The 57671-nt window shown below is 65.6% G+C and carries 41 protein-coding genes and 1 pseudogene (1 of these 42 running past the window's edge); 28 read left to right on the top strand and 14 right to left on the bottom strand.

Going from position 1 to position 57671, the window contains the following annotated elements:
* The 6 genes from D5301_RS04045 to recJ all read left to right on the top strand — a co-directional run.
* A protein-coding gene (locus D5301_RS04045; protein ID WP_240792142.1) for a dihydrodipicolinate reductase C-terminal domain-containing protein crosses the window boundary here: on the top strand, positions 1-202 show its 3' portion. The gene continues 470 nt to the left of window position 1, outside the view; only the last 202 of its 672 coding nucleotides appear in the window; the start codon falls outside the window, past its left edge; its stop codon occupies positions 200-202.
* A 335-nt stretch (positions 203-537) separates the two neighbouring features.
* Positions 538-1665, top strand: coding sequence for a glutamine-hydrolyzing carbamoyl-phosphate synthase small subunit (gene carA / locus D5301_RS04040; RefSeq protein ID WP_032128798.1), 1128 nt, complete (start codon positions 538-540; stop codon positions 1663-1665).
* A 147-nt stretch (positions 1666-1812) separates the two neighbouring features.
* A complete protein-coding gene (carB, locus tag D5301_RS04035) occupies positions 1813-5055 on the top strand; it encodes a carbamoyl-phosphate synthase large subunit (RefSeq protein ID WP_032128799.1) in 3243 nt (1080 codons plus the stop codon).
* Between the two features lie 8 nt (positions 5056-5063).
* Positions 5064-5528, top strand: a complete 465-nt coding sequence (gene greA / locus D5301_RS04030; protein ID WP_026347191.1) for a transcription elongation factor GreA — start codon at positions 5064-5066, stop codon at positions 5526-5528.
* 4 nt (positions 5529-5532) lie between these two features.
* The gene (locus D5301_RS04025; protein WP_324187258.1) at positions 5533-6450 is read left to right on the top strand and encodes a phosphoglycerate mutase; all 918 of its coding nucleotides are present in this window, start codon (positions 5533-5535) and stop codon (positions 6448-6450) included.
* Positions 6451-6610: 160 nt separating this feature from the next.
* Positions 6611-8368, top strand: a complete 1758-nt coding sequence (gene recJ / locus D5301_RS04020) for a single-stranded-DNA-specific exonuclease RecJ (RefSeq protein ID WP_153854895.1) — start codon at positions 6611-6613, stop codon at positions 8366-8368.
* An 84-nt stretch (positions 8369-8452) separates the two neighbouring features.
* On the opposite strand, the gene D5301_RS04015 is transcribed toward recJ, so the two are convergent.
* A complete protein-coding gene (locus D5301_RS04015; RefSeq protein WP_153854894.1) occupies positions 8453-9502 on the bottom strand; it encodes a DUF1176 domain-containing protein in 1050 nt (349 codons plus the stop codon).
* A gap of 228 nt (positions 9503-9730) precedes the next feature.
* Here D5301_RS04015 and tssI point away from each other — a divergent pair, with 228 nt between their 5' ends.
* The 9 genes from tssI (at position 9731) to D5301_RS03975 (ending at position 23856) form a co-directional block, all read left to right on the top strand.
* Positions 9731-11974, top strand: coding sequence for a type VI secretion system tip protein TssI/VgrG (tssI, locus tag D5301_RS04010; RefSeq protein ID WP_153854893.1), 2244 nt, complete (start codon positions 9731-9733; stop codon positions 11972-11974).
* Between the two features lie 19 nt (positions 11975-11993).
* Positions 11994-13604 carry a hypothetical protein gene (locus D5301_RS04005; RefSeq protein ID WP_153854892.1) on the top strand — a complete coding sequence of 537 codons (1611 nt, stop codon included), beginning with the start codon at positions 11994-11996 and terminating at the stop codon, positions 13602-13604.
* The gene (locus D5301_RS24345; RefSeq protein WP_006441023.1) at positions 13601-13729 is read left to right on the top strand and encodes a hypothetical protein; all 129 of its coding nucleotides are present in this window, start codon (positions 13601-13603) and stop codon (positions 13727-13729) included. The genes D5301_RS04005 and D5301_RS24345 overlap by 4 nt, the downstream gene beginning before the upstream one ends.
* Positions 13730-13748: 19 nt before the next feature.
* Positions 13749-18335 (top strand): RHS repeat-associated core domain-containing protein, encoded by a 4587-nt coding sequence (locus D5301_RS04000; RefSeq protein WP_324187257.1) that lies wholly within the window; start codon positions 13749-13751, stop codon positions 18333-18335.
* Complete coding sequence (locus D5301_RS03995) at positions 18323-18946, top strand: hypothetical protein (protein ID WP_153854891.1); 624 nt, start codon at positions 18323-18325, stop codon at positions 18944-18946. Before D5301_RS04000 ends, D5301_RS03995 begins: the two co-directional genes overlap by 13 nt.
* A 53-nt stretch (positions 18947-18999) precedes the next feature.
* Positions 19000-19398, top strand: a complete 399-nt coding sequence (locus D5301_RS03990) for an Imm12 family immunity protein (protein ID WP_153854890.1) — start codon at positions 19000-19002, stop codon at positions 19396-19398.
* A 59-nt stretch (positions 19399-19457) separates the two neighbouring features.
* Entirely contained in the window at positions 19458-19886 is a 429-nt protein-coding gene (locus D5301_RS03985; protein WP_153854889.1) for an SMI1/KNR4 family protein, read from the top strand.
* Positions 19887-20031: 145 nt separating this feature from the next.
* Positions 20032-20793 carry a hypothetical protein gene (locus tag D5301_RS03980; protein ID WP_204303189.1) on the top strand — a complete coding sequence of 254 codons (762 nt, stop codon included), beginning with the start codon at positions 20032-20034 and terminating at the stop codon, positions 20791-20793.
* 144 nt (positions 20794-20937) lie between these two features.
* A complete protein-coding gene (locus D5301_RS03975) occupies positions 20938-23856 on the top strand; it encodes a VIT domain-containing protein (protein ID WP_153854888.1) in 2919 nt (972 codons plus the stop codon).
* Positions 23857-23918: 62 nt separating this feature from the next.
* On the opposite strand, the gene D5301_RS03970 is transcribed toward D5301_RS03975, so the two are convergent.
* Both D5301_RS03970 and D5301_RS03965 read right to left on the bottom strand, forming a co-directional pair.
* Positions 23919-24905, bottom strand: a complete 987-nt coding sequence (locus D5301_RS03970; protein WP_153854887.1) for a phosphatase PAP2 family protein — start codon at positions 24903-24905, stop codon at positions 23919-23921.
* Between the two features lie 78 nt (positions 24906-24983).
* Positions 24984-26189 carry an acyltransferase family protein gene (locus D5301_RS03965; RefSeq protein WP_153854886.1) on the bottom strand — a complete coding sequence of 402 codons (1206 nt, stop codon included), beginning with the start codon at positions 26187-26189 and terminating at the stop codon, positions 24984-24986.
* Positions 26190-26343: 154 nt separating this feature from the next.
* On the opposite strand from D5301_RS03965, the gene D5301_RS03960 reads away from it, so the two are divergent.
* Entirely contained in the window at positions 26344-27228 is an 885-nt protein-coding gene (locus tag D5301_RS03960; RefSeq protein ID WP_153854885.1) for a LytTR family DNA-binding domain-containing protein, read from the top strand.
* A gap of 33 nt (positions 27229-27261) precedes the next feature.
* Here the strand turns inward: D5301_RS03960 and D5301_RS03955 are convergent, their stop codons facing one another.
* Positions 27262-28002, bottom strand: a complete 741-nt coding sequence (locus tag D5301_RS03955) for a M48 family metallopeptidase (RefSeq protein ID WP_110712181.1) — start codon at positions 28000-28002, stop codon at positions 27262-27264.
* A gap of 179 nt (positions 28003-28181) precedes the next feature.
* On the opposite strand from D5301_RS03955, the gene prfB reads away from it, so the two are divergent.
* From prfB to D5301_RS03920, 7 genes are all read left to right on the top strand, one after another.
* A protein-coding gene (prfB, locus tag D5301_RS03950) for a peptide chain release factor 2 (protein WP_097048047.1) occupies positions 28182-29307 on the top strand; the annotation gives its coding sequence in 2 pieces (ribosomal slippage) (positions 28182-28256 and positions 28258-29307; 1125 coding nt in all).
* 45 nt (positions 29308-29352) lie between these two features.
* Positions 29353-30135 (top strand): helix-turn-helix transcriptional regulator, encoded by a 783-nt coding sequence (locus tag D5301_RS03945; protein ID WP_153854884.1) that lies wholly within the window; start codon positions 29353-29355, stop codon positions 30133-30135.
* Positions 30136-30697: 562 nt separating this feature from the next.
* Positions 30698-32083, top strand: a complete 1386-nt coding sequence (locus tag D5301_RS03940; RefSeq protein ID WP_153854883.1) for an NAD-dependent succinate-semialdehyde dehydrogenase — start codon at positions 30698-30700, stop codon at positions 32081-32083.
* 63 nt (positions 32084-32146) lie between these two features.
* Positions 32147-33787: an acetolactate synthase large subunit gene (locus D5301_RS03935; protein ID WP_153854882.1), complete on the top strand. Its 1641-nt coding sequence runs from the start codon at positions 32147-32149 to the stop codon at positions 33785-33787.
* Between the two features lie 186 nt (positions 33788-33973).
* Positions 33974-35485 (top strand): lysine--tRNA ligase, encoded by a 1512-nt coding sequence (gene lysS, locus D5301_RS03930; protein ID WP_110712185.1) that lies wholly within the window; start codon positions 33974-33976, stop codon positions 35483-35485.
* A gap of 205 nt (positions 35486-35690) precedes the next feature.
* A complete protein-coding gene (locus D5301_RS03925) occupies positions 35691-36836 on the top strand; it encodes a two-component system response regulator (protein WP_110712186.1) in 1146 nt (381 codons plus the stop codon).
* The gene (locus tag D5301_RS03920; RefSeq protein ID WP_324187256.1) at positions 36833-39010 is read left to right on the top strand and encodes a response regulator; all 2178 of its coding nucleotides are present in this window, start codon (positions 36833-36835) and stop codon (positions 39008-39010) included. The genes D5301_RS03925 and D5301_RS03920 overlap by 4 nt, the downstream gene beginning before the upstream one ends.
* Positions 39011-39083: 73 nt before the next feature.
* On the opposite strand, the gene D5301_RS03915 is transcribed toward D5301_RS03920, so the two are convergent.
* The 5 genes from D5301_RS03915 to betI all read right to left on the bottom strand — a co-directional run bounded on the left by D5301_RS03915 (position 39084) and on the right by betI (position 45902).
* Positions 39084-39956 (bottom strand): crotonase/enoyl-CoA hydratase family protein, encoded by an 873-nt coding sequence (locus tag D5301_RS03915; protein WP_110712188.1) that lies wholly within the window; start codon positions 39954-39956, stop codon positions 39084-39086.
* 161 nt (positions 39957-40117) lie between these two features.
* On the bottom strand, positions 40118-41794 hold the full coding sequence (locus D5301_RS03910; RefSeq protein WP_153854881.1) for a long-chain fatty acid--CoA ligase: 1677 nt from the start codon (positions 41792-41794) through the stop codon (positions 40118-40120).
* Between the two features lie 222 nt (positions 41795-42016).
* Positions 42017-43699: a choline dehydrogenase gene (gene betA, locus D5301_RS03905; RefSeq protein ID WP_049429885.1), complete on the bottom strand. Its 1683-nt coding sequence runs from the start codon at positions 43697-43699 to the stop codon at positions 42017-42019.
* A gap of 101 nt (positions 43700-43800) precedes the next feature.
* Entirely contained in the window at positions 43801-45273 is a 1473-nt protein-coding gene (gene betB, locus D5301_RS03900) for a betaine-aldehyde dehydrogenase (RefSeq protein WP_110712190.1), read from the bottom strand.
* 38 nt (positions 45274-45311) lie between these two features.
* Entirely contained in the window at positions 45312-45902 is a 591-nt protein-coding gene (gene betI / locus D5301_RS03895) for a transcriptional regulator BetI (RefSeq protein ID WP_110712191.1), read from the bottom strand.
* Between the two features lie 170 nt (positions 45903-46072).
* Here betI and D5301_RS03890 point away from each other — a divergent pair, with 170 nt between their 5' ends.
* Complete coding sequence (locus tag D5301_RS03890; protein WP_032129837.1) at positions 46073-47623, top strand: BCCT family transporter; 1551 nt, start codon at positions 46073-46075, stop codon at positions 47621-47623.
* 151 nt (positions 47624-47774) lie between these two features.
* On the opposite strand, the gene acnA is transcribed toward D5301_RS03890, so the two are convergent.
* Entirely contained in the window at positions 47775-50528 is a 2754-nt protein-coding gene (gene acnA / locus D5301_RS03885; protein ID WP_153854880.1) for an aconitate hydratase AcnA, read from the bottom strand.
* A 302-nt stretch (positions 50529-50830) separates the two neighbouring features.
* On the opposite strand from acnA, the gene D5301_RS03880 reads away from it, so the two are divergent.
* The 4 genes from D5301_RS03880 to D5301_RS03865 all read left to right on the top strand — a co-directional run bounded on the left by D5301_RS03880 (position 50831) and on the right by D5301_RS03865 (position 54811).
* Entirely contained in the window at positions 50831-51055 is a 225-nt protein-coding gene (locus tag D5301_RS03880) for an AbrB/MazE/SpoVT family DNA-binding domain-containing protein (protein WP_005409505.1), read from the top strand.
* A gap of 6 nt (positions 51056-51061) precedes the next feature.
* Complete coding sequence (locus tag D5301_RS03875; RefSeq protein WP_008267153.1) at positions 51062-51460, top strand: type II toxin-antitoxin system VapC family toxin; 399 nt, start codon at positions 51062-51064, stop codon at positions 51458-51460.
* Positions 51461-51503: 43 nt separating this feature from the next.
* The gene (gene acnB, locus D5301_RS03870; RefSeq protein WP_153854879.1) at positions 51504-54095 is read left to right on the top strand and encodes a bifunctional aconitate hydratase 2/2-methylisocitrate dehydratase; all 2592 of its coding nucleotides are present in this window, start codon (positions 51504-51506) and stop codon (positions 54093-54095) included.
* Between the two features lie 191 nt (positions 54096-54286).
* Positions 54287-54811: a hypothetical protein gene (locus tag D5301_RS03865; protein ID WP_153854878.1), complete on the top strand. Its 525-nt coding sequence runs from the start codon at positions 54287-54289 to the stop codon at positions 54809-54811.
* Positions 54812-54850: 39 nt separating this feature from the next.
* Here D5301_RS03865 and D5301_RS03860 read toward each other — a convergent pair whose 3' ends face one another.
* The 4 genes and pseudogenes from D5301_RS03860 to D5301_RS03845 form a co-directional block, all read right to left on the bottom strand.
* Positions 54851-55924, bottom strand: a complete 1074-nt coding sequence (locus tag D5301_RS03860; RefSeq protein WP_153854877.1) for a chemotaxis response regulator protein-glutamate methylesterase — start codon at positions 55922-55924, stop codon at positions 54851-54853.
* Complete coding sequence (gene cheD / locus D5301_RS03855) at positions 55921-56517, bottom strand: chemoreceptor glutamine deamidase CheD (RefSeq protein ID WP_008264676.1); 597 nt, start codon at positions 56515-56517, stop codon at positions 55921-55923. Before cheD ends, D5301_RS03860 begins: the two co-directional genes overlap by 4 nt.
* Positions 56514-57383 carry a CheR family methyltransferase gene (locus tag D5301_RS03850; RefSeq protein WP_153854876.1) on the bottom strand — a complete coding sequence of 290 codons (870 nt, stop codon included), beginning with the start codon at positions 57381-57383 and terminating at the stop codon, positions 56514-56516. The genes cheD and D5301_RS03850 overlap by 4 nt, the downstream gene beginning before the upstream one ends.
* A 37-nt stretch (positions 57384-57420) precedes the next feature.
* A pseudogene (locus tag D5301_RS03845) lies at positions 57421-57671 on the bottom strand (chemotaxis protein); the annotation flags it as partial.

The raw sequence follows: 57671 nt of genomic DNA, 5'->3' as shown, positions 1-57671 counted from the left end.
GGCGGAGCCGCATTACGCCAGCCTGCGTGCCGGTGACATCGTCGGCGAGCATCTGGTGCAGTTCACCGGCCTGGGTGAGCGCATCGAGCTGGTGCACCGGGCCACCAACCGCGACATCTTCGCCCGCGGCGCCCTGTTTGCCGCCCGCCAGCTGCAGGGCCGGGCCCCCGGCAGCTACCGGGTGCGGGACCTGCTGCAGTAGGGCAGGCTGATTCCTGGGGTCGGATCCCTTTCCAGCGGAAAGGGCTCTGACCCCATCCGAGGGCGCCTGGGGTCAGAGCCTTTCCCATCCGGGCAAGGATCCGACCCCGCCTCCGGCCCGCATACGCCGCCGGATTGAAATGAATGCGCAATCGCCTGTTCATGAAGTGCGATAACCGCTGGCGCGAGCGCCCCGGCAGCGCTACAATTCGCACTCGCCGAATCACGAAAGCCGGACCGGTCCCAGACCGCACGTCCGCGCTTTTTTGCAACCGGATTTCCGTGAAGCGCAGGCGTGACTTCGGCAGCCCCCTCGGTAGCCAAAGTGAGATTCCCGTGACCCAAGCCGCAATCCTCGTCCTCGAAGACGGCACCGTATTCGAGGGCGAATCCGTAGGCGCGCCCGGCCTGTCCGTCGGTGAGGTGGTGTTCAACACCGCCATGACCGGCTACCAGGAAGTGCTGACCGACCCGTCCTACGCCCGGCAGATGGTCACGCTGACCTATCCGCATATCGGTAACACCGGCATGACCGACCAGGACAATGAAGCGTCCAAGGTGTGGTCGGCCGGCCTGATCGTGCGCGATGTTCCCCGCCGTCCCAGCAACTGGCGCAGCCAGGTGTCGCTGCAGGACTGGCTGATCCAGCGTGGCGTGGTCGCCATCGCCGGCATCGACACCCGCAAGCTGACCCGCATCCTGCGCGAGAAGGGCGCGCAGAATGGTGCGTTGATGGCCGGTGACATCGACGTGGAAAAGGCACTGGAAGCTGCCCGCAAGTTCCCGGGGCTGAAGGGCATGGATCTGGCCAAGGTCGTCACTACCGAGAAGACCTACACCTGGACCGAGGGCCAGCTGGACCTGGACGCCAACGCCTTCGTCAGCGTGCCGGCCAAGTACAAGGTCGTGGCCTACGATTTCGGCGTGAAGACCAACATCCTGCGCATGCTGGCCGAGCGTGGCTGCGAAGTGACCGTGGTGCCGGCGCAGACCCCGGCCGCCGAAGTGCTGGCACTGAAGCCGGACGGCGTGTTCCTGTCCAATGGCCCGGGTGACCCGGAACCGTGCGACTACGCCATCGAAGCGATCAAGACCTTCATCGACGTGAAGATCCCGACCTTCGGCATCTGCCTGGGCCACCAGCTGCTGGGCCTGGCCTCGGGCGCGCAGACCATGAAGATGGGCCACGGCCACCACGGTGCCAACCACCCGGTGCAGGACCTGGACAGCGGCCGGGTGATGATCACCTCGCAGAACCACGGCTTCGCGATCGATGAAGCGACCCTGCCGGCGACCCTGCGCGTGACCCACCGCTCGCTGTTCGATGGCACCAACCAGGGTGTCGCCCGCACCGACGTGCCGGCGTTCTCGTTCCAGGGCCACCCGGAAGCGTCGCCGGGCCCGACCGATGTCGGTCCGCTGTTCGACCGCTTCGTGGTGCTGATGGAGCAGGCCAAGGCGTGATCAGTACGCCGCCGGCCCCCGGTGGCGTCGCGATGGACCGTAAACCCCGCAACGCTGCTGCCGCTGGCGCGGCGCTGCGGATCAAGATTCCTGATCGACAGCGTGCGATCACCCCCCTTGTCACGCTGTACTGACTTAGAGAAGAAAATGCCCAAGCGCACTGACCTCAAGACCATCCTCATCATCGGTGCTGGCCCGATCGTCATCGGCCAGGCCTGCGAGTTCGACTACTCCGGCGCCCAGGCCTGCAAGGCCCTGCGTGACGAGGGTTACCGCGTGGTGCTGGTCAACAGCAACCCGGCCACGATCATGACCGACCCGGAGATGGCCGACGCCGTCTACATCGAGCCGATCAACTGGCAGACGGTCGAGAAGATCATCGCCAAGGAAAAGCCCGATGCGCTGCTGCCGACCATGGGTGGCCAGACCGCGTTGAACTGCGCGCTGGACCTGGCCGACAACGGCGTGCTGGAGAAGTACAACGTCGAGCTGATCGGCGCCAAACGCGAAGCGATCCGCATGGCCGAAGACCGCGAGCTGTTCCGCGTCGCCATGGGTGAGATCGGCCTGGAATGCCCGACCGCCGCCGTCGCCCACACCCTGGACGAAGCGCTGGAGATCCAGACCCGCGTCGGTTACCCGACCATCATCCGCCCCAGCTTCACCCTGGGCGGCAGCGGTGGCGGCATCGCCTACAACCGCGAAGAGCTGGTCGAGATCGTCAGCCGTGGCCTGGAACTGTCGCCGACCACCGAAGTGCTGGTGGAAGAGTCGGTGCTGGGCTGGAAGGAGTTCGAGATGGAAGTGGTCCGCGATACCGCGGACAACTGCATCATCGTCTGCTCGATCGAGAACCTGGATCCGATGGGCGTGCACACCGGTGACTCGATCACCGTGGCGCCGGCGCAGACCCTGACCGACAAGGAGTACCAGCGCCTGCGCGATGCCTCCATCGCCGTGCTGCGCAAGATCGGCGTCGATACCGGTGGCTCGAACGTGCAGTTCGGCATCAACCCGAAGACCGGCCGCGTGGTCGTCATCGAGATGAACCCGCGCGTGTCGCGTTCCTCGGCGCTGGCCTCCAAGGCCACCGGCTTCCCGATCGCCAAGGTCGCCGCCAAGCTGGCCGTGGGTTACACCCTGGACGAACTGAAGAACGAAATCACCGGTGGCCTGACCCCGGCCTCGTTCGAGCCGTCGATCGACTACGTCGTCACCAAGATCCCGCGCTTCGCCTTCGAGAAGTTCCCGGCCGCCGATGCCCGCCTGACCACCCAGATGAAGTCGGTGGGCGAGGTGATGGCGATGGGCCGCACCTTCCAGGAGTCGGTGCAGAAGGCCCTGCGTGGCCTGGAAACCGGCAAGGTCGGCTTCGACCCGACCGGCCTGGACCTGAGCAACGAAGAAGACCTGCAGACCCTGCGCCGCGAGCTGAAGGCCCCGGGCCCGGAGCGCCTGTTCTTCGTCGCCGATGCGTTCCGTGCCGGCATGAGCGTGGAAGAGATCTACGCACTGTCGTTCATCGACCACTGGTTCCTGGACCAGATCGAGGAAATCATCGCGGCCGAAGCTGAGGTCGCTGCCGGTGGCATCGATGCGCTGGATGCCGCACGCCTGCGCAAGCTGAAGCGCGCTGGTTTCTCCGACGCACGCCTGGCGCAGCTGACCGGCACCAACGAAGCCGCCATCCGCGCGCTGCGTCGCGCGCACAAGGTGCGCCCGGTCTACAAGCGCGTGGACTCCTGCGCCGGTGAGTTCTCCACCGGCACTGCCTACCTGTACTCGACCTACGAGGACGAGTGCGAGGCCGCGCCGAGCAACCGCGACAAGATCATGATCCTGGGCGGTGGCCCGAACCGCATCGGCCAGGGCATCGAGTTCGACTACTGCTGCGTGCACGCGGCACTGGCGCTGCGCGAGGATGGCTATGAAACCATCATGGTCAACTGCAACCCGGAAACCGTGTCGACCGACTACGACACCTCCGACCGCCTGTACTTCGAACCGCTGACCCTGGAAGACGTGCTGGAAATCGTCGAACTGGAACAGCCGAAGGGCGTGATCGTGCAGTACGGCGGCCAGACCCCGCTGAAGCTGGCGCGCGCGCTGGAAGCCAACGGCGTGCCGGTGATCGGCACCAGCCCGGACTCCATCGACCTGGCCGAAGACCGCGAGCGCTTCCAGCAGCTGGTGGACAAGCTGGGCCTGAAGCAGCCGCCGAACCGCATCGCCCGCAACGACCAGGAAGCCCTGCTGCTGGCCCGCGAGATCGGCTACCCGCTGGTGGTGCGCCCGAGCTACGTGCTGGGCGGCCGTGCGATGGAAATCGTCTACGGCGAAGCCGACCTGGCCCGCTACGTGCGCGACGCGGTGAAGGTGTCCAACGATTCGCCGGTGCTGCTGGACCGCTTCCTCGACAACGCAGTGGAGTGCGACGTCGACATCATTGCCGATGCCCAGGGCAACGTCCTGATCGGCGGCGTGATGGAGCACATCGAAGAAGCCGGCGTGCACTCGGGCGATTCCTCGTGCTCGCTGCCGCCGTACTCGCTGTCGGCTGAAACCCAGGCCGAGCTGCGCCGCCAGGTGGTGGAGCTGGCCAAGGCCCTGAACGTGGTCGGCCTGATGAACACCCAGTTCGCGATCCAGACCAGCGATGAAGGTGCCGACACCATCTACCTGCTGGAAGTGAACCCGCGTGCCTCGCGCACCGTGCCGTTCGTGTCCAAGGCTACCGGCATGCCGCTGGCCAAGATCGCCGCCCGCTGCATGGCCGGCAAGACGCTGGCCGAGCAGGGCGCGACCAAGGAAATCGTGCCGGACTACTACTCGGTGAAGGAAGCGATCTTCCCGTTCGCCAAGTTCCAGGGCGTCGACCCGATCCTCGGGCCGGAGATGCGCTCCACTGGTGAGGTGATGGGCGTGGGCCGCACCTTCAACGCCGCCTTCGCGCGTGCGCAGGAAGCCGGTGGCATCAAGGCACCGCCGGTCGGCAAGGCCTTCGTTTCGGTCCGCGATCCGGACAAGAAGCGCGTGCTGCCGGTGGCCAAGGCGCTGCTGGCGCGTGGCTACAGCCTGGTCGCCACCCGTGGCACCGCCGCATGGCTGCAGCAGCACGGCATGGACTGCGAGATCATCAACAAGGTGGTCGAAGGCCGTCCGCACATCGTCGACTCGATCAAGAACGGCGAGATCGTCTACATCGTCAACACGACCGAAGGTCGTTCGGCGATCAACGACTCGTTCTCGATCCGTCGCGAGGCGCTGCAGCATCGCGTCACCTACTCGACCACCATTGCCGGCGCCAAGGCGCTGGTGGATTCACTGGAATTCCGCGGCACCGGCCCCGTCTGGTCGCTGCAGGAGCTGCACAAGGAGTTGAATGCATGAGAGCCCCCATCACGATGAAGGGCGCGCAGAAGCTGCGCGACGAACTGGATCACCTGAAGTCGGTCAAGCGCCCGAAGGTGATCGCCGCGATCGCCGAAGCGCGTGAGCATGGCGACCTGAAGGAGAACGCCGAGTACCACGCCGCGCGCGAGGAACAGGGCTTCATCGAAGGCCGCATCAAGCAGCTGGAAGGCGAGCTGTCGCACGCCGAGATCATCGACGTGAGCAAGCTCAACGCTGGCTCCAAGGTGGTGTTCGGCGCCAGCGTGACCCTGGCCGACGTGGAAACCGACGAAGAGAAGAAGTACCAGATCGTCGGTGACCTGGAAGCGGACATCAAGCTGGGCCTGATCGCCATCTCCTCGCCGGTGGCGCGCGCGATGATCGGCAAGCTGGAAGGCGATTCGATCGTGATCGACGCCCCGGCCGGCCAGCGCGAGTACGAGATCGTCAGCGTCAGCTACGTGGACTGACCCGGTGGCAACGGCGACCCTGCTGTTGCCGGCGCGCAGCCGCTTTGCCGCGGCTGCGCTGCCTGATGACGTGGCGCGTGCCCTGGGCCGCGCCAACGCCTCGCAGTTCGAAGCCGGCGAGCGGGCACAGCTGCAGCGCCATTTCACGGTCGCCGCGCCGCACTGGCCGGTGGCCGCACTGAGCCGCCAGCGTGACGTCGGCGATGCTGCCGGCGCGTGCTGGTTGCGTGCCGATCCGGCCTGCATGGTGCCGGACATGCACGGTGCGCGGATGATGGCCTATGGCGAAACACTGCGGCCGACCCTGGCCGACAGCCTGGCCCTGCTGCCGGTGCTGCAGCCGTTGTTCGCCGATGCCGGGTTCGTGCTCGACGCGCCCGATCCCTCGCGCTGGTACCTGCGGCTTCCGATCGACCTGGCCCTGCCGGACTTCGACAGTCCGGACGAGGTGCTGGGCGATGACCTGTTCTCGCACCTGCCGGAAGGCGAGGGCGGTCGCCGCTGGCGGGCGTTGATGACCGAGGCGCAGGTGTTGTTGCACAACCATTCCTGGAACCAGCAGCGCGCCGCGCAGGGACAACAGCCGATCAATTCGCTGTGGTTCTGGGGCGGTGGCGTGATGCCGGTATCGGTCAGCACGGCGCATGCGCAGGTGCGCAGTCGTGATGCCCTGCTGCAGGGCATGGCTCTGGCGGCAGGCGTCGCCGTGGATGGCGAGCAGGCGGTGGATGCACTGGTCGACCTGCGCCAGCTGCGCTCCCTGCAGCAGCTCGGCAATGATGCGATCCGTCCGCTGCTGGCTGCGCTGAAGCGTGGCGAGCTGCAGCGACTGGTGCTGGATTTCGAGGATGGCCTGCAGTTCCAGCTGGATCGTGGCCAGCGCTGGCAGTTCTGGAAGAAGCCGCGTCAGCTGCACGATTGAGCGGGGTCGGATCCGTTTTCCATCGGAAAACGGCTCTGACCCGCGATGTTTGCCGGGGTTGTCGGCCAGCGGCCGGCACTACCGCAGCTGCCGGGCGCAATCCCGCCAGCCTCTCCCACGCGCGGTATCATCCCTCTGTCTTTCGTAACCGGCGATGCCGATGTCCCTTGCCGCCGATGCCGTGCAGCCCACCTCTGATACGCCGATGATCCGACGCCGCGATGCGGTCGCGCCCGGCAGCTGGCCGGAGGGCACGCTGCCGCTGCTGGCGAGGCTTTATGCCAGTCGTGGCGCAGGCACACCGGAACTGGCGCTGCCGAAGCTGGGCAGCCTGCATGCGCCCGAGCTGCTGACCGGTATCGATGATGCGGTGGGACTGCTGGTCGAGGCCATCGCCAACGACAAGCGCATCCTGGTGGTCGGCGATTTCGACTGCGATGGTGCTACCGCCTGTGCGGTCGGCGTGCGTGGCCTGCGCATGCTCGGCGCGCAGCATGTCTTCCACGCGGTGCCGAACCGCATGGTGCACGGCTATGGCCTGTCGCCTTCACTGGTGGAGGAACTGGCCGAGCTGAAACCGGATCTGCTGGTGACGGTCGACCACGGTATTGCCTGCCACGCGGGCGTGACCGCGGCCAAGGCACGTGGCTGGCAGGTGCTGGTCACCGATCACCATCTGCCGGGCCCGCAGCTGCCGCCGGCTGACGTGATCGTTGATCCGAATCTGGACGGCGATGCCTTCCCCAGCAAGTCGCTGGCCGGCGTCGGCGTGATCTTCTACGTGCTGATGGCGTTGCGCCGGCAGATGCGCGAGGCCGGCGTCTTCGCCGATGGCAAGGGGCCGGACCTGACCACGCTGCTGGACCTGGTGGCGGTCGGCACCGTCGCCGACCTGGTGGCGCTGGATCCGAACAACCGTGCGCTGGTCAGCGCGGGCCTGCGCCGGCTGCGCGCAGGGCAGGGTTGTGTCGGCCTGCGTGCGCTGATCGAAGCCAGCGGCCGCGACGCTGCGCGGCTGACCGCGACCGACATCGGCTTCGCACTCGGCCCACGCCTGAACGCTGCAGGCCGGCTTGAGGACATGGCGCTGGGCATCGCGCTGCTGCTGACCGAAGACCCGCGCCAGGCGCGCGACATCGCGCAGACGCTGGAGCAGATCAATTCGGAACGGCGCGCGGTGCAGCAGTCGATGACCGACGACGCCGAGCAGGCGTTGACCCGCGTGGTGCTGGACATGGCCGGGCAGCGCCCGGTGGCGGCCTGCCTGTTCGACGCTGACTGGCATCCCGGCGTGGTCGGCCTGGTCGCGTCGAAAATGAAGGATCGCCTGCATCGCCCGGTGATCGCCTTCGCCCCGGCCGAACCCGGCGCCGACACGCTGCGCGGCTCGGCGCGCTCGATTCCCGGCCTGCACATCCGTGACGCGCTGGCACTGGTTGATGCACGCCATCCGGGCCTGATCGAACGTTTCGGTGGGCATGCCATGGCGGCTGGCCTGAGCATGCGGCTGGATCACGTCGATGACTTCAAGGTCGCCTTCGTCGGTGTGGTGCTGGAGATGCTCGACCCGGCGGCGCTGCAGCAGCAGGTGTTGAGCGACGGCGAACTGGCCGCCGACGAGCTCGACCACCGCCATGCCGACGCGCTGCGCCTGGCTGGGCCGTGGGGCCAGGGCTTCCCCGAACCGCTGTTCGACGGCCACTTCGAAGTGGCCAACTGGCGCGTACTGAAGGAACGCCACCTGAAGCTGGAACTGCGCCTGCCCGGCGTACCCGGCACGATCAACGCGATCCATTTCGGCGGCTGGCACGGCAACGCACCCGCCCGTCATGTACACCTGGCCTACCGGCTGGCCTGCGATGACTATCGCGGCGGCAGCGCCATCCAGCTGATCGTCGAGCACTGCCTCCCCGCATGAAGAAAGGGGACGGAGGGGATTAAGTCGCAAGTGGCAAACAAGGCACAAGCGACTTAATCCCCTCCGTCCCCTTTTTCTGTGGCGTCAGCGGACCTCGCTGACCAGCATCGGCAGTTCCCAGGTACCACCGGGTACGCCCCGGCATAGCCCAGGTGCCACCTCCGACGTCGCGATGAAGTTCGTCCCGTTCCACGTCCAGGCTGCGTGCGAAATGCAGTCAGCGAGGCCGCGGCCCTTCTGCGCGGCAACGATCTGGCCATCGTCGTAGTCGATCGCATCGCTGGTCACCCACTGTGCCTGGAACGGCGGCTGTGGGCGGGCCACCCAGTAGCCATCGCCGCTGTTGTAGGCCGCTCGCCAGCAGGGCACGTTGACCAGCACGTGCTGTGCGTCCAGGCGGCGGACCTCCAGCGGCGAGTTGCTCAGCGGAATATCGGCATCGGTTTCCTGCAGGCCTTCGCAGTTGTCGCCCTCCAGCGTGGCACGCAGTGCCGCGCGCAGGGCGGGTGAAGCAGCCAGTCGTGCAAACGCAGGATCGTCCGGGGGCGAGTCCAGGGTAGCGGCCTTGCGCACCACCGGCACCGGCAGGGCGGCGGGGACGCTGGATTCAGGCGTACTGCCCTTGCGCATCACTGCGCCGGCTGTACCGAGGCGACCCTGATACTCATCGATCTTCAGCAGCACGGCTGCCGCACCCTTGTCCGACAGTGACCAGCGATGGCCGGCGCCATCGGTCACGCTGATCCCGCCATCGCGCACCAGCGCGGACAACAGCGCGCTGGTCTGCGCGGCATTCAAGCCATGCGTGCCTTCGCCCCTGGTGGGGGCCAGCACACCCAGATCCTGCTGCTGGATGCGCAGGTGCAGCGGGCCCTTGGGCTGGGGCTGGCCCTCTTCCGGCTGCAGCGACAGGCGTCCCTGTATCGCCTGGTTGGGGCCGCCCCTGCGGGTGAGCAGCACGCTCAGGGGGCTGTCTTCGTCGGTGGCGTAACCGGCGGCGCGGCAGGTCAGGGTGTTGTCACAGGCCACGACCCAGTCGTGGTGCTGGAAGTACAGGCTCTTTGCCGGAGCTGCAGCGCCGGTTGCAAGAGGGCAGACCAGGAACAGCAGGGCAGGAAACAGGAAGGAACGCATGGGTGTCCATACACATGGGCGGGGCCATATGGTGCCTACCGATGCGCGTCGCGACCAGCCTGAATGAGAGGGTCTGAGGGTGCCGATCTGTGATGGAATTCGCGCTGTCTTGAAAATACTTAATGAATTCATCTCCTTATCCAGCCGCGGATGTGTCAAAAAGCTGGCGCATGTCACACGGCAATGGCAAAGTCAGGCCACGACCAACATGGGACGACGGAACGCCCGATGTACGCCGAATCACTGCTCCCCGGCGCTGTGCTGCAGCGCCTGCACCAGGACCGACGCCTGATCCGCGTCGAAACCGCCTTGGACCCGGACACGTTCCTGGTCAAACGCTTCGAGGGAAGCGAGGCGGTGTCGAACCCGTTCACCTACCGTATCGACCTGCTCTCGATCCAGCCGCGGCTGGAACTGAAGCAGCTGGTCGGGCAGCCGCTGCGCCTGCAGCTGGGCGATGAGTTCGGCAATCGCAGCGTGCACGGCTACGTGCGCGAGTTCGCCAGCACCGGGCAGCAGGCACAGTTCAGTGCCTACCGCGCCGAGCTGGCGCCCTGGTTCGCCTTCCTCGACTACACCTGCAACTGCCGCATCTTCCAGGACCGGAACGTGCTGCAGATCATCGAAGAGGTGTTCGCCAGCTACGCGCAGCTGGCGAAGTTCCGCTACGACCTCAACGCCGGCAAGCTGCCGCCGTTGCCGTACTGCGTGCAGTACAACGAATCGGATTTCGCCTTTGTCAGCCGCCTGCTGGAGGACGCCGGGCTGTACTACAGCTTCGTGCACGATGACGAAGGCCACACCCTGGTGATCAGTGATGATTCGACGCTGAGCACCGTGCACGGTGAACCACGCCCGATCGCCTTCGTGTCCGACCAGGGCACGCTGGCCAGCACCGGGCTGCACCGCTGGGGCGCGCGTCGACGGGTCGGGCCCAGCGTGCAGACCCTGCGCAGTTTCGATTTCAAGCAGCCCAGCCAGTCGCTGGACGGCAACCAGGGCAACCAGGTGCCGCTGGGCCTGCTGCCGCCGCTGGAGCAGTACCGCTACGATGGCGCGGCACGCTTCACCAACAGCCGCATCGGCCAGGCATTGGCGGCCGTGCGCAATGAAGAGGTGGCGTGGCCGACCAAGCTGTTCGAATGCGCCGGCAATGCCGGTGAGCTCGACGCTGGGTCCTGCTTCGAACTGCAGCGGCATCCGGATTTCATCGGCCGTGACGACACTGATCGCAGCTTCTTCGTGGTCAGCGTGCAGCGTGAAGGCCACAACAATTTCGCCGCCGACTTCGGCAGCGCCGAAGCGCCCAGCGTTGAAGTGCAGGCGGAAGTCCTGCGCCGGCGCATCCCGTACCGCCCGCTGCGGTGCACGCCCTGGCCGCGCATGCCGGGCCCGCAGACCGCGACCGTGGTCGGCCCGCCGGGAGAAGAACTGCATGCCGATCGCTATGGTCGGGTGAAGGTGCAGTTCCACTGGGACCGGCAACTGGATCGCCGCGAGAACGCCTCATGCTGGATCCGCAGCGCCAGCCCCTGGGCCGGTGCCGACATGGGCGGTGTCTCGCCACCGCGCGTCGGCCAGGAGGTCATCGTCGATTTCCTCGATGGTGACCCGGACCGGCCGATCATCACCGGCCGCGTCTACAACGAAGACAACATGCCACCGTTCGGCATGGAGGTCAGTGGCCTGAAGTCGAAGACGGTCAAGGGCGCCGGCTGGAACGAGATCACCATGCACGATGGTGCCGGTGGCGAGCTGCTGAACATGCGCGCGCAGCGCGACATGGTCACCACCGTGCTCAACGATCAGAACGCCAGCGTCAAGAACAACAAATCCACCTCCGTCTCGGTCAATCACCGCATGGACGTGGGCTCCAACCAGGACATCAGCGTTGGTGGCAATCGCGGCATCACCGTCACCGGTACCGACACCCTGGGCGTCACCGGCACCCGCACCACCAACGTGACCGGTGCAGTCACCGAGAAGTACGAGAGCGGCGAAACCAAGACGATCGTGGCGTCTGGCTACACCGAAACCATCACCGGCGATTTCAAGACCACGCTGACCGGCAACTACACCAGCCAGCGCACCGGCACCTGGACCGAGACGGTGACCTCCACCTCCAGCCGCACCGTCGGCGGGCTGGTCACGGAGACGCTGAAGGCAGCACGTGAAGTGACCATCACCGGCCAGGACAAGCGCAAGGTGCAGGGCAAGGTGGACGACAGCAACGTCGGTGAGCGCGTCATCGATGTCACCGGCAACTTCAGCCAGGATGCCAGCGGAACCCATAGCCAGGGCTCAGACGGCGTGATGAGCCTGGAGTCGGCAGTCAAGCTCACCAGCAAGGTCGGCGGCTCGGTCATCGAGATCACCGACAGCGCGATCAAGATCACCGCCGGTGGTTCGGAAGTGGTGATCGACGCGGGCGGTGTCTCGGTCAATGGCAGCGAGATCAAGCTCAACTGCTGAGCCGCACGGGAGAAACACGATGCAGGATACCCCCATGCTGCGCGGCCTGAACGCATTGCGCGATGCTTGGTTGGAGGCAAGTGCCGACAGCAGCCGGCGCTTGCTGGTCTGGCGCCTGCCTGCCGCCGCCAGCCGGCTGCTGGCCGCGTTTTTCGAGATGCAGCGCCACGACGCCGGCCGCGATACGCCGGACTACTTCCTGCGCATCGATACCGCCTATGAGCTTGGCTTCCGCTACAGCCGGCAGCTCAAGCAGGACCTGCTGGACCGCTACCTGGCCAGCCAGGAGGATCTGCGTGCGCAGCAGGTGACGCTCGGCTGGCGTGGCCCGCACGAAGGGCATCCGGACAGCGCACAGGGTGTCGTCGAGGTGCTGGAGAGCTTCATCGAGCATCATGGCGAACACCTGCGCCTGCTGGGGGCGGTGCTGGAACCGGAGCGCTGTGTGCCCGGCGAGGGATTCGAACGCTGGGTGGACGCCGCGCTGGCCGCCAGCCCTGGCCAGCGCCTGCGTCTGGTACTGGTGGATACCGAGGAGGATCCGCGCTGGCAGTCGTTGCTGGAACGGCACGGCAGGATCGCGCGCGTGGTCAGTGCGCCGATCGATATGTTCGGCATCGCCCGCGATACCGCCGCACAGTCTGGCGGCCGCGGCCCGGAAGTGCTGTACCGGCAGCTGCTGGCCGACCTGATGCTGCTGCTCGAACGCGGCAGCCCTTCCCAGGTGGTTGCCCGCGCAGAGCGCGCACAAGGGCTGGCGCAGCGGCAGGGGTGGCAGGACCAGCAATCGGTGGTGCAGATGATGGTGGCCGGTGCATGGTTGAAGCACGGCGATCACGGCCAGGCGATCAACAGCTACCGCCAGGCGCGCAGCGCGGCCGAGGGCGCGCGCGCGAGCGGCAATCCAGCCGCGCCGGAACTGGTGATGCAGAGCTGGTTCGGCGAGGCCGGTTGCTGGTTGGCCGCCAAACAGCCCGAGCGTGCTGCGCAGACCTACCTGCAGGCCTCGACGTCGGCGGCCAGCATTCCGCATCCGATGTTCGCGTTGGAGGGCCAGCGCATGGCTGGCTGGTGCCAGTTGCAGTCGGGCCAGCGCGAAGCGGCGCGCACTCAGTTGCTGGAGGCGATCCGCATAGCCAAGCCGCTGGCACCGGCCGACCGCAAGGCCACCACGCTGCCGCAGGCGCTGTGGGACCTGCTGCAATTGCAGGACGCGCGCCGCTGCGAATCGCTGCAGCAGGTGGCCGCGGAGTACCTGCAGGCCAGTACCGGCCTGCTGGAAAAGGCCGATGCACAGGGCCGCGCGCTCGGCCCGCGACCGGTGCGGCCGGCGCTGGATGCCATCGACGCAGCGCTGGATGCCGCGCTGGAACGAGGCTTCCACCGCGCCCAACAGGAGCGCGAGCGGTTGATCCAGGGCGGCGACGAATTCTTCCGCAAGATCGTGGCCGTCGGCCGCGATTTCCTCGACCCGGGCTGGAACGGCCTGCCGGCCATCGAACACCCGCTCGATCACGAGATACCGGTGTGGAGCGAGCCACCGGTGATGCAGCCGTTGCCCGACCCCAGTGGCCTGCTGCAGGCGCCCGTGGCGGCCGGCCCGACTGTTACAGGAGTGGCTGTTGCATGAAGTCGAACAAGACCGTGGTGATGCTGGTGGCCATCGTGCTGGGCATCATCGTCGTGACCTGGATCAGCGCCGAGTACCGTGACGAAGTAAAGGCGTTCCTGCGCGCGTTGTTCCGCGCCTTGTAAAGCAACAAGGAGTGTTGCCGTGAGTATCGCCGCCAAGCATTTCGATCCGCAGCTGGGCATCGACATCCACATGTACGCGGTGCCGCCGTGCCCGTTGCCGACCCCGCACATCGGCCTGGTGCTGGATCCGTTCGACTACATCCCGTTCATCGGCTCGACCATCAAGGTCAACGGTGTGCATCGTGGCACCGCCGGGACTGGCGGCCTGGATATCCACATCCCGCTGGGGGTGTGGGGCCCGCCACTGGCGGCGCCGATGGGCCCGCAGTTCGACGGCGAAGAAATCTTCATGGGCAGCCGCACCGTGTCGGCCGATGGCGAGCCGTTCTCGCGGCTGGCCATGCCGGTGCTGGACTGCAACCTGGCCGGGATGATCAACCCGTTCCGGATGAAGAAGCCGAAGAAGCCGCTGCGCGCGATGTCGCTGCCGACCGGCTTGAACGTGGCCATTCCCACCAGCGTTACCGTGGGCGGTCCGCCGACGGTGTCATGGACCGCGCTGGCGTTCCGCGCCGCATTCGCCGGCCTGGGCAAGCTGCGCAAGAGTGCCTTCTTCCGCAAGAAGATGGATCCGTTCGCCAACTGGCGGCGCGGCAAGTGGGGCCATCTGCCCTCTGGCTTCCTGAAGTGCAAGGTGCTGCGTGCCGAGCCGGTGGATATCCGTGATGGCAGCGTGGTGGTCAGCCACCAGGACTTCGACATTCCCGGGCGGCTTGCCTTCGCCTGGCAGCGCAGTTATGGCTCGCGCCGGGCGGGTGAGCCGGGACTGTGCGGTGCTGGCTGGCAGACGCCGGCCGACATCCGCCTGGAGCTGCTGGACGACGGCAGCGTGTGGCTGTCCGGGCCGGACCAGGTCGCCTTCTTCCCGGAGCTGCCGCCGGCCGATGGCGAGGCAGGAGCGATCCTCGACTTCGTCGATGGCGCACGCCTGCTGCGCCGCCGCGGGCAGTGGCAGGTGCGCTTCAAGAGCGGGCTGCGGTATGTGTTCGGCGGTGAACTGCCGGCAGGCGTGAGCGCGCTGCCGAATCCACAGTCCTGGCCGATCGAGCGCATCGAGGACGCGCACGGCAACCACTGGCGGTTCGAGCGTCGCGACGGCCATCTGGTGCGCATCGTCGAGAGTGGCATCGGTGACCTGCAGGGCCGTTTCATCGAGGTGGAGGCGCGCCACGGCCGCATCGACCGCATGGCGCTGCATGACCCGGCCACCGGCCTGGTGCATCCGCTGGTGAGCTACCGCTACAGTGGCGAGGGTGATCTGTTGGCGGCCGTCGATGCGCTGGGCGCGCCGCGCACCTTCGCCTACGAGCAGCACCGCATGGTGCGGCACACCGACCGCGTTGGGCTGTCCTTCCATTACGCGTTCGACGCGCAGGGCAGGGTGGTGCATTCGTGGGGCGACGGTGGCCTGTACGATTATCACTTCGAGTACGACGCGCTGCTGCGCGAGACCCGGGTAACCGACTCGCTGGGCCACCTGAGCGTGGTCAAGTTTGACGAGAACCAGCTGCCGCTGTGCGAGATCGATCCGCTCGATGGCGTGACGCTGTTCGAGTACGACGATTTCGGGCGGACCGTGGCGGTGACCGATCCGGAAGGACTGCGAACGGCGTTTGCCTATGATGCGCATGGCAACCTGATCTGCCTGACCCGCGCCGATGGCACGGCGATCCAGATGGAGTACGACCTGGACGACCGCATGGTGTCGTTGCGGACGCCGGATGGCGTCGACTGGCAACAGGCATATGACGGCCAGGGCCTGCTGGTCAGCCAGATCGATCCATTGGGTGCAACCACCCGCTTCGAGTACGACCCTCAAGGCCAGTTGGAGTCACAGACCAATGCGCGCCAGGCGGTCACACGCCTGCGCTATGACCGTCATGGGCTGGTGGTTGCCGTCATTGATGCGCTCGGCCATGAGAGCCGCTTCGAGCACGATCCGCTGGGCAACCTGCTGCGCCAGGTGGATCCGTTGGGGCAGGCCAGTCGCTACGAGTACGACGCCAAGGGTCGCCTGCTCGGCACGATTGGCCCGGACGGCAGCGGCGTGCGCTGCGAGTACGATGCCGAAGATCAGCTGGTCCGCTACACCGATGAAGTGGGCGCGCAGACGCGGCTGCAGTACGTGGGCATCGGACAGATCGGCAAGCGCGTTCAGGCTGACGGGCACAGCGTGGAATACCGCTACGACACCGAAGAGCAGCTGGTTGCGGTCATCAACCAGCGCGGCGAAACCTATCAGCTGGTGCGCGATGCGCTGGGCCGCATCGTCGAGGAGGTGGATTACTGGGGCCAGTCGCGGCGCTACACCTATGACGGGGCCGGACGATTGACGGCCACCCTGGATCCGCTGGGCCAGCGCATCGCCTTCACCACCGACAAGCTCGGGCGCATCACCCGCAAGACGCTGCCCGATGTGCGCCATCCTGGTCAGCAGGTACAGGAACACTTCGTCTACGACGTGCAGGGACAGATTGTCGAGCTGCGCAATGCGGCGCGTACGGTGAAGCGCCGGTACGACCCGCTGGGGCAATTGCTGGAGGAACTGCAGGATGGCTTCCGCGTGGGCTATGGCTACGATGAAGTGGGAAATGAGGTCTTGCGTGAGACCTCGGCGGGTAACCGGGTTGCGTTTGGCTACGACCTGCGGGACCAGACGGTGTCGGTGGCGATCAATGACGAGTCGCCGATCTCGATTGAACGCGACGCGTTGGGACGCACGACACGCGAGCAGCTGAGCCCGCATCTGCAGCGCGACTTCACCTATGACAGCCGCAACCTGCTGACCTCGCAGTCGGTGCTGAAGGATGCTGCGCCGCTGTTCGAGACTCGCTACGACTATGACCGCAGTGGCAACCTGACCCGCCGCAGCGACAGCGCACAGGGCGTGGACGAGTACCGCTACGACGCGATCGGGCGCCTGCTACAGCACATCGACCCGAAGGGAAGGGTCGAGCGCTACTTCAACGACCCGGCCGGCGACAGGCTGCGCACCGAGGTGAAGCAGGTGCAGGCGCGCAAGGTGGTGGGCGGCGAAGATGACGACCTGACCACCTGGACGCGCGAGGGCACCTACCAGGGCGTGCACTACGTGTTTAACCGGGCGGGCGATCTGGTGAGCAAGGGTGCGCCGCAAGGGGATGCGCCCGATGACCTGACGCTGATCTGGGATGCCAATCATCGGCTGGCCGAGAGCCGTCGCAACGGGCAGTCAACGTACTACGGCTATGACCCGTTGGGACGGCGGGTGTTCAAGCGCAACCCGACGCAGACCACGTGGTTCTTCTGGGATGGCAATGCGCTGCTGGGTGAGGTGCGGCAGGCCAACGAAGCAGAAGACGCGGTGCCGGTGTGGGTGCGCAATGTGGCGAGCCTGGTGGAGGTGAAGCGTCGGCAACGCCGGCTTGAGCGACTGTATGAGGCGGTTCGGGAGTATGTCTATCATCCAGGCACATATGTGCCCCTTGCCCTGTTGGATCCGGCTATTGCGATCAAACTCGGCGCAGTTGCGGCGACGGGTGAGGCGAAGAGGATGGACGTGATGTTGCCAACTGGAATGATTGCCAACCCCGTTTCCGGAGCTGGTGCACGGCCGTCAGAAACTACTATCACCAATCTGACTGATGGGGCCAAGAAACCCATAGCCGCTGAATCACCGGTGCGCTTGGGGCTGGGCATGCTTGGAGGCACGCGACTTGGAAGCGCGGAGGCACCCCCTCATCGTGTTGCGCAGAAGGGGTCTACGTTCAACGATGAAGCAATTCGCATTCCTGATAAGGTTGTCGAACAGGTTGATACCACGAAGGCTGCACCGATCGACTCATGTATGGATTCGCGCGATGTACTCGCTGCGCCGCGCCCTCGAATTCTGCACATCATCAACGATGTTAACGACTGCCCCATCCGAATTATGGATCGACATGGGCAGACGCACTGGCATGCCACTATCTCTCCCTGGGGAAGCCTTCAGCAGCTTCATTTCACAGCGGTAGAAAACAACATTCGTTTGCAAGGCCAATACTTTGACGCAGAGACCGGGCTGAGTTACAACCGAAACAGGTACTACGATCCGACAATTGGAGCGTTCATCTCTTTGGATCCACTTGGGTTGGTCGCTTCGATAAATCTGCAGGCATACGTTTCAAATCCTTTCTCTGAAAGCGACCCCCTTGGTCTATGGGGGGAACCGATGAATGGCGCTTCTGCGACCATTAGCGTGGGCAATGTTTCCAGGACCGCAACAAGTAGCTCGGCTGGCCACGCTGAGATCAATGGGCTCAATTGGTTCATTGATGAGGGTCCGGGATTTGACGGGAAAAAGGTGGTAATCAGCGACGTGGTGGGCCACTTCAAGAGTGGCGAAATTCCTGTCGGCGTTTGTACAGGCTGCAGATCGAACATCTTTGATCTGCTGATCGATGGAAACGCTTCAAGTGTAGTCATACCAAAAACGGTTGGAAACGTGTTCAAGGGAAATATTGAAATACAGTCTACGGAATTTGAGAGAATGAGCAGGGAGATCGGATCGATCTATCGAGGGGCAGGGACAAACAAGCAGAAATCAGATCGAGCATGGGCCTTGCTGGAGGGCGCATGCAGAAGCTGATTTCTCCCTGTTCGTCTGTCTTCTCATACGATCCCCGATGGGCAGAGGTGCGCCTTGGGGCTGAGCCCGCGCTCTACTACATGGGCGCCAGTTCAAGCTTCTTTGTCGATCAGAATCCAATGGGAGACCGCATTCTGGCTCCTGCTGCAGACATTGAGGTTGATCAGTCGGTCGGCGCTCTGAGATTGACGTCGACCGATAAGGGCGAGCCCGTCGAGTACGTGGTGTCCGCGGGGTGTGACTTCGACCGTCTCATCTTTGAGCTTGTGCATGCGCTGAAGGATTCGGGTCTAGCACCAAGCGAGACCGATGACAAAATTGATGTGGCCTGTGAGGGCGGTCTGATAAAGACGTGTTACATCACTCGCGTGTTTGAGGGGGATGCGCCTAGATCGCTGCGTATTGTCCGTAAAGATGAGGGTATTCATGTCGTCATTCCTAGTCCGCGATATCAAGCTCGCGTCACTTCCTTGATGATGAGTGGTGCTGAGCTGTTCATTGGGACCGATGACGGAGCAACCATGAAGCGTAAGCTCACTCTTCACCAGTCCATTCTAATGTTCTTCACAGGTGTGGTTGACGAATTGAGAGAAACTTCAGGTTGTGACTAAATTTAATAGGATTGTTGATCGCACCCTGTCGCGATTGGGGCTGTGGAGTGCAGATGGAAGTGACGTTGAGCGGAAGGTTGGGCGGGCCAGAGGTGGGGATGAAGTATCAACCTGGGATCGTCCAGGCACGCGCTAGATTGAAGTCTGCTTTCGCAGAGCTGTCTATTGATGGTCTGGAGACGATCGATGTTGAACTGTGGATCAGTGGCAGTTTGACAGAGTATTGCCCGGAAGGGATTTCATCGTCGGTTAGATTCTATGCCAAGAAAAAGAGTGTTCTGCTTGCTGTCTGCGTTGGAAAGGACGAGGCAACGTCCGTCGATGATGACTGTGCTGCATCGGCAATTGGAGGTTGGCTGACGCGCGGTTTCGAAAGTGCAAAGCTGCCGCGCAGTGCCGGTAGGATTGATTTCTCGGGCGTTGCTGGCGCCGTGAATCTCTGTTTCGCTTGATTGGTCCGGGAGGCCTGGTGTGTCCTGATTGGAGTTCCTGTTTTGAGCGACTTGATGAAATGATCGCTGGATCAGCGCGGGTAAGGGTGTTTCCTGGTCGCGCTGTCTCTCCGGAGCTTACGGAGGATGCAGAGAGGGAGCTTGGGTTGGCTCTGCCCGTTTCCTACAAGGCTTGGCTTGGTGAGTTTGGCAGCCTGTTTGTAGGTCCAGATCCCGTGTTCGGTCTCGCCGATGCGGAGAACCGTGACGTGGCTGATGACGATCTGGTCTACAACGCTCGCTTGGTCGAGGAGAACGGGTTTCCTCCCGTAGGCCTGATTCCGATTTTCGTTCCGGACTCGGATGAAGCCTTCTACTTCGATACATGTGAAGGATTGAAGGATGGGGAGTATCCAATTCTTCGGTACGACTACAATACCGGGGAGTTCGAGTTCTCTTCTCCATCATTCTTTGATTTCCTGATGGACCTCGTTCGTCACTCAGGGTAAAGAAGTTCTTGCTCTCCAGTTCCTCGCCTTGCCCCGTTCACAGCGGTGTCGCTGTAGCGCTGTGGTCTTACGCCATGGGTGAAGTGGCGGCCCCGTCGACTACCTCTCGCGTTGCGCAATTCGGTGCTGATGTTGAAGCGCCGCTATGAGCGTGTATTCATTCACATCATGTGTGGTGTCTTCATTGGTCTCTGTGGTGGACTGGAATATGCGAAACATTGATGATCAAGAATTCAAGATGGTGTTCGATCAAGGTGGTAGCGTCTTCGAGGCGGTACGGATAGCAAACAGTAGTTTTGACAACTGCGGAATGTCGTTGTCCAAGCGCCCTTCAAGGATGAGTTCCGTTCGCGATGTAGTAGTGTCGAACTGTAAGGTGATCAACTCTGAGATCGGGCCGACAGTGTTCGAGGATGTCCAGGTCGAAGGGTTGGATGTGAATCCAATTCTCCTGCTCTGGTCCTGCTTCTATAAGAGGGTGTGCCTCGTCGGGAAGATTGGGAAGATCAGAGTCAATATCGAGCCCTCCGCGTTCTGCACAGATGCCGGAGTTCTCGCGGAATTTGCGGAACGGCGCGCGGCGTTCTATTCAAGCGTAGACTGGGCTCTGGACATCAGTCGGGCGAGGTTTGTCGACTTTGCCTGCAAAGGTGTTCCTCTCGCTTTGATCCGGAGAGATCCGGAGACTCAGGTGATAGTCCGGAAGCAGGACTTCTCCGGGGTCGATATGCTGGGAACTCAGTTCGCGAGTGCGTTCCCTGAGACGCACACAAGACTAGGCATCTTCGGTGAGTCGATTGCTGAGGAGGCGTTGCTTGTGGTGCCTTTGGCCGCACCAAGGAAGCGACGCGAAGACTGGGTAGGTGGGATCGCAGAGTTGAGGCGTTTGGGTGTTGTCTCGGGTTAGGCGGGTTTTCGCTCATGCTCGGCTCTCTTCCCATTGGATTGTAGAGAGTCTTGGGTGAGTGCCTGTTTCGACGACATCTCCCCATCCAACCCCATTCGCCCCAGTCACGCGTTGAACCGTCCAACTTCCCGCTGGAGCAGTCCGATGCCCCTCGCCCGCCGCGTGATTCCATCCATACTGGCCCTGCTGCTCTGCGCTGTCGCTGGGGTTGCCCAGGCGCAGTCCGCCAAGGCCGTCCGGCCCGTCCGGTCGGTGCCGCTTCTGCAGGTTGCCGGCGCCGAGCAGCCCATCGCGCTGCGCCAGGCCCGTATCGAAGGCGACATCCAGGCCGGCATCGCCCAGACCCGCATCACCCTGGAATTCCACAATCCGAACCGGCGCGTGCTGGAAGGGGAGTTGCAGTTCCCGTTGGCCGAGGGCCAGCAGATCACCGGGTTTGCCTTGGATATCGGTGGTGAGCTGCGCGAGGCGGTGCCGGTGCCCAAGGACCGCGGCCGCCAGGTCTTCGAGGAGATCGCCCGCCGTGGCGTCGACCCCGGCCTGCTGGAGCAGACCGCCGGCAATCAGTTCCGCCTGCGCATCTACCCGCTGCCCGCCGGCGGCAGCCGCCGCGTGCAGTTGGTGCTGCGCGAGCCGCTGGCGTTCTCGGGCCAGGGCTGGCGCTGGACGCTGCCGCTGCAGTTCGCCGCTGGTGCTGCCTCTGTTGCAGTGAAGGTGCAGGCGCCGGGTGCGATGGCCGCAGGTACCGCACCGTTCCAGATCACGGCGGGTCAGCTGCAATGGCAGGGTCGCGGCGCGCAGCTGCCGCCACAGCTGCAATGGACCCTGCCGGCCGAACGCAAGCCGCAGGTGCAGGTGGCGCCGTGGCAGGACGGCCACTATCTGCTGGCGCAGCTGCCGGTGCCGATCAGTAGCGCTCCCCGCACGCTGCCGAGCGAGGTCGGCCTGCTGTGGGACGGTTCGGGGTCATCCGGCCTGCGCGACCGCGCGCGTGAGTTCGCGCTGCTGGACCGCTACTTTGCCCGGATGGGTAATGGCACGGTCGCGCTGACCGTGCTGCGCGATCGCGCCGAGCCGGTCCGCCGATTCCGCATCCGCGGCGGCAACTGGAGTGAGCTGCGGGCGGCGCTGCAGGCGGTGCGCCCGGACGGCGCCAGTGCGCTGGCGCAGTGGCAGCCGCAGCCGACGGTGAAGGAATACCTGCTGGTCAGTGACGGCCTGCTGACGTATGGACCGGAAGCACTGCCGGCGCTGGCGCCGGACCAGCGCTTGTTCGCAATCAGCAGCGCCGGCGCCCGCACCGATGCGGTCCGGCTGCGCGGATGGAGTGAGTCGCATGGTGGCCGCTTTGTTGCACTGGAGGCGGATGTCGATGCCGCCGCGCGCGAACTGTTCTCCTCGCCGCTGGACGTGCAGGTCGACGCGGGGCGTGGCGTGCAGGACGTGGTGATTGATCGTCGCAGCGAGGCCGAAGGCTGGCTGTGGCTGCATGCCCGCTTGGCCGCAGACGGTGTGCCCATGCGGGTGCGCGTCGATGGCGGTGAGTGGCAGGCGCTGCCGCCGACCCAGAAGAGCAGCGATGGCGAACTGCTGGCCGGGCTGTGGGCGCAGGCACGCCTGCAGCAGCTGGCGGCCGATCGTCGCGGCAACCGCGAGGCGATGCAGCGCCTGTCGCAGCAGTTCGGCCTGGTCGGGCCGGATACCTCGCTGATCGTGCTGGAAACGCTGGAGGACTACCTGCGCTATGCGATCCGTCCGTCCGGGAAACTGCGTGCCGAGTACGACGCCCGCTACGCGCGACAGCTGAGCGACCGCGCCGCGGCCGATCGCCAGCGTCTGGACGAGGTGGCCGCACGCTGGAAGGAGCGCCAGCAATGGTGGAGCCGGACCTGGCCAAAGGGCGCACCGCCGCAGCTGAAGGGCAGGGCACTGGAGGTAGCGTCCGCAGACTACGCGATGGAATCGGCGCCGGTGGCGATGCTGGCGGCCCCCGCTCCGGCGGCCCCGCCTGCGCCGATGGCAGCGGCAACCGAGCAGCGCAGGGAGGCCAGCAGCGCGCGCGCGCGTCGCTCCGTGTCCGCGGCGAACCAGGCGCTCGACACGGTGGTGGTCACCGGTTCGGCCATCGATCAAGCGGGGCCCGCCAACGAGGGCCAGCTCGGCATCCAGCTGGCCGCATGGCAACCGGATTCGGCGATTGCCCGCCGCCTGCGCCAGGGCCCAGCGTCGCAACTGTATGACCGCTACCTGGCCGAGCGTGACGCACATGCCGACAGCAGCGCGTTCTTCCTCGATGTGGCCGACCTGCTGCTGGAGCAGGGCCAGCGCGAACTGGCATTGCGCGTGCTGTCGAACCTGGCCGAGATGGATCTGGACAACCGCCACCTGCTGCGTGTGCTCGGCTACCGGTTGATGCAGGCGGATGCCCCCGCACTGGCGGTGCCGGTGTTCGAGCAGGTGCTGGCGATGGGCCAGGAAGAACCGCAGAGCTTCCGCGACCTGGGCCTGGCACTGGCGGCCGCTGGCAAGCCGCAGCAGGCGCTGGCGCCGCTGTACCAGGTGGTGGTGCGGCCCTGGGACGACCGCTTCGATGGCATCGCGCTGATCGCCTTGGATGAGCTCACCAACCTGGTCGCGCGCAGCACGCCCCGCCTGGATACCCGCAACATCGACCCGCGCCTGCTGCAGGCGATGCCGCTGGACCTGCGCGTGGTGCTGTCCTGGGATGCGGACAACAGCGACATGGACCTGTGGGTGACCGACCCGAACGGCGAGCGCGCATACTACGGCAACCGCCTGACCTATCAGGGCGGGCAGATGTCGCAGGACTTCACCGGCGGCTATGGCCCCGAGCAGTTCTCGCTGCGCAATGCCAAGCCCGGCAAGTACAAGGTGGAGGCCAATTACTTCGGCAGCCGCCAGCAGCTGGTGACCGGTGCGACGACCCTGATGCTGCGCCTGACCACGCACTGGGGCACGCCGAAGCAGAAGGACCAGATGGTCACGATGCGACTGAAGGATCGTGCCGACACTGTGCTGGTGGGTGAGTTCGAGGTGCGGTAGCGCCGCGCCATGCATGGCTGTTGCTTGGTTTCGGAACGGGCCTATCCACGCACGGCGTGGATCTACCGGGTCCTGCCCGGCATCGAGGGGCGCTGGCGCGGAATCCACCGCGCCAGCGCCACGCCGCCACCGAGGATCAACAGCGTGCCAATGGCCTGCCACAGCACTTCGGTCGCCGCTACATCAGGCAGCGGAATGGTCGCGGCCAGCAGATCGATCAACGGCCGCGCCAGCAGATAGATCACCACAACACCCAGCACGCGCAACCCCCGCTGCACGATGTTCTTCGGATCCACCGGCCAGCCGCGCCATTGCATCCACGCCACCAGCAGGCCCAGCGCGAGCAGTCGCCCGGCTTCACCAACTGGAACGAAGCGGGTGGTCGCCGCCGCCCATGCCAGCAGCACGCCAAGCCCCAACAGGACCGGCAGTTGCCATTGCCTGCTTGAGCGCATCCCTGGCATCAGCTGCCACGCCAACAACGCCACGCCGACGCCAATCAGCCACCCGGCCAGTACGTCGGCCAGGAAATGCCGGCCCAGGTACATCCGTGACAGCGCCATCAGCAGCGGCCAGCCCAACGCCAGCGCCCAGCGCAGCCAGCGGCGGCGGATGCCGAAGGCCAGCAGCAGGCCGAGGCAGGCAGCGGTGGCGACGCCGACATGGCCGCTATTGAAGCCATAGTCGGCATCGGGCTGCGCCCGCAGCATTGCGGTGGCTTGTGCGTCCGGCAGTGCCCAGAAGGTGTGACCTCCGCCGTCCACCACGAACGGGTGGGACGGCTCGCCCTTGTCCAGCACTGCCGCGTCCACATCGGTCGGACGGGGCAGGGCGGCGCCCTGTTTGATTGCATGCGTGGCGCAGGCCATCAGCAGCACCGCCAGCATCACGCAGAGGCCGGCGCGCAGGCGTGCACCGAACGCGCACACCAGGATCAGCGCCGTATAGGCCATTTCGTAACCGAGCAGACTGATGAACTGCATCACCCACAGGAACCAGCCGGCGTCGAAGGTGTGCTGCAACCACAGGTGCCACTGCGTCTGGAACATCCGTTGTCCTCATCATCCGTTGGCAATCAGGCCCGGCTCAACAGAACCGAGCCAAAGCAGCCGGGTGTGGACCCGGCTCTACACCGGCGCAACACGTGTCACGAGCAGCGATGGCGATGCGGCACGCAGGCCGAACAGGGGCCGCAGCCAGCGCGTGCGGCGGATCAGCAGTTCGTGGATCAGCAGGCAGGCGCCGATCGTGCCGGCCACCAGCAAGGCAGGCTCCAGCCACGGGCCAAGCTGCAACGGTCGCAGCGCATACAACAAGACGATCAGCACGGTCTGGTGCAGGATGTACCAGCTGAACACCGCCTCGCGGCAGTAGGCCAGGCCGGGCCAGTGGCGGTCCAGTAACACGCGCGCCCAGCCGAACAGGGTCAGCAGCATGCACCACGTGTACAACGCGCGGCCGACGCGTTCGGTCTGGGCCCAAGGCAGTGCCAGCACCCACGCATCCAGATCGCCCACATGCGGCAAGCGGGCCAGCGCGCGGATGCCCAGCTCCAGGCTGAGCCCCAGCACCGCCAGTGCCAATGTCAGGCGACGTCCACGCACCAGCAGGTCCCAGCCTCGCTGCCAGCGAGCGGCCAGGAAGCCCGCCAGGAACAGCGGCAGCGACTCGGCGTGCACGTACACGTCGTCCAGCAAGGCATGGGTCGGCGGCCAGCGTGGCATCAGCACCAGCAGGGCCCAGCTCAGCCAGGCCACTGGCAACGCCAGTAGCAGGGTGCCCAGCAGGCGGTCGCTTGCCTGCCAGCGCGGCAGCGCACTGCGCAGTGGTCGGAGGAGACTGGCCAGGACGACGGCCAGCACGGTGTAGGGCAGCAGGTAGGCCAGGTACCAGAGGTGATTCCAGGTGAAGCCGTAGGCGGCACCACTGAAATGTGCGCCCGGCCACGGCCGGAACTGCCAGTAGCGCCACAGGAATCCGGCCAGCCCCGGTGACGCGTCGCCCTTGTCCAGCGCTTCATGGTAGGCCTGCAGGGATACCACCGCGACAATGCCGAACAGCAACGGCAGCAGCAGGCGCCAGCCACGGCGGAGGGTGTGCTGCAGCCGTCCCTGGTCGGGCAGGGACAGGCCAAGGGCGATACCGCTGATCGCGAACAGCAGCGGCATGCGCCATCGATTCAGCGCGATCATCGGCCATTGCAGCCATTCGGCGGTGTAGGCGCTCTTGAGGTGGAAGTCCCAGCCGGCCACGTAGGCCATGGCGGCGTGGTAGAAGATCAGCAGGACGAAGGCGGCGATGCGCAGGGTGTCCAGATCGTGGCGACGGTGCATGGTGGGCGGGCATCAGGAGGAAGCTGCACCGTGCGTTGGCCAAGGTCCGCGCGCCAGCAGATGGGGCGCGACGGCGGCCACAGAGGGGCCAATGGTGGGAAGGCTGGGACCAATGGCGGATGCGGTCCGGGCTGGATGGGCAACAATAGCCCGCATGGAAAATGGAGATCAGGCGGCGTTGGCCGCCCCTGTTGCCGAGCCGCTACAGCGCCGCGGCATGGCCGCCACCTTCTGGTCGCTGCTGTTTCTGGGTACTGCAGCAGGTAATGTCCTGGCGCAGTGGATGCGGGCATGGCGGGACGTACAGCCCTTTCCGGCATTGACGGTATCGATCGAAGAGTTCAGCAGCGCGCTGGCCTCCCTCGCGCTTCTGGCCGTGCTGCATGCCGCTGCTCGCCGTTGGCCGCTGCATGCCGATACCTGGCGTCGCCGGATCCTGCTGTATGTGCTGGGCGGTATCGCCTGGTGGCTCGTGCACGTCAGTGCCATGGTCCTCATGCGCAAGCTGGCCTTCGCCCTGATCGGCCAGCAATACACCTATGGAGCCTGGCCGGCGCAGTGGTTCTACGAGTTCTTCAAGGACGTGCAGACCTACAGCCTGCTGGTGATCGCGGTGCACGCGGTGGCCTGGTTCGGTCGCCAGCGTCAGGGCGAGGCGCATCTGCTGGCCGAGCCCGATGTCGGTCCGCCGGTGGAACCGGTCGAGCGCCCCCAGCACTTCCTGGTGCGCAAGCTGGGCAAGGAGTTCCTGGTGGCCACCGAAGATGTGGAGTACGCCCAGGCGGCGGGGAACTACGTGAACCTGCGCGTACGCGGCCATGACTACCCACTGCGGATCACCATGGCGGTCCTGGAGCAGCGGTTGGATCCGGTGCAGTTCCTGCGGCCGCACCGCAGCTGGCTGATCAACCGCGATCAGTTGCGTTCGATCGAACCACTTGATGGCGGTGAAGCCCTGCTTCACATGGTCGATGGCGTCAAAGTGCCGTGCAGTCGACGACAGCTGCCGTTGCTGCGCCAGGCGCTGGCAGGAACCTGAGCGGGCGGACCGGTCGGCCCGCCCGCATGGGCATTACTTCTTGTCCTTCTTGATCATCGCGTCGATGCGCGCAGCGCGGGCTTCCGAGCCCGGGTGCGAGGACATCAGGCCGCCTTCACTGGACAATTTGCGGAACATGCTGGCCAGGGCCGCCGGGTCATAGCTGTGGCGCTTCATGAACTGGTAGCCGTACTCGTCCGCCGCGCTCTCTTCCTTCTGCGAGAACTGGGCGTTGACGAAGCCTTCGGCCAGTTCGCCGAGCTGGCCCTGGCTGAGCTGGGTCAGGTTGCCGTTGCCCGAAGCGGCCAGGCCCTCGCGGCCAGCCGAGGCGAGCAGGGCGGTGCGCATCTTGGTCTTGCTGTGGCCCAGCTTCACGTGGCCGATTTCGTGGCCGATCACGCCACGCACTTCGTCGTCGCTGGCCATGTCCATCAGGCCGGTATAGACGCGGACGCAACCGTTGGCCATCGCCCAGGCGTTGACGTCGGCGGTGCGGTACACCTTGAAGTTCAGGTTCAGGCCGTCCTCGTTGGCCAGGCCCTGGGTGATCTTGGCCAGGCGCTGGGCATACGGATCGTTGCCGGCCACCACCTGGTTGTCCTTGTCCATGTAGGCGCAGGCCTGATCGGCCGCGGCCGAGACCTCAGCGTCGGACAGGGTCAGCGCCTTGCCGGCCTTCATGCCGGTGCTGGTCAGGCCCTTCAGGTCGATGGCTGAGGCATTGGCGGCCAGCAGGCAGGCGGCCAGGCACAGGGTGGAACGCATGATCGTCATTGAAATGGTGCTCCTTGGGTTGGGAATGACCGCGTGGCCCCTGTTCCCGCGGCGGTGGGGAAGTCTACCGGGATCGGATGGCCGCGTGTCCACCCGGGGCCCAGCCCTGGCCTGCCTCGCCGCCGGGCGGACGCCTGCGGTATCATTGGCAGTCATCTTTTGAATGCATAACCGCCGACATGATCGAACTGAATCCTGTCCGCCAGCGCATCACCGATCTGACCGATCGCGTGCTGTCGCTTCGGGGGTATCTTTGACTACGACGCCAAGAAAGAGCGTCTTGAAGAAGTAACGCGGGAGCTGGAAAGCCCCGACGTCTGGAACAACGCCGAATACGCCCAGAACCTGGGCCGCGAACGTTCCAGCCTGGAAAAGACCGTGGGCGGCATCGCCTCGGTGCTGGACGGCCTGGCCGATGCCACCGAGCTGCTGGAACTGGCCGAGTCCGAACAGGACGAGGACACCGCGCTGGCCGTGGTCGCCGACCTGGACAAGCACCAGTCGCACGTCGAGAAGCTGGAGTTCCAGCGCATGTTCTCCGGCGAGATGGACAATGCTGCCGCGTTCGTCGACATCCAGGCCGGTGCCGGTGGCACCGAAGCCCAGGACTGGGCCGAGATCCTGCTGCGCATGTACCTGCGCTGGTGCGAATCGCGCGGCTGGAAGACCGAGCTGATGGAAGTCTCCGGCGGTGACGTCGCGGGCATCAAGTCGGCCACGCTGCGCGTGGAAGGCGACTACGCCTATGGCTGGCTGAAGACCGAGACCGGCGTGCACCGCCTGGTGCGCAAGTCGCCGTTCGACTCGGACAACCGCCGCCACACCAGCTTCACCTCGGTGTTCGTGTCGCCGGAGATCGATGACAATATCGACATCACCATCAACCCGGCCGACCTGCGTACCGACGTGTACCGTTCATCCGGTGCCGGTGGCCAGCACGTCAACAAGACCGAGTCGGCGGTGCGTATCACCCACATCCCGACCAACATCGTCGTGGCCTGCCAGACCGGCCGCAGCCAGCACCAGAACCGCGACAACGCGATGAAGATGCTGGCCGCCAAGCTGTACGAGCTGGAGATCCAGAAGCGCAACGCCGAAAAGGATGCGGTGGAAGCCACCAAGTCCGACATCGGCTGGGGCAGCCAGATCCGCAACTACGTGCTGGACCAGAGCCGTATCAAGGACCTGCGTACCGGCATCGAGCGCTCGGATACGCAGAAGGTGCTCGACGGCGACCTGGACGAGTTCGTCGAGGCCAGCCTGAAGGCCGGCCTGGCCGTGGGCTCCAAGCGCGTCGATGCCTGATCGACGCGCCTGCGCGGATATCATCGCCTTCCGCAACGGAGGGCGCTGATGCGCAGCGAAAGTGAACGCAAGGAACTCGGCGGCTTCCTCAAGGCCTGCCGCGCCCGTGTCGACCCCGCCACGCTCGGCCTCCCGGCCGGGCGCCGGCGTACCCCGGGCCTGAAGCGCGAGGAAGTTGCGCTGGCGATCGGCGTCAGCGTCAGCTGGTACACCTGGATCGAGCAGGGCCGCGAAGTGCGCGCCTCGCCCGAGGTGCTGGAGCGCCTGGCGCAGGTGCTGCGCATGAGCGACGACGAACGCGCCTATGCGTTCGCGCTGTCCGGCTACGGCGTGCCGCTGGAGTCTCCGGACGAGACAGTCACCGATGGCCTGCGCCAGCTGGTGGAGGCGATGCAGCCGATCCCAGCGTATGTGCGCAATACCCGCTACGACATCCTGGCCTGGAACCCGGCCATCGCCGACCTGTTCGTGGACTACAGCCAGCTGGCGCCACATGAGCGCAACACGCTGCGGCTGATGTTCCTGTACCCGCCGTACCGCACGCTGATCCTCAACTGGGAAGAAATGACCCGCGGGCTGCTGGCCGGCTTCCGCGCGGCGATGGCGCAGGCGCCGGACAAGGCACCATTCCTGGCGCTGGTCGAGGACATCGCCGCGCACAGCGAGGAGTTCCGCCAGTGGTGGCCGGAGCACGACGTGCGCCGGTTCGACGAAGGTGCGAAGAAGCTGAACCATCCCACGCGCGGGTTGCTGGACCTGCAGTACGTGGCGCTGGTGCCCGAGAGCCGGCACGATCTGTCCCTGGTGACCTATCTGCCGCGTAGGTAGAGGGTTGTTCGGCAGGGCTTGCAGCCCTGCACCTGCAGAGGCCGAAGCGACTGCAACAGCAACAGCCGGCATCCTGCCAACCCACACCGCCCCGCCTCTGACAGATTTCGCGCGGCTGTTGGTAGGTGTCGACCTTGGTCGACACATCTGTCAGATATCGAAAGAAGTTCCGGGGTCAGATCCGTTTTCCTACGGAAAACGGATCTGACCCCAAGAGTATTTCCGACAGATCGCAGGAAACCGTCGAAGGCGGGGTGGGGCCGGTTGCGGGGGCGTGAGCCGCATGGATGCGGCGACCGAGCTTACATGGACGTACTTGCAGCGCCCCCCGCAACCGGCCCCACCCCGCCATCCCATAGGAAACCAGCTTGTGCTGTTGCTACGGTTGTTGCCGTTGCTTCGGCGGGTGCAGGGCGCAGCCCTGCCAGGAGAATCCACCCCATTCAGGCAGGTAAGTGCAGGTCACAGGATAAGCAGACGCCTTGTTGTGCCCGTCCATCGGGTCCACATTCCTCTGCAGGAGACGGGCCACCGCCCGTTGTCGAGACAACAGGAGCCCTGCATGTCCGCTGCCCCCACCACTGCTGTTTCCCGCGATCCGGCCACCGGCCAGCAGATCGCCAGCCACCCCTTCGCCACCGACGCCGAGCTGGAAGCGATCCTCGATCGCGGCCAGGCCGGCTTCGCCGCCTGGAGCGCCAGGAGCCTCGAACAGCGCGCAGACGTATTGCGTGCGATGGCGGCGGTACTGCGCCGTGACCGTGAAAAGCTGGCCGCGCTGGCCACCGCCGAGATGGGCAAGGTGCAGGCCGAATCGCTGGCCGAGATCGAGAAGTGTGCCGTGCTGTGCGACTGGTACGCCGACAATGGCGCGCAGTTCCTGCGCGACGAACCGACCCAGGTGCCCGATGACAAGGCTTACGTGTCCTACCTGCCGCTGGGCGTGGTGCTGGGCATCATGCCGTGGAACTTCCCCTACTGGCAGGTGATGCGCGCGGCGGTACCGATCCTGATGGGCGGCAACGGCTTCCTGCTGAAGCCGGCCGAGAACATCGTTGGTACCGCGCAGCTGCTTGATGCCGCCTGGCGCGACGCAGGGCTGCCGGAAGGCACCTTCATTGCCGCCAACATCAGCCGCGACGGCACCAGCCGCGCGATCGCAGATGATCGCATTGCTGCGGTCACCCTGACCGGCAGCGTGGCCGCCGGCCGCAGCATCGCCGCCCAGGCCGGGCAGGCGCTGAAGAAGGTGGTGCTGGAACTGGGCGGCTCGGATCCGTTCATCGTGCTGGCCGATGCCGATCTGGACGCTGCGGTCGATGCCGCCGTGGCCTCGCGCTTCCAGAACACCGGGCAGGTCTGCATTGCCGGCAAGCGCATCATCGTCGAAGACGCGGTCTACGACCGGTTCGTGGCGCAGTTCTGCCAGAAGGTGCAGGCGCTGACCATCGGCGACGGCCGCGACCCGGCGAACCGCATCGGCCCGATGGCGCGCCAGGACCTGCTGGAGCAGCTGGATGCGCAGGTGCGGGCGTCGGTGGATGCGGGTGCGCAGCTGCTGGTCGGTGGCCACCAGCTGGATCGTCCGGGCGCGTTCTATGCCCCCACCGTACTGGCCGGCGTGGAGCCGGGCATGCAGGCCTTCGATACCGAGACATTCGGGCCGGTGGCCTCGATCAGCCGCGCCCGCGACGCCGATCATGCGGTGGAACTGGCCAACCAGAGCGAATTCGGCCTCAGCGGCAACCTGTGGACCGGCGATCGTGCACGGGCCATGCAGCTGGCGCGCCGGCTGCAGACCGGCGGCGTGTTCGTCAACGGTTTCTCCGCCTCGGACCCGCGCGTGCCGATCGGTGGCGTGAAGAAAAGCGGTTTCGGCCGCGAGCTCTCGCACTTCGGTATCCGCGAGTTCGTCAACGCGCAGACCGTGTGGTTCGACAAGCGTTGACGCGCGGCTTCCACCCTTCCTGCAACGATCCATCATCAGTCCAGCGAAAAGGACGGCATTCCAATGTCCAAGGGTTCAGACCTGCTCGTCGCCGCGCTTGAGAACGAAGGCGTCGAACGTATTTTCGGCATCCCCGGCGAGGAGAACCTCGACGTGGTTGAATCGCTCCGCCATTCCAGCATCGAGCTGGTCATCACCCGCCACGAGCAGGCGGCGGTGTTCATGGCGGCCACCTATGGCCGGCTGACCGGCAAGCCGGGCGTGTGCCTGGCCACGCTCGGCCCGGGCGCGCTCAACTTCACCACCGGTGCCGCCTACGCGCTTCTCGGTGCGTGGCCGGTGATCATGATCACTGGCCAGAAGGGAATCGTCGCCAGCAAGCAGGCGCGCTTCCAGATCGTTGACATCGTCAGCACGATGAAGCCGCTGACCAAGCAGGCGCGGCAGATCGTGTCGGCGCGCACCATCCCGACCATCGTCCGCGAGGCGTTCCGTGTCGCCCAGGAAGAGCGCCCGGGCCCGGTGCTGCTGGAGCTGCCGGAGGATATCGCTGCCGATGAGGTCGAGGGCGTCGCGCTGATTCCGCCGCACGCGGTGGATCGTCCGATTGCCAGCCCGGAGGCGTTGGATCGCGCGGCGGAGATCATCCGCAATGCCAAGCGTCCGCTGCTGATGATTGCTTCGGCGGCGTCGCGGCCGCAGTCCAGCGAAGCGCTGTCGGCGTTCGTGTTGCGTGCCGGCATTCCGTTCTTCACCACGCAGATGGGCAAGGGCGCGGTGGCCGGTGGCTCGGGCCTGTACATGGGCACTGCGGCGCTGACCGAGCGCGACTACGTGCACATGGCGATCGACCAGGCCGACGTGATCGTGACGATCGGCCACGAGGTCACCGAGAAGCCGCCGTTCGTGATGCGCCCGGGTGGGCCGACCGTGATCCATATCGGCTATTCGCAGGCGGCGGTGGAACAGGTGTACTTCCCGCAGGTGGAGGTGATCGGCGATATCGGCCGTTCGCTGACCCAGCTGGCCGACCGCATCGAAGGCGCGGTGCCCAATGCCGGTGCGCTGCTGCCGCTGCGTACGACGATTCTCGAGCACCTCGCCGATCGTGCCGAAGAGGCCGGGTTCACCCCGCAGCGGCTGGTGCACGACGTGCGCCAGGTGATGCCGCCGGACGGCATCGTGGCGCTGGACAACGGCATGTACAAGATCTGGTTTGCGCGCAACTACCGCACCCAGGTGGCGAATACGCTGTTGCTGGACAACGCGCTGGCGACGATGGGAGCGGGCCTGCCGTCGGCGATCATGGCCTCGATCCTGTACCCGCAGCGGCGGGTGCTGGCAGTGTGCGGCGACGGCGGCTTCATGATGAACAGCCAGGAGCTGGAGACCGCGCGGCGGCTGGGCCTGAACCTGGTGGTGCTGATCCTCAACGATGGCGCCTACGGCATGATCCGCTGGAAGCAGGCGGTGGATGGCTTTACCGACTACGGCATGACCTTCAGCAACCCCGATTTCGTGAAGTACGCCGAGGCCTATGGCTGCAAGGGCCACGAGGTGACCGCCATCGAGCAGTTCATTCCGACCCTGGAAGCGGCCTTCAACGAGGGTGGGGTGCACCTGGTGTCGGTGCCGATCGACTACTCGGAGAACGAGCGGGTGCTGGTGGACGAGTTGCGGCAGGCGTTCCCAGGAAACAGGTAGCTATCCAGGGTCCAGGCAGGGTCCCGGATGGGGTCAGATCCCTTTTGCCTCGCAAAAGGGATCTGACCCCAGGCTGCTACCGGGGCAGGCGGCGGGCCGGGGCCGGGGCAGGGCGGTTTTGGTATGCTGGGCAACCGGCTGTGCCGGGCGCAACATTCCCCCTCACTACACGATTCCCGCAGATCCATGAGCGAAGCTACCGATACCCCCCCCGTCGACGAAAACAAGTTGATCGCCGAGCGCCGTGAGAAACTCAAAGCGCTGCGTGGGCAGGGCATCGCGTACCCGAACGACTTCCGTCGCGAGGACTTCGCCGGCCGCCTGCAGGAAGAGTTCGCCGACGCGGAGCAGTGGACCGCCGAAGCCCTGGAAGGCGCTGGCCGCCAGGTGAAGATGGCCGGCCGCCTGATGGCCAAGCGCATCATGGGCAAGGCCAGCTTCGCGCAGATCCAGGACGAGTCCGGCCGCATCCAGCTGTTCCTGCAGGGCGCGGTGCTGGGTGACGCCTACACCGCCTTCAAGGGCTGGGACGTGGGCGACATCATCGCCGTCGAAGGCGGCCTGACCCGTACCAAGACCGGCGAGCTGTCGGTCAAGGCCGAATCGATCCGCCTGCTGACCAAGTCGCTGCGCCCGCTGCCGGACAAGTGGCACGGCCTGGCCGACGTCGAGCAGCGCTACCGCCAGCGTTATGTGGACCTGATCGTGACCCCGGAGTCACGCGCGGTGTTCATCAAGCGCTCGAAGATCATCCGCGCCATGCGCGCGTGGCTGGACAACCGCGACTTCCTGGAAGTCGAGACGCCGATGATGCATTACATCCCCGGCGGCGCGGCGGCCAAGCCGTTCACCACCCACCACAATGCGCTGGACCTGGACCTGTACCTGCGCGTGGCGCCGGAGCTGTACCTCAAGCGCCTGACCGTGGGCGGCCTGGAACGCGTGTACGAGATCAACCGCAACTTCCGCAACGAAGGCGTCAGCACCCGCCACAATCCGGAATTCACCATGATGGAGCTGTACGAGGCCTATGCCACCTACAACGAGATCATGGACCTGACCGAAGGCGTGATCCGCGACGTGGCCAGGTCCGTCAACGGTGGCACCGAAGTCGAGTGGGACGGCGCGAAGATCGACCTGGGTCCGGCGTTCCGCCGCTGGCGCATGGACGAGGCGGTGCGCCACCACAACCCGGAAATCTCTGCTGCCGACTGCACCGACCGCGACGCGCTGCTGCGCCATTGCGAGCGCCTGAAGATCCGCGTCAAGCCGTCTTACGGCTGGGGCAAGCTGCTGCTGGAGATCTTCGAAGCCACCGTCGAACACACCCTGATCCAGCCGACCTTCATCACCGACCATCCGGTGGAGGTCTCGCCGCTGGCCCGCGCCAACGACAATGATCCGGGCTATACCGACCGCTTCGAGCTGTTCGTCAACGGCAAGGAGCTGGCCAATGGTTTCTCCGAGTTGAACGATCCGGAAGACCAGGCCCAGCGTTTCCAGGCGCAGGTAGCAGCGAAGGAGGGCGGCGACGACGAGGCGATGCACTACGACGCCGACTACATCCGTGCGCTGGAGTACGGCATGGCCCCGACCGGCGGCCTCGGTATCGGCGTCGATCGCCTGGTGATGCTGCTGACCGGCAGCAGCTCGATCCGCGATGTGCTGCTGTTCCCGTACATGCGTCCGGAGCAGTAAGTCGCTTTCCTGACTCCTGATTGTGCGCGCCGTCTCGAAATGAGACGGCGCGATTGACGCCTCCCGCACTCGGCGTATCGTTAATGCACTACCTTGACGCCTGTTGTGGCTTGATCGGCGGCAGGGGGATGATGCATCGTGGAGAGTCCGCTTCACAATGCGACGACGATCATGAACCGGGACGTATGACACGGGAGCCAGGCCGATGCAGGGTGCGAGCGTTCGCAGCGGCAGAGTATCCTCGCCTGCTGATGATCCAGCATGGTCGAGAAACCAGGCAGAGTACGCCTTGAACATCGTCATTGTTGACGACCAGACGTCCGCCCGGACGATGCTGCGCCACGTCATCGAGGACATCGCGCCCGAACTGAGCGTGTATGACTTCGGTGATCCGCTGACTGCCTTGGCCTGGTGCGAGGCGCATCCGGTCGACCTGCTGCTGCTCGATTACCGCATGCCGGAGATGGACGGGCTCGAGTTTGCGCGCCGTTTCCGCCGCCTGCCCAAGCATCGCGACATTCCGGTGATCCTGATCACCGTGGTCGGTGATGAGCCGATCCGGCAGGCCGCGCTGGAAGCGGGTGTCATCGATTTCCTGGTCAAGCCGATCCGCCCGCGTGAGCTGCGTGCGCGTTGCTACAACCTGCTGCAGCTGCGCCAGCAGACCGAGAACGTGAAGCAGCGGGCGTTGTCGCTGGAGCAGCGACTGCTGGCCAGCATGCACGAGGTCGAGGAACGGGAACGCGAGACTCTGTCGCGATTGGCCCGGGCGATCGAGTTCCGCGATGCCGGTACCAGCGCTTATCTGGAGCGCATGGCGCGCGTTGCAGGATTGATCGCCGAGCAGCTCGGCCTGCCCGAGGATGATGTCAGGCTGATCGAGATGGCTGCCCCGTTGCACGACATGGGCAAGATCGCCATTCCCGATGCGGTGCTGCTCAAGCAGGGCAAGCTCAATGAGGAAGAGCTGGCGATCATGCGCCGGCACCCGCGGATCGGCCATGAGCTGCTCAGTGGCAGCCAGAATCGTTTCATCCAGGTCGGTGCCTTGATCGCACTGCGCCATCATGAGCGTTACGACGGCAGCGGCTATCCCGATGGGCTGGTCGGGGACGCGATTCCGCTGGAAGCGCGCATCGTGGCCGTTGCCGATGTCTTCGATGCCCTGATTTCCCCGCGTCCGTACAAGGAAGCATGGACCATGGAAGCCACCCTGGCCTATCTGTATGCCCAGCGTGGCCGACTGTTCGACCCACGTTGCGTGGACGCGCTGCTGCGTGGCCGCGAACAGCTGGACCAGATCTGCACCGAGCATTCGATGGCCTCCGCGCGCCCGGGGCTGGGCGCGTGAAACGCCTGTGGTCGCAGCTGAGGCTGCGCCTGGCCCAACGCCAGGACAGTGAACACGGCCAGCAGATCGTCCGCATTGTCCTGATCAGCCTGATCCTTGCCTATGTGCTGCTGCCGGCACCGCGCCACGACCTGCCGCATGAGCAGTACGCGGGCGTGCTGGCGATCGTGCTGACAGGCCTGAGCCTGTCACTGCTGCTGTTCGGCTGGCTGCTGTGGCGACCGGAACGCTCCGATCCGCGCCGCGTGCTGGGCATGCTGGCCGACTACGGCCTGATCGCCGCCGGCATGGTGCAGATGGGCGAGCCACTGGCCTGGGTCTACATCGTGGTGATGTGGGTGACGGTCGGCAACGGCATGCGTTTCGGCAATCACTACCTGTATGTGGCGGTGGCGATGGCAATGGTCAGCTTCGGCTGTACCGTGCTGCTGACCCCGTACTGGGAGCAGAACTTCCGCCTGGCCATCGGTCTCTGGCTCGGGTTGGCGGCAGTGCCCCTGTACTTCTCGACACTGCTGCGGCAGTTGACCGAGGCGATGGCCGAAGCGCGCCGTGCCAGCGAGGCCAAGAGCCGCTTTCTCGCCAACATGAGCCACGAGTTCCGCACGCCATTGAATGGCCTCAATGGCATGACCGAAGTGTTGGCGACCACGCGCCTGGATGACGAGCAGCGCGAGTGCCTCAACACCATCCAGGCATCATCGCGCAGCCTGCTGGCCCTGGTGGAGGAGGTGCTGGACATCTCTGCCATCGAGGCGGGCAAACTGCGCGTGGTGGCTGAGGATTTCGCGTTGTCCGACGTGATCCAGGCGATCGGGCTGATCCTGCTGCCGCAGGCCAAGGCAAAGCGGCTGGACTACCGGGTGAAGATCGCCGACGGCGTGCCGCCACGGTTGCGCGGCGATGTCGGCCACCTGCGGCAGATCCTGCTGAACCTGGCTGGCAACGCAGTCAAGTTCACCGACCATGGCCGGGTGGAGATCCGTGTCGGCGTGGTACACGCCGACACCAGCGGCGCGGTGCGCCTGCGCTTCGACATCCTCGATACCGGCATCGGCGTGGCGCCGGCCATGCGTACGCGGTTGTTCGATGCGTTCGAGCAGGCCGACGTCAGCATGGCGCGCCGCCACGAAGGCACCGGTCTGGGGACGACCATCGCCAAGGGCCTGGTTGAAGCGATGGACGGCGACATCGGCTACCTGGAGAACCCGCCCCGCGGAAGCCATTTCTGGGTCGAGCTGCCGTTCGCGCCGCCGCAGCCGATGGTGCCGGGGGCGGTGCCGAGCCTGTCCGGAGATGAGGAGGTGGGGCAGGGTGGCAACGTGATCGCCTTTGCCGATCCGTTCCTGCGTCACCGGGCGCGCGTGCGCAGCATGCAGATCCTGGTGGCCGACGACCACGAGGCCAATCGCATGGTCCTGCAGCGCCTGCTGCAGAAGGCCGGCCACCGCGTGCTGTGCGTGGACGGCGGCGAAGCGGTGCTGGATGCGTTGGCCGACAGTGAATTCGACGCGGTCATCGTCGATCTGCACATGCCGGGCATGAGCGGGCTGGACATGCTCAAGGAACTGCGGGTGATGCAGGCCGGCGGTGGCCCGCGCACACCGGTGCTGGTACTCAGTGCCGACGTCACGCCGGAGGCGATCCAGCGCTGTACCCAGGCCGGTGCGCATGCATTCCTGGCCAAGCCGGTAGTGGCGGTGCGGCTGCTCGACACGCTGGCCGAGATCGCCAGCAACGCCCAGCTGAAGACCATGGCTGCGCCGGTGGTACGGGCGACGACGCCGCTGCAGGATGGCGTGCTCGACAGCAGCGTGCTGGACGAGCTGGCCTCGCTGGGCATGGGGGAGGGGTTCGAGCGTGAATTCATCCGCCAGTGCCTGGAGGATGCCGCGACCTGCATGGGCAAGGCCGAGCAGGCCGGCGAAGCTGCGCAGTGGGAAGTGTTCCGTGAACAATCCCATGCCATCAAGGGCGTGGCCAGCAACCTGGGCCTGATGCGGGCGTCAAGCCGCGCCGGCGAGCTGATGCGGATGGCCGACTGGCAGCTCAAGGCTGAATGGCGTACGCGCCTGACCATCCTGCAGGACGCGATCAAGGAAGGCCGACGTGCGTTGGATGCACGGGCCGAACGCCGGAGCCGTGGTGCCGCTGATGACGGCGAGGCGCGCTGAGCCATGGCGTTGGACCGATAAAAAAAGCCCGGTGGCCAACCGGGCTTGAACCCTTCTGGGGGGAGGGGGTGAATCAGGCCGCGTCGAGGCCGGCGCGACGGGTCTGGGCCTTGATCAGGCGATCCATGGTGCGCAGCGAGCGGTCGCCGAGGGCGAGGGCGGAATCGACCCACACCTTGGTGATCTCCAGCAGTTCGTCGTAGCTGACGGCCTGGGCGATGCCACGCGCGGCGTTCATCGCCAGGTAGGACTGCGGAATCCGCTGCTGCTGGCGGATCAGATCTTCGACGGCGGCACGGCCTTCACCCTTCTTCACCAGCACGTCCACCACGCCCATTGCGTGCATTTCCTCGGCGCTGTAGACCCGGCCGTCGAGGATGATCTTCTCGGCCAGATGCGGTGACACCCGGCGGCACAGGAACGAATAGGCGCCCATGCCCGGGAACAGGCCGAACAGCACTTCCGGCAGGCCGAGACCACTGCCTTCCTCGGCAACGATGGTATGGCAGGCCAGTGCCATTTCCAGGCCACCGCCGAGGGCGTCGCCCTGGATCAGGGCGATCGAGCGGACATCGCCGCCGAACCCGGTATGCAGATGGTGTACACCCTCCACACAGCGCTGGGCGTAGGTCAGCAACAGGTCACGGTTGCCTTCGCGGATGAGGCGGGTGAACAGGTCCAGGTCACCGCCGAGGTTGTAGGCGACGGCATCGGACGCCAGTACGAAATGCCTCAGCTTCCCGCTGTGACGCTCGGCGGGGCCTTGGGTGATGGCGGCCATGTAGCTCCACATCTCATCGAGCATGTCCTTGCGGCAGCATGGCCGCACGCCGGTGCTGGCATCGGCGTGCATGAACAGCCAGTGGGCAGCGCCGTCGGCGCTGTCTTCGGTACGGATGGTGGTAAAACGCGAGCCGCTGGAAGGCAGCTTTTCAATGGTGCTCATGTAGGGGTCCTCGGCATGCGGCCCGCAGAATGAAGTGGGTGGCCGGCGGGCCGAACGGTCCACACACGCGGCGATGCTACACCGCCTCTGCGGCGGCGTATGCGAAAGGGCCCGGGACGTTTCCGTCCCGGGCCCGATACCCTTCAATCTGCCGTAAACCCTTACTGGGCGGGCGTATCGCGCAGTTCGCGACGGAGGATTTTGCCGACGTTGGTCTTCGGCAGCTCTTTTCGGAATTCTACGATTCTGGGGTGCTTGTAACCGGTCAGGTTCGCCCGGGCATGCTCCTTGACCATCTCGGCGGTCAGGTTCGGGTCCTTCTTCACGATCACGACCTTCACCACTTCACCGGACTTCTCGTCCGGCACGCCGACCGCGGCCACTTCCAGCACGCCCGGCATCATCGCGATGACGTCTTCGACTTCGTTCGGATAGACGTTGAAGCCGGACACCAGAATCATGTCCTTCTTGCGGTCGACGATGTAGAAGAAGCCCTGCGCATCCATCTTTGCCATGTCGCCGGTGTGCAGCCAGCCGTCGGCGTCGATGGCCTTGTCGGTTTCCTCCGGACGCTGCCAGTAGCCCTTCATCACCTGCGGGCCCTTGATGCACAGCTCGCCCACTTCACCCAGCGGCAGGATGTTGCCGTTGTCGTCCTTGATGCAGGCATCGGTGGACGGGATCGGCAGGCCGATCGAGCCGTTGTACTCGGTCAGGGTGAGCGGGTTGATGCAGGCCGCCGGCGAGGTCTCGGTGAGGCCATAGGCCTCGACCAGGGTCACGCCGGTGACCTTCTTCCAGCGCTCGGCCACGGCACGCTGCACCGCCATGCCGCCGCCCAGGGTGACCTTCAGCGACGAGAAGTCGACCGTGTCGAAGCCGGGGGTGTTGAGCAGGCCGTTGAACAGCGTGTTGACACCGGTGATGGCGGTGAAGGGCACCGACCTGAGCTCCTTGACGAAGCCCTTCATGTCGCGCGGGTTGGTGATCAGGTGGTTGCAGCCACCGAACTTCATGAAGACCAGGCCGTTCGCCGTCAGCGCGAAGATGTGGTACAGCGGCAGGGCGGTGATGATCCACTCCTTGCCCATCTCGATGCCGGACGCACTGATCCAGGCCGAGGCCTGCTGCATGTTGGCGATCAGGTTGCGGTTGGTCAGCATCGCGCCCTTGGCCACGCCGGTGGTGCCACCGGTGTACTGCAGGAAGGCGATGTCGTCGTGGTCGATCTCGACCTTCGGGAGCGTGTGCCGGCTGCCCAGCTTGAGCGCCTGCCTGAAGCGGACGGCACCCTTCAGATGGTAGTTGGGCACCATCTTCTTGATGTACTTCAGCACGAAGTTGACGATCACGCCCTTGCCACCGAGCAGGTCGCCCAGGCCGGTGGTGATCACATGCTTGACCGGCGTATCGGCGATGACCTGTTCGACGGTGTCGCCGAAGTTGTCGACCACCACCAGCGCGGTCACGCCGGCATCGATCAGCTGATGCTTGAGCTCGCGCGCGGTGTACAGCGGGTTGACGTTGACCACGGTCAAGCCGGCACGCAGCACGCCGAAGGTGGCGACCGGGTACTGCAGGCAGTTGGGCATCATCAGGGCGACGCGGTCACCCTTCTTGAGCTTGAGCTCACCCAGCAGGTAGGCCGCGAACTGGTTGACCAGCGCATCGGTCTCACCATAGGTGAGTACCTTGCCGAAGCTGGAGTAGGCGGGACGGTCGCGGAATTTCGCGACGGAAGCGTCGAAGACCGAAGCTACCGAATGGAACTCGTTGACGTCGATCTCGGCGGGAACGCCTTTCGGATAGCTCTGCAGCCAGGGACGATCCAGACTCATATTCCCCCTCCAGGAATCGTGATGTATTAGGTTCCGGCCCTGAGCGTATCGACAATGGCCGGTCATTGCAGCATACCCCGCCGTAGGGAAAACGCGAAGAGGCCCCGAGGGGCCTCTTTGCGTGGTAGCGCCGGCCGCTGGCCGGCATCTGCGCTCGATCGGGATTCCGGTGGACGCCGGCCAGCGGCCGGCACTACCGTGGCCCCAGGCGGGCCGCTTGCGTCAGCCCTGCTTGCGTACCGGTGCGCCGTTGGCCTTGTAGTACGGCGCGGTGCTGCGGGCCAGCGGGGTGCGGCCGCGGATCACGTCGGCCAGCTTCTCGGCCATCATGATGGTCGGTGCGTTGAGGTTCCCGGTCACCACCTGCGGCATGATCGAGGCATCGACGATGCGCAGGCCTTCCAGCCCGTGCACGCGGCCCTGGCCGTCGACCACGGCCATCGGGTCATCGGCATGGCCCATCTTGTTCGAGCACGACGGGTGGTAGGCGGTCTCAGCGTGCTCGCGCACGAACGCATCGATCTGCGCATCGGTCTGCAGCGCGCTGCCCGGCGAGATTTCGCGGCCGCTGTACGGGGCCAGGGCCGGCTGCGCGAAGATCTCGCGGGTGATCCGGATCGCCGCACGGAACTCGCGCCAGTCCTGGTCGTGCGACATGTAGTTGAACAGGATGCTCGGATGTTCGCGCGGGTCCTTCGAACGCACGTGGATGCGGCCGCGACTGGGCGAGCGCATCGAGCCGACGTGCATCTGGAAGCTGTGCGCCTTGATCGGGTTGGAGCCGTTGTAATTGATCGCGACCGGCAGGAAGTGATACTGCAGGTTCGGCCAGTCGAATTCGGCGTCGCTGCGGATGAAGCCACCGGCCTCGAACTGGTTGCTGGCGCCGATGCCGGTGCCCAGGAACAGCCACTCGGCACCGATCGCCGGCTGGTTGTACAGCTTCAGAGCCGGGGCCAGCGAGACGGGCTTCTTGCACTCGTACTGCAGGTACATTTCGAGGTGATCCTGCAGGTTGGCGCCGACGCCCGGCAGGTGGTGCACCAGGTCGATGTCGAGGCTGCGCAGCAGGTCGGCCGGGCCGACGCCCGAGCGCTGCAGGATCTGCGGCGAGGCGATGGCGCCGCCACACAGCAGCACTTCGCGGCGGGCGGTGGCACGCTGCGGCTGGTCGTTGTGCAGCCACTGCACGCCCACCGCACGCTTGCCCGAGAACAGGATGCGGTCGGTCAGCGCGTGGGTGACGATGGTCAGGTTCGGGCGCGGCTTGGCCAGGTCCAGGTAACCACGGGCGGTGCTGGAACGACGGCCCTTCGGGGTCACCGTACGGTCCATCGGGCCGAAGCCTTCCTGCTGGTAGCCGTTGAGGTCGTCGGTGCGCGGGTAGCCGGCCTGCACGCCGGCTTCGACCATCGCAGCGAACAGTTCGTTGTTGCCGGCCTTCGGCGTGGTCACCCGCAGCGGGCCGTCGCCACCGTGGTAGTCGTTGGGGCCGATGTCACGGGTTTCCGCCTTGCGGAAGTACGGCAGGCAGTCCAGGTAGGTCCAGTCTTCCAGGCCGGGCATGCTGGCCCAGTTGTCGTAGTCCATCGCGTTGCCGCGGATGTAGCACATGCCGTTGATCAGCGACGAGCCGCCCAGGCCCTTGCCGCGGCCGCAGTCCATGCGGCGGTTGTTCATGAAGGGCTCGGGATCGGTCTTGTACGCCCAGTTGTAGCGCTTGCCCTGCAGCGGGAAGGCCAGTGCCGCCGGCATCTGGGTACGGAAGTCGAGCCGGTAGTCCGGGCCACCGGCTTCCAGCAACAGCACGCTGACATCGGCATCTTCGGTGAGGCGGGTGGCCAGCACGTTGCCGGCCGAACCGGCGCCGATGATGATGTAGTCGTACTCGTTATGGGTGCTCATGGGTGTCTCCTGCAGGCCGGGGCGCGCTGCGTGCAGGCGTCCCGGCGGAATGTCGGATCGGCGCGGTGGCCGGACGAAGGTGCGCGCTCGCGGCGCGCCGATCAGAACACGCTGGCGTAGTCGCCCAGTTCCACCTGCACCGACTTGATGCGGGTGTAGTGGCCGAGGGTGGAGATGCCGTTCTCACGGCCGACGCCGGATTCCTTGTAGCCGCCAACCGGCATTTCGGCCGGCGATTCGCCCCAGGTGTTGATCCAGCAGATGCCGGCTTCCAGGCGGTGGATGATGCGATGGGCGCGGCTGACGTCCTTGCTGACCACACCGGCGGCGAGGCCGAAGGTGGTGTCGTTGGCACGACGCACCACTTCGTCTTCGTCGTCGTAGGCGAGGATGCTCATCACCGGCCCGAAGATCTCTTCCTTGACGATGGTCATGTCATCGCGGCAGTCGGAGAACACGGTCGGCAGCACGTAGGCGCCATTGGCCAGCGCGCCTTCGGTGGCACGGCCGCCGCCGGTCAGCAGGCGAGCGCCTTCGGCCTTGCCGCTTTCGATGTAGCGCAGCACGTTTTCCATGTGCGGGAAGCTGGTCAGCGGACCGAAGTTGGTCTCGGCGGCCATCGGGTCGCCGATGCGGATGCGCTTGACGCGCTCGACCACAGCGGCTTCGAACGCGGCCAGCATGCTGCGCGGCACGAACACGCGGGTGCCGTTGGTGCAGACCTGGCCGGAGCTGAAGAAATTGGCCATCACCGCGATGTCGGCGGCGCGGTCGAGGTCGGCGTCATCGCAGATCACCAGCGGCGACTTGCCGCCCAGCTCCATGGTCACTTCCTTCAGCGACGAGGACGCGGCGCTGGCCATGACCTTCTTGCCGGTGGCGACGCCGCCGGTGAAGGAGATCTTCTCGATCACCGGGTGCTCGGTCAGCCACTGGCCGATCTCGCGGCCCGGGCCCTGCACGACGTTGAACACGCCGGCCGGCACACCGGCTTCGGTGTAGATCTCGGCCAGCCGGATCGCGGTCAGCGGGGTCACTTCGGACGGCTTGAACACCATCGCGTTGCCGGCGGCCAGGGCCGGGGCCGACTTCCACATGGCGATCTGGACCGGGTAGTTCCAGGCGCCGATGCCGGCGACCACGCCCAGCGGCTCGCGGCGGGTGTAGAAGAAGCTCGATTCACGCAACGGCAGCTGGATGCCTTCGATGGCGGTGGCCAGGCCGGCGTAGTACTCGACCACGTCGGCACCGGTGACGATGTCCACGGTGGTGGTTTCGGCCAGCGCCTTGCCGGTGTCCAGGGTTTCCAGGTGCGCCAGTTCGTCGTTGCGCTCGCGCAGGATTTCGACCGCGCGGCGCAGGATGCGCGAACGCTCCATGGCGGTCATCGCGGCCCACACCTTCTGGCCTTCGGCCGCGCTCTGCACGGCGCGTTCGACGTCGGCCTGGCTGGCGACCTGCACTTCAGCGATCACGTCGCCGGTGGCCGGGTTGACGGTCTTGAAGGTCTTGCCGCTGGTGGCGTCGACGCGCTGGCCGTGGATGTAGAGCTGTTGGACGGGCAGGGTGGTCATGGGGCGTACTCCTTGGAAGGGGGCGGGTGCTGAAGCGCTTATAGCGCGACAGCCTGCAACTGGAAGTCGATGTAGCCGTAAGCGATGCGCCGGGACTTCTCGGCGTTGAACTGGCCGCCGACCAGGCTGCCGCGCAGCCACAGGCCGTCGATCATCGCGGCCAGGCCACGGGCGGCCAGGCGGGCCTGCGGGTGGGGCAGCAGGCGGTTGAACTGGTGGCACAGGTTGGAGAACAGGCGCTGGTCGTTGGCGCGCTGCAGCCGGGCCAGTTCCGGCTGGTGCATGCTCGCAGCCCAGAAGGTGAGCCAGACGCGCATCGCGGTGCCGTTGATCTGGCTGTCGTCGAAGTTGCCGTCGACGATGGCGCGCAGTTGCTCGCGCGGGTCGTCGCCGGCGCCGGCGCGGTAGCGGGCCACTGCGTCCTTCAGTTCGCGCAGGATCTGCCGCATTGCAGCATTGAGCAGGCCGTCCTTGTCGCCGAAGTAGTGGGCGACGATGCCGCTGGACAGCCCTGCCTTCTTCGCGATGGTGGCGACGGTCGCATCGGCCATGCCGATCTCGTCGATGGTCTGGAAAGTGGCCCGGATCAGCTGTTCGCGCCGTACCGGTTCCACGCCTTTCTTCGGCATTGTCTCTCCACGGATTGCGACCCGAAGGATCGGGCTGCCCGCCATTATGCTTTTTATTGATTGAACGTTCAATCAATAAACCCTAGGATGCGCTCGCGCCCCACGCCATGGGCCCGGTTTACCGGTCCGGCCCCGCCCATGTGCTCCCTCGGACTTGATGAGACGACCCCATGTCTTCCCTGGCTCATCCCAAGCGTTCGCCCCTGCGCTTGAACCGTTTTGTCTTCTTCAGCTCCTCGGTGTCGATCGGCATCCTCGGGCTGCTTACCGTTCTCTATCCCGAAAGCAGCGAGCACTGGCTGCAGTGGGCGCAGGCCGAAGTCTCGGCGGCGTTCGGCTGGTGGTACATGCTGCTGATCGTGCTGTGCCTGGGCTTCGTGCTGTGGCTGGCGTTCTCGCCGTACGGCCGCATCCGCCTGGGCCACAACGAGGAATCACCGGCGTTCGGCTACGTGGCCTGGGTGTCGATGCTGTTCTCGGCCGGCATCGGCATCGCGCTGCTGTACTACGGCGCCTACGAGCCGCTGGACCATTTCCTCAATCCGCCCGGGCAGCCCGGCGGGACCGTGGCCGCCGGCCGCGAGGCGATGGTGCTGACCTTCCTGCACTGGGGCCTGCACGGCTGGGCGCTGTATGCGCTGGTCGGCGTGGCGCTGGGCTATTTCGCCTACCGCCGCGACCTGCCGCTGGCGCTGCGCTCGGCGCTGTACCCGATCTTCGGTGAGCGCATCCATGGCCGCATCGGCGACATGGTCGATGGCTTCGGCATCCTTGCCACGCTGATCTCGATGGTGACCAACCTCGGCATCGGCGCGCTGGTGGTGCAGTCCGGCCTGGTCTACCTGTTCCACATTCCGGATACGCCGCAGGTGCTGGTGGCGATCGTGCTGGTGATGATGGTGGTGGCCACCATCGGCGTGGTGGCGGGTGTGGAGAAGGGCATTGCCTGGCTCTCCAACCTCAACGTGCGCCTGCTGTGTGGCCTGCTGCTGTTCGTGCTGGTCACCGGCCCGACCCTGCACCTGTTCGATGGCCTGATCCAGAACACCGGCGATTACCTGGGCGCGTTCGTGCGCAAGAGCTTCGACATGTACCTCAACGATCCGAAGGGCCGTGAGTGGATGGGCTCGTGGACGCTGTTCTACTGGGCGTGGTGGATCGCCTGGGCGCCGTTCGTCGGTCTTTTCGTGGCGCGCATCTCGCGTGGCCGCACCATCCGCGAAGTGATCATGGGCGTGCTGCTGATCCCGCTCGGCTTCACCCTGGCGTGGCTGTCGATCTTCGGCAACACCGCCATCGACCTGGTGCTCAACCACGGCCAGGCGATCCTGGGTGACGTGGCCCAGCATGATGCGGCGATGACGCTGTTCAAGCTGCTGGAGTACCTGCCCGCCGCGCCGTACGTGGCCGGTGCCGCGGTGGTGATCGGCTTCGTGCTGTTCCTGACCCCGGTCGACTCCGGCACGCTGATGATCGCCAACCTGTGCACCCGTCGCGTTGACGACGGCGTGGAGGATGGCCACGACGCGCCGATCTGGCTGCGCGTGTTCTGGGCGGCCGGCATCACCGTGGCCAGCGTCGGCCTGCTGCTGGCCGGCAACTTCAGTGCGATGCAGACCGCGGTGGTGCTGTGCGGCCTGCCGTTCTCGTTCACCCTGGCGTTCTACATGTGGGGCCTGCTGAAGGCCCTGCGCACCGACCCGGACGCGCCGCGCCGCTGAGCGCGCACCTGGCGCCCATCCCGGTGCCGCCGGAGATGCGGTAGAGCCAGGCCATGCCTGTCTGCAGAGAAACAGGAAGGGCCGGATCCGCGAGGATCCGGCCCTTTTGTTGGGTAGTCGACTAGCAGTCGACTCTACCGAGAGCGGAACGTTACTTGCTGGCCAGCTGGCGCAGCACGTACTGCAGCAGGCCGCCGTGGCGGAAGTACTCCACTTCCTTCGGGGTCAGCAGCATCACCGAGACCTCGAAGGTCTTCTTGGTGCCGTCGGCCTTGGTCGCGGTGACCGTGGCGCGCTTGCTGGCACCGTCCTGCAGGCCGGTGATGTCGATCACTTCCGAACCGTCCAGGCCCAGGCTCTGTGCGTTCTCGCCGTTGCGGAACTGCAGCGGCAGCACGCCCATGCCGACCAGGTTGGAGCGGTGGATGCGCTCGAAGCTCTCTGCGATGACCGCCTTCACCCCCAGCAGCAGGGTGCCCTTGGCCGCCCAGTCACGCGACGAGCCGGTGCCGTACTCCTTGCCGGCCAGCACCACCAGCGGCACCTTGTCGGCCTTGTACTTCATGGCTGCATCGTAGATCGCCAGCTTCTCCGGCTGGCCGCCGCCGGCCGGGTAGTACAGGGTGTTGCCGCCTTCCTCGCCACCGAACATCAGGTTCTTGATGCGGATGTTGGCGAAGGTGCCGCGGACCATCACGTCATCGTTGCCGCGGCGGCTGCCGTAGCTGTTGAAGTCGGCCGGCTGCACGCCGCGCTCCTGCAGGAAGCGGCCTGCCGGCGAGTCCTTCTTGATGTTGCCGGCCGGGGAGATGTGGTCGGTGGTGATCGAATCGCCGAACAGGCCCATCACGCGTGCGCCGTGCACGTCGTCGATGCTGCCGGTCTGCATGGTCATGCCATCGAAGTACGGCGGGTTCTTGATGTAGGTGGAAGCATCGCTCCACTCGTACAGGTTGCCGTCCGGCGAGGCGATGGTGTTCCAGCGGGTGTCACCCTTGAACACGTCGGCGTAGTTCTGCTTGAACATCTCCGGGCCGATGGTGGCGGCGATGACATCGCCGATTTCCTTGTTGCTCGGCCAGATGTCGCGCAGGAACACCGGCTGGCCATCGCTGCCGGTGCCCAGCGGCTGGGTGGTCAGGTCGATGTCGGTGGTGCCGGCGATGGCATAGGCCACCACCAGCGGCGGGCTGGCCAGGTAGTTCATCTTCACTTCGGGGTGCACGCGGCCCTCGAAGTTGCGGTTGCCGGACAGTACCGAGGTGACGACCAGGTCGCCGGTGGCGATGCCGGCGCTGACTTCGGTCGGCAGCGGGCCGGAGTTGCCGATGCAGGTGGTGCAGCCGTAGCCGACCACGAAGAAGCCGATCTTCTCCAGCTCCTTCAGTACACCGGCCTTTTCCAGGTAGTCGGTGACCACGCGCGAACCCGGCCCGAGCGAGGTCTTGACCCACGGCTGGCGGTTCAGGCCCTTGGCGGCCGCATTGCGGGCCAGCAGGCCGGCGCCGATCATCACCGCCGGGTTGGAGGTGTTGGTGCACGAGGTGATGGCGGCGATGACCACCGCGCCATCCTTCAGCCGTACCTTGCGGTTCTCGATCTCGATGTCGGCGAAGCCCTTGGCCAGCTGCTCGTTGCCGACCGCGGCGCCGCCGCCTTCGTTGACGAACGAGGAGACGTCGTCGCTGCGCTTGTCACGGTTGGCGGTCATGCCGACCAGGGCTTCGCGGTAGTTCTTCTGCACGTCTTCCAGCAGCACGCGGTCCTGCGGGCGCTTCGGGCCGGCCAGCGACGGCTTCACCGTGCCCATGTCCAGTTCCAGCGTGGTGCTGTACTGCGCATGCGGGCTGCCCGGTTCGTGCCACAGGCCCTGTGCCTTGGCATAGGCTTCGACCAGATCGATCTGCTCTTCGCTGCGGCCGGACAGGCGCAGGTAGTTCAGCGACTCGGCGTCGATCGGGAAGATGCCGCAGGTGGCGCCGTATTCCGGCGCCATGTTGCCGATGGTGGCACGGTCGGCCAGCGGCAGGTGCTGCAGGCCGTCACCGTAGAACTCGACGAACTTGCCGACCACGCCCAGCTTGCGCAGCATCTGGGTGACGGTCAGCACCAGGTCGGTGGCGGTGGCGCCTTCGGGAAGCTTGCCGGTCAGCTTGAAGCCGACCACCTGCGGGATCAGCATCGACGACGGCTGGCCAAGCATGGCCGCCTCCGCTTCGATGCCACCCACGCCCCAGCCCAGCACGCCGATGCCGTTGATCATGGTGGTGTGGCTGTCGGTACCGAACACGGTATCGGGGTAGGCGACCGCCTTGCCGTCCTTGTCCGCCGTCATCACTACGCGGGCCAGGTTCTCCAGGTTCACCTGGTGGACGATGCCGGTGTTCGGCGGCACCACCTTGAAGTTGTCGAAGGCCTTCTGGCCCCAGCGCAGGAAGCCGTAGCGTTCCTGGTTGCGCTGGAACTCGATCTTGCCGTTGAGGTCCAGCGCGTCCGGCTTGCCGAACACGTCGACCTGCACCGAGTGGTCGATGACCAGTTCGGAGGGAATCTGCGGGTTGATCTGCTCCGGCGAGCCGCCGAGCTTGACCACTGCGTCGCGCATCGCGGCCAGGTCGACCACGCAGGGCACGCCGGTGAAGTCCTGCAGGACCACGCGCGCCGGCATGAAGGCGATCTCGGTGTCCGGCTCGGCGGCCGGGTTCCAGCGGGCCACGGCTTCGATGTGGTCCTTGCCGACGGTGACGCCGCCGTCCTCGTGCCGGAGCAGGTTCTCCAGCAGGATCTTCATCGAGTAGGGCAGGTGGGAGATATCGAAGCGCTGGCCCAGCGTGGGCAGGCTGAAGTAGTCGTAGGTCTTGCCGCCGACATTCAGCTGGCTGCGGGTGGAGAACGAATCGCTCATGCGGGGTAACTCCTTCTTGCGGATGGCTTGCAGTGGCCCGCGCATGGGCGGACCTGCTTGCGGTCGCCGCGGGCCTGACGGCCCCGGTGGTCCCAGTATGAACCCCAGACTGAATGGATTCATCCGGGCCGGGTTCCGGCCTGCGGCATCGGTTCCAGACTACAGGGGAAGGTGTATGGCGTATGTCACGTTTGTGGCCGATCCTTTGCGAGGCAAGGGCTGGCGGGGTGCCGGTCCTGTTCAGGGTGGAAGTATGCCCGGGGAAGTATGTATAATTTGTGCATACTCTGGAGGGCCTACCGATGGAAGCCACTGTTGCAGAACGCGGACAGATCACCCTGCCCAAGGCGGTGCGTGATGCCCTCGGCCTGACCAAGGGCACGCTGCTGAAGGTCGAACTGGACGGCAGCCGCATCATCCTGCGCAAGAGTGTTGACGATGCCATTTCACGGGCGCGCGGCAAGTTCGCGCTGGACGGTTTCGAATCGTCCGACGCGGCGGTACGCGCGGTGCGTGACGAGGAATAAGCCGTGATGATCGCCGTCGACTCTCCGGTGCTGGTCGAGCTGCTCAGCAATGGTCCGCAGGCCGATGCAGTGGAAGCCATCCTCAGGCAGAGCCTGGTCGGTGGCCGCGTGGTGGTCTGCGGCGCCACCCTGGCCGAGGTCTGCGCATCGCTGCGTGGCGGTGCCGAGGTGCTGGAAGCGCTGGAAGAAATGGGCGTGCACTTCAATCCGATGGAAGCCAAGTCGGCGCTGCGTGCCGGCGAGATGCACCGTCGCCACCGCCAGCGCAGCGGCAGCCGCCGCAGCCTGGACGAATTCATGGTCGGCGCCCACGCACTGTTGCAGTGCGATGGCCTGATCACCTGGAACGACACGTTTTACCGCGACTACTTCAAGGGCCTGAAGCTGATCGTGCCGCAAGCCTGAGCCCACTTTGTTTTTTCAACCTACGCATTACCCGGGAGTTGTCATGTTGGAAGCCTACCGCCACCACGTCGCCGAGCGCGCTGCGCTTGGCATCCCGCCGCTGCCGCTGAGCGCGCAGCAGACGGCCGATGTCATCGAACAGCTGAAGAACCCGCCGCAGGGCGAGGCCGAGTTCCTGCTCGACCTGCTGACCCACCGCGTGCCGGCCGGCGTCGACGACGCGGCCAAGGTCAAGGCCTCGTACCTGGCGGCGATCGCCCTGGGCAGCGAGCAGAACCCGCTGATCAGCCGCGAGCGCGCCACCGAACTGCTGGGCACCATGCTCGGCGGCTACAACGTCGCTCCGCTGGTGCAGCTGCTGGAGGATGCCAGCGTCGGCACCATCGCCGCCAACGGTCTGAAGAAGACTCTGCTGGTGTTCGATGCCTTCCACGATGTGCAGGAAAAGGCCAAGGCCGGCAACGCCAACGCCCAGGCCGTGCTGCAGAGCTGGGCCGACGCCGAGTGGTTCACCAGCAATCCGGAAGTGCCGCAGAGCCTGACCGTCACCGTGTTCAAGGTGCCGGGCGAAACCAACACCGACGACCTGTCGCCGGCGCCGGACGCGACCACCCGCCCGGACATCCCGATGCACGCCCTGGCGATGCTGAAGAACAAGCGCGACGACGCGCCGTTCACCCCGGAAGAAGACGGCAAGCGCGGCCCGATCCAGCAGATCCTGTCGCTGAAAGACAAGGGTCACCTGGTCGCCTACGTCGGCGACGTGGTCGGCACTGGTTCCTCGCGCAAGTCGGCCACCAACAGCGTGCTGTGGTGGACCGGCGATGACATTCCGTTCATCCCGAACAAGCGCGCCGGTGGCGTCTGCCTGGGTTCGAAGATCGCCCCGATCTTCTACAACACCATGGAAGATGCCGGCGCACTGCCGATCGAGCTGGACGTGTCGAAGATGGAGCACGGCGATGTGGTCGAGCTGCGTCCGTACGAAGGCAAGGCGCTGAAGAACGGTGAAGTGATCGCCGAGTTCCAGGTCAAGTCCGAAGTGCTGTTCGACGAAGTGCGCGCCGGTGGCCGCATTCCGCTGATCATCGGCCGTGGCCTGACCGGCAAGGCGCGCGAAGCGCTGGGCCTGGCCCCGACCGACCTGTTCCGCCTGCCGGTGCAGCCGGTCGATACCGGCAAGGGCTTCTCGCTGGCGCAGAAGATGGTCGGCCGCGCCTGTGGCCTGCCGGAAGGCCAGGGCATGCGCCCGGGCACCTACTGCGAACCGAAGATGACCTCGGTCGGCTCGCAGGACACCACCGGCCCGATGACCCGCGACGAGTTGAAGGACCTGGCCTGCCTGGGCTTCTCGGCCGACCTGGTGATGCAGTCGTTCTGCCACACCGCCGCCTACCCGAAGCCGGTGGACGTGAAGACCCACCATACCCTGCCGGAGTTCATCTCCACCCGTGGCGGCGTTTCGCTGCGTCCGGGCGACGGCGTGATCCACAGCTGGCTCAACCGCATGCTGCTGCCGGACACCGTCGGCACCGGTGGTGACTCGCACACCCGTTTCCCGGTGGGCATTTCGTTCCCGGCCGGTTCGGGCCTGGTTGCCTTCGCCGCTGCCACCGGCGTGATGCCGCTGGACATGCCGGAGTCGGTGCTGGTGCGCTTCAAGGGCAAGATGCAGCCGGGCGTGACCCTGCGTGACCTGGTCAACGCGATCCCGCTGTACGCGATCAAGTCGGGCCTGCTGACCGTGGCCAAGGCTGGCAAGAAGAACATCTTCTCCGGCCGCATCCTGGAAATCGAAGGCCTGCCGGAGCTGAAGGTCGAGCAGGCGTTCGAACTGTCCGACGCCTCGGCCGAGCGTTCGGCGGCCGGTTGCTCGGTGCGCCTGAACAAGGAGCCGATCATCGAGTACCTCAACAGCAACATCACCCTGCTGAAGTGGATGATCGCCGAGGGTTACCAGGATCCGCGTTCGCTGCAGCGCCGTATCGAGAAGATGGAAGCGTGGCTGGCCAACCCGGAGCTGCTGGAGCCGGATGCCGACGCCGAGTACGCCGCTGTCATCGAGATCGACCTGGCCGACATCCACGAGCCGATCGTGGCCTGCCCGAACGACCCGGACGACGTGAAGACCCTGTCCGAAGTGGCCGGCGCCAAGATCGACGAAGTGTTCATCGGTTCGTGCATGACCAACATCGGTCACTTCCGTGCGGCTGCCAAGCTGCTGGAAGGCAAGCGTGACCTGCCGACCCGCCTGTGGGTGGCCCCGCCGACCAAGATGGATGCTTCGGAGCTGACCAAGGAAGGCGTGTACGGCACCTTCGGCGCCACCGGCGCACGCATGGAAATGCCGGGCTGCTCGCTGTGCATGGGCAACCAGGCGCAGATCCGCGAAGGTTCCACCGCGATGTCGACCTCGACCCGCAACTTCCCGAACCGCCTGGGCCGCAACACCAACGTGTACCTGGGTTCGGCGGAACTGGCGGCGATCTGCTCGCGCCTGGGCCGCATCCCGACCAAGGAGGAGTACATGGCGGACATCGGCGTGATCAACGCCAATGGTGCGGAGATCTACCGCTACATGAACTTCGACCAGATCGAGGAATACCAGGACGTGGCCAAGACGGTCGCTGCCTGATGCGGTAACGCCGGCCGCTGGCCGGCACGCCGTTGAAACGAAGAACCCCCGGTGAGCGCCGGGGGTTTTTTGTTGGCCGATCCACCCGGTGCCGGGCATTGGCACGGTGAGACGGAATGTCGTACGCCAGGCGGGGCGGACCGTAGCATCGCCCATGGTCGGGACTGCCGACGAGGCTGAAGGAGCTGCACATGAGTGCTGTGTTGACGGAAACAGAGAAGAAGCCACCCACCCCGTTGCAGGCCTATCTGACTGGGCTCAAGGCGAAGGGAGGGCTTTCACTCGATCTCGGCGTCATCGCCGTGGGAACCGATAGCAGCGAGTATTCCGGTGCAGATCTGTTGTGTAAGGGAGTGATGTCGCTGGTCAAGGCGTCCACGGATGGGAAGGTGGTGCCCAATTGCCTGTCATGGGGCATGGAAGGTGAGTGGACCGAGGACAAGAACAAGGAATGGCTTGGCGCTGCGCTGAAGAATGAGAGTGGTGCACTGCTTCCGACGTTCTGCTATGTCTTCCACACCAAGATCAACAAGGCTCTTGCGGCTGCCGCGACCGACATGGTCGTGGATGTTGCGACGTTCGACACCAAGTTCAAACAGCTCAATGGCAATGAGGGCCCGAGCTACAAGGAGGTGAAGAAGATCCTCGAGGCAGGATTCGTCGTCATTGTTCCGAACACGCATGGTGGTGTGAAGCTCAAGGTGAAAGCCGCATGACCCGCGAGCGCGGGACGTCTGATCGTCCCGCGAGCGCAATCAACCACGCGCCAGCGCCAGCAAGCGCTCGGCAATCCGTTCCAGCGGCACCTGTTCCTCGGCGGCGCCCAGCTTGAACGCTGCACCGGGCATGCCCCAGACTACACTTGTGGCCTCGTCCTGCACCAGTGTGGGTGCGCCGGCCTGGCGCATCTCCAGCAGGCCGCGTGCGCCGTCATCGCCCATCCCGGTGAGGATGGCGCCGATGGCGTTGCCGCCGGCGTTCTGCGCGACCGAGCGGAACAGCACGTCCACCGCGGGCTTGTGCCGGTTCACCGCAGGGCCGTCGTCGACGCGGCAGCGCCAGCGCGCACCGTCGCGGATGATCCGCAGGTGCTTGCCGCCGGGTGGCAGGTAGGCATGGCCAGGCAGCACTGCTTCGCCATCGCTGGCCTCGCGCACGGCCATCGCCGAGTGCCGGTCCAGGCGTTCGGCGAAGGCACTGCTGAAGCTGGCCGGCAAGTGCTGGGTCATCACCACGGCCGGGCCGTCGGCGGGCATGCCTTCCAGCACCACACGCAGCGCTTCGGTGCCACCGGCCGATGAGCCGATTGCGATCAGCCGGTCGGTGGTGCGGAACTGCGGTGCAGCTGGCCGCATTGCAGGAGCTGCTTCGAGCAGGAGTTTCGGAGCGGCCGCACGCACCAGCGGGCGCACCCGTGAGCGCGCCGCCATCTTGACCTTGGCGATGATCTCGTCGGCGTAGCCCTGCAGGCCGCGCGCCACGTCCAGCTTCGGCTTGGAGACGAAGTCGACCGCACCCAGCGCCAGCGCCTGCAGGGTGGTGTCGGCGCCGCGTTCGGTCAGCGAGGAGATCATCACCACCGGCAGCGGGTGCAGGCGCATCAGGTTTTCCAGGAACGCCAGCCCGTCCATGCGCGGCATTTCCACGTCCAGGGTGATCACGTCCGGGGCCAGGCGCTTGATCTTCTCGCGTGCCAGCAGCGGGTCGGCGGCGGTGCCGACCACGTCGATGGACGGATCGCTGGACAGGATCTCGGTGAGCATCTGGCGCACGACGGCGGAGTCGTCGACGATCAGGACCCGGCAGGGGGCGTTGCCGGTCAGGGTCATTCGAACAGCTCCACGCCACCGGTGACCGGGGCCTTGGACAGGCGTGCACGCACGGCCGATTCGGTCGCAGCCACTTCGGCTTCATGGGCATGCGGCAGACGCTGCACCACCACGCGGCCGGTATCGGCGAAGAACCAGATCTTGCGCGGATGGATGCCGCACAGGTCCTCGGCGATGATCGGAATGTGCTCGGCCTGCAGGTACTGGCGCACGAACTCGGCGTTGCGGGTGCCGACCGGGTTGCTGGTGAAGCCCTTCAGGACGTTGGCGCCACCGAACACCTTGGCTTCGATGCGTTTGCGGTGCGCGCCGCGCTTGAGCATGTCGTTGATCAGCAGTTCCATCGCGTAGCTGCCGTAACGCGCGGGCGCGCCATCGCCGGCGTTGCCCTCGGGCAACAGGAAATGGTTCATGCCGCCGATCTTCAGCACCGGGTCGCGCAGGCAGGCCGCCACGCAGGAGCCCAGCGTGGTGGTCAGCGCAGTGGTGTCATCGACCACCAGGTACTGGGTCGGCAGCAGCTTGGCCGCAATGGTCTTGAAGCGCGCGTCCTGGTAACGCATCACATCATCGGTGCGCAGCGATGCGTTCATGCGCCTGCCTTTGCCGCACGGCGGTACAGGGTGCGTCCGCAGGGCTGGATCAGGTCGGCGGCGTGCAGGTAGTTCTCCGAGTGGCCGGTATACAACAGGCCGTCGTCGGCCAGGTGCTGTACCAGACGGCCGAGGATCGCGCGCTGGGTCGGCTTGTCGAAGTAGATCATCACGTTGCGGCAGAACAGTGCGTCGAACGGGCCGCCGACGTCATAGCGGAGGGCAAGCAGGTTCAACGGGCGGAACTCGATCAGCTCGCGCAGCGCCGGCAGCACACGGCACTGGCCCTCGTTGGGGCCGCTGCCACGCTGGAAGTAGCGACGGCGCAGGTCCGGATCGAGGCTGGTGACGCGGTCGATGTTGTAGACGCCACGGCCGGCGGTGGCCAGCACCTGGGTATCGACGTCGGTGGCGATGATGCGTACCGGTGGCTTCAGGGTGCCGAAGGCTTCGCAGGCAGTGATCGCCATCGAGTAGGGCTCTTCGCCGGTGGAGGCGGCGCACGACCACAGCAGCAGCGGTGTGCGGCTGGAGCGCTGCTGCAGCTCCTCGCGCAGCTTGTCGAAGTGGTGCGGCTCGCGGAAGAACGAGGTCAGGTTGGTGGTCAGCGCGTTGGTGAACGCCTGCCACTCGTCACCGTCTTCCTGCTCCAGATGGTCCAGATACTGCTGGAAGCTGCGCATGCCCAGCGTGCGCAGGCGGCGCGACAGGCGGCCATAGACCATGTCGCGCTTGGCCGGCGCGAGGGCGATACCCACGCGCTGGTAGATCAGGTCGCACACGCGGCGGAAATCACGGTCGGCGAACTCGAATTCGCGCGGGCCGGTGACGATGGGAGTAGGACTTTGCACGGGGGACGTGTCCATCGGCAGAGGCGGCGGCCGAAGCCGCCGCGGGTGGGTCTCAGAATTCCTGCCAGTCGCTTTCGCTGGCGACGAAGGTGCTGGCGTTGCTGCTGCGGCGAACCGGGGTGGGCGTGCTGGTCGGCTGCGGACGCGCCACGGTGGTGACGCGGGCCGGCTCGACGCGCGCGGCCACGGCCTTCACTGCGGCCGAGACCTGGTTGTCGAGGCGGAAAATCGCTACGGCATCAGCCAGCTGTGCGGCCTGGTCTTCCATTGCACGTGCAGCGGCGGTGGCTTCTTCCACCAGCG

This window comes from Stenotrophomonas sp. MH181796 (assembly GCF_009659995.1).
GTDB classification, from domain to species: domain Bacteria; phylum Pseudomonadota; class Gammaproteobacteria; order Xanthomonadales; family Xanthomonadaceae; genus Stenotrophomonas; species Stenotrophomonas riyadhensis.
Note: the sequence above shows the minus strand (reverse complement) of the source record. Positions and strands in the feature narration are given on the sequence as shown.

Bases quoted from the DNA above. Each gene is read 5' to 3' on its own strand.
- carB (WP_032128799.1), top strand. From the start codon at position 1,813: ATGCCCAAGCGCACTGACCTCAAGACCATCCTCATCATCGGTGCTGGC.
- recJ (WP_153854895.1), top strand. From the start codon at position 6,611: ATGTCCCTTGCCGCCGATGCCGTGCAGCCCACCTCTGATACGCCGATG.
- D5301_RS04015 (WP_153854894.1), bottom strand. From the start codon at position 9,502: ATGCGTTCCTTCCTGTTTCCTGCCCTGCTGTTCCTGGTCTGCCCTCTT.
- tssI (WP_153854893.1), top strand. From the start codon at position 9,731: ATGTACGCCGAATCACTGCTCCCCGGCGCTGTGCTGCAGCGCCTGCAC.
- D5301_RS04005 (WP_153854892.1), top strand. From the start codon at position 11,994: ATGCAGGATACCCCCATGCTGCGCGGCCTGAACGCATTGCGCGATGCT.
- D5301_RS24345 (WP_006441023.1), top strand. From the start codon at position 13,601: ATGAAGTCGAACAAGACCGTGGTGATGCTGGTGGCCATCGTGCTGGGC.
- D5301_RS03995 (WP_153854891.1), top strand. From the start codon at position 18,323: ATGCAGAAGCTGATTTCTCCCTGTTCGTCTGTCTTCTCATACGATCCC.
- D5301_RS03990 (WP_153854890.1), top strand. From the start codon at position 19,000: ATGGAAGTGACGTTGAGCGGAAGGTTGGGCGGGCCAGAGGTGGGGATG.
- D5301_RS03985 (WP_153854889.1), top strand. From the start codon at position 19,458: ATGATCGCTGGATCAGCGCGGGTAAGGGTGTTTCCTGGTCGCGCTGTC.
- D5301_RS03980 (WP_204303189.1), top strand. From the start codon at position 20,032: ATGAGCGTGTATTCATTCACATCATGTGTGGTGTCTTCATTGGTCTCT.
- D5301_RS03975 (WP_153854888.1), top strand. From the start codon at position 20,938: ATGCCCCTCGCCCGCCGCGTGATTCCATCCATACTGGCCCTGCTGCTC.
- D5301_RS03970 (WP_153854887.1), bottom strand. From the start codon at position 24,905: ATGTTCCAGACGCAGTGGCACCTGTGGTTGCAGCACACCTTCGACGCC.
- D5301_RS03965 (WP_153854886.1), bottom strand. From the start codon at position 26,189: ATGCACCGTCGCCACGATCTGGACACCCTGCGCATCGCCGCCTTCGTC.
- D5301_RS03960 (WP_153854885.1), top strand. From the start codon at position 26,344: ATGGAAAATGGAGATCAGGCGGCGTTGGCCGCCCCTGTTGCCGAGCCG.
- D5301_RS03955 (WP_110712181.1), bottom strand. From the start codon at position 28,002: ATGACGATCATGCGTTCCACCCTGTGCCTGGCCGCCTGCCTGCTGGCC.
- D5301_RS03940 (WP_153854883.1), top strand. From the start codon at position 30,698: ATGTCCGCTGCCCCCACCACTGCTGTTTCCCGCGATCCGGCCACCGGC.
- D5301_RS03935 (WP_153854882.1), top strand. From the start codon at position 32,147: ATGTCCAAGGGTTCAGACCTGCTCGTCGCCGCGCTTGAGAACGAAGGC.
- lysS (WP_110712185.1), top strand. From the start codon at position 33,974: ATGAGCGAAGCTACCGATACCCCCCCCGTCGACGAAAACAAGTTGATC.
- D5301_RS03925 (WP_110712186.1), top strand. From the start codon at position 35,691: ATGCAGGGTGCGAGCGTTCGCAGCGGCAGAGTATCCTCGCCTGCTGAT.
- D5301_RS03915 (WP_110712188.1), bottom strand. From the start codon at position 39,956: ATGAGCACCATTGAAAAGCTGCCTTCCAGCGGCTCGCGTTTTACCACC.
- D5301_RS03910 (WP_153854881.1), bottom strand. From the start codon at position 41,794: ATGAGTCTGGATCGTCCCTGGCTGCAGAGCTATCCGAAAGGCGTTCCC.
- betA (WP_049429885.1), bottom strand. From the start codon at position 43,699: ATGAGCACCCATAACGAGTACGACTACATCATCATCGGCGCCGGTTCG.
- betB (WP_110712190.1), bottom strand. From the start codon at position 45,273: ATGACCACCCTGCCCGTCCAACAGCTCTACATCCACGGCCAGCGCGTC.
- betI (WP_110712191.1), bottom strand. From the start codon at position 45,902: ATGCCGAAGAAAGGCGTGGAACCGGTACGGCGCGAACAGCTGATCCGG.
- D5301_RS03890 (WP_032129837.1), top strand. From the start codon at position 46,073: ATGTCTTCCCTGGCTCATCCCAAGCGTTCGCCCCTGCGCTTGAACCGT.
- acnA (WP_153854880.1), bottom strand. From the start codon at position 50,528: ATGAGCGATTCGTTCTCCACCCGCAGCCAGCTGAATGTCGGCGGCAAG.
- D5301_RS03880 (WP_005409505.1), top strand. From the start codon at position 50,831: ATGGAAGCCACTGTTGCAGAACGCGGACAGATCACCCTGCCCAAGGCG.
- D5301_RS03875 (WP_008267153.1), top strand. From the start codon at position 51,062: ATGATCGCCGTCGACTCTCCGGTGCTGGTCGAGCTGCTCAGCAATGGT.
- acnB (WP_153854879.1), top strand. From the start codon at position 51,504: ATGTTGGAAGCCTACCGCCACCACGTCGCCGAGCGCGCTGCGCTTGGC.
- D5301_RS03865 (WP_153854878.1), top strand. From the start codon at position 54,287: ATGAGTGCTGTGTTGACGGAAACAGAGAAGAAGCCACCCACCCCGTTG.
- D5301_RS03860 (WP_153854877.1), bottom strand. From the start codon at position 55,924: ATGACCCTGACCGGCAACGCCCCCTGCCGGGTCCTGATCGTCGACGAC.
- cheD (WP_008264676.1), bottom strand. From the start codon at position 56,517: ATGAACGCATCGCTGCGCACCGATGATGTGATGCGTTACCAGGACGCG.
- D5301_RS03850 (WP_153854876.1), bottom strand. From the start codon at position 57,383: ATGGACACGTCCCCCGTGCAAAGTCCTACTCCCATCGTCACCGGCCCG.